General features: G+C 45.1%; 57 protein-coding genes (2 of these 57 only partly in view). 26 read left to right on the top strand and 31 right to left on the bottom strand.

Features of this window, described 5'->3' with window-relative positions; genetic code table 11:
• The 3 genes from djlA to SSED_RS04975 all read right to left on the bottom strand — a co-directional run.
• A protein-coding gene (gene djlA, locus SSED_RS04985) for a co-chaperone DjlA (protein ID WP_012141317.1) crosses the window boundary here: on the bottom strand, positions 1-32 show its 5' end (the start). 748 nt of this gene lie to the left of the window's left edge; only the first 32 of its 780 coding nucleotides appear in the window; its start codon is at positions 30-32; its stop codon lies beyond the left edge, outside the window.
• Positions 33-108: 76 nt separating this feature from the next.
• Positions 109-798: an N-acetylmuramate alpha-1-phosphate uridylyltransferase MurU gene (murU, locus tag SSED_RS04980; RefSeq protein WP_012141316.1), complete on the bottom strand. Its 690-nt coding sequence runs from the start codon at positions 796-798 to the stop codon at positions 109-111.
• Entirely contained in the window at positions 795-1,799 is a 1,005-nt protein-coding gene (locus SSED_RS04975) for an aminoglycoside phosphotransferase family protein (RefSeq protein ID WP_012141315.1), read from the bottom strand. The genes murU and SSED_RS04975 overlap by 4 nt, the downstream gene beginning before the upstream one ends.
• 154 nt (positions 1,800-1,953) lie before the next feature.
• Between SSED_RS04975 and lptD the strand changes: the two genes are divergently transcribed.
• From lptD to SSED_RS04940, 7 genes are all read left to right on the top strand, one after another.
• The gene (gene lptD, locus SSED_RS04970; RefSeq protein WP_012141314.1) at positions 1,954-4,278 is read left to right on the top strand and encodes an LPS assembly protein LptD; all 2,325 of its coding nucleotides are present in this window, start codon (positions 1,954-1,956) and stop codon (positions 4,276-4,278) included.
• 121 nt (positions 4,279-4,399) lie between these two features.
• Positions 4,400-5,704 (top strand): peptidylprolyl isomerase SurA, encoded by a 1,305-nt coding sequence (surA, locus tag SSED_RS04965; protein ID WP_012141313.1) that lies wholly within the window; start codon positions 4,400-4,402, stop codon positions 5,702-5,704.
• Positions 5,705-5,709: 5 nt separating this feature from the next.
• Positions 5,710-6,696, top strand: coding sequence for a 4-hydroxythreonine-4-phosphate dehydrogenase PdxA (gene pdxA / locus SSED_RS04960; protein WP_012141312.1), 987 nt, complete (start codon positions 5,710-5,712; stop codon positions 6,694-6,696).
• A gap of 13 nt (positions 6,697-6,709) precedes the next feature.
• Entirely contained in the window at positions 6,710-7,513 is an 804-nt protein-coding gene (gene rsmA / locus SSED_RS04955; protein ID WP_012141311.1) for a 16S rRNA (adenine(1518)-N(6)/adenine(1519)-N(6))-dimethyltransferase RsmA, read from the top strand.
• A gap of 94 nt (positions 7,514-7,607) precedes the next feature.
• A complete protein-coding gene (gene apaG, locus SSED_RS04950) occupies positions 7,608-7,988 on the top strand; it encodes a Co2+/Mg2+ efflux facilitator ApaG/CorD (RefSeq protein ID WP_012141310.1) in 381 nt (126 codons plus the stop codon).
• Between the two features lie 34 nt (positions 7,989-8,022).
• The gene (locus SSED_RS04945; RefSeq protein WP_012141309.1) at positions 8,023-8,847 is read left to right on the top strand and encodes a symmetrical bis(5'-nucleosyl)-tetraphosphatase; all 825 of its coding nucleotides are present in this window, start codon (positions 8,023-8,025) and stop codon (positions 8,845-8,847) included.
• A 136-nt stretch (positions 8,848-8,983) separates the two neighbouring features.
• Positions 8,984-11,011, top strand: a complete 2,028-nt coding sequence (locus SSED_RS04940; protein WP_012141308.1) for a methyl-accepting chemotaxis protein — start codon at positions 8,984-8,986, stop codon at positions 11,009-11,011.
• 76 nt (positions 11,012-11,087) lie between these two features.
• On the opposite strand, the gene SSED_RS04935 is transcribed toward SSED_RS04940, so the two are convergent.
• The 7 genes from SSED_RS04935 to rplU all read right to left on the bottom strand — a co-directional run bounded on the left by SSED_RS04935 (position 11,088) and on the right by rplU (position 15,302).
• Positions 11,088-11,474, bottom strand: a complete 387-nt coding sequence (locus tag SSED_RS04935) for a DUF3718 domain-containing protein (RefSeq protein WP_012141307.1) — start codon at positions 11,472-11,474, stop codon at positions 11,088-11,090.
• 100 nt (positions 11,475-11,574) lie between these two features.
• A complete protein-coding gene (folA, locus tag SSED_RS04930; RefSeq protein WP_012141306.1) occupies positions 11,575-12,057 on the bottom strand; it encodes a type 3 dihydrofolate reductase in 483 nt (160 codons plus the stop codon).
• A 62-nt stretch (positions 12,058-12,119) separates the two neighbouring features.
• Positions 12,120-12,590: a threonine/serine exporter family protein gene (locus tag SSED_RS04925; protein ID WP_041421543.1), complete on the bottom strand. Its 471-nt coding sequence runs from the start codon at positions 12,588-12,590 to the stop codon at positions 12,120-12,122.
• Entirely contained in the window at positions 12,587-13,348 is a 762-nt protein-coding gene (locus SSED_RS04920; RefSeq protein ID WP_012141304.1) for a threonine/serine exporter family protein, read from the bottom strand. The genes SSED_RS04925 and SSED_RS04920 overlap by 4 nt, the downstream gene beginning before the upstream one ends.
• A gap of 70 nt (positions 13,349-13,418) precedes the next feature.
• Complete coding sequence (gene cgtA / locus SSED_RS04915; protein ID WP_012141303.1) at positions 13,419-14,579, bottom strand: Obg family GTPase CgtA; 1,161 nt, start codon at positions 14,577-14,579, stop codon at positions 13,419-13,421.
• Between the two features lie 141 nt (positions 14,580-14,720).
• Entirely contained in the window at positions 14,721-14,975 is a 255-nt protein-coding gene (gene rpmA / locus SSED_RS04910; RefSeq protein WP_012141302.1) for a 50S ribosomal protein L27, read from the bottom strand.
• A gap of 15 nt (positions 14,976-14,990) precedes the next feature.
• The gene (gene rplU, locus SSED_RS04905) at positions 14,991-15,302 is read right to left on the bottom strand and encodes a 50S ribosomal protein L21 (protein ID WP_012141301.1); all 312 of its coding nucleotides are present in this window, start codon (positions 15,300-15,302) and stop codon (positions 14,991-14,993) included.
• A gap of 278 nt (positions 15,303-15,580) precedes the next feature.
• On the opposite strand from rplU, the gene ispB reads away from it, so the two are divergent.
• Positions 15,581-16,552: an octaprenyl diphosphate synthase gene (gene ispB / locus SSED_RS04900; RefSeq protein WP_012141300.1), complete on the top strand. Its 972-nt coding sequence runs from the start codon at positions 15,581-15,583 to the stop codon at positions 16,550-16,552.
• 93 nt (positions 16,553-16,645) lie between these two features.
• Here ispB and mdh read toward each other — a convergent pair whose 3' ends face one another.
• Positions 16,646-17,581, bottom strand: a complete 936-nt coding sequence (mdh, locus tag SSED_RS04895) for a malate dehydrogenase (protein ID WP_012141299.1) — start codon at positions 17,579-17,581, stop codon at positions 16,646-16,648.
• Positions 17,582-17,949: 368 nt separating this feature from the next.
• Here mdh and argR point away from each other — a divergent pair, with 368 nt between their 5' ends.
• Together argR and SSED_RS04885 are read left to right on the top strand one after the other, a co-directional pair.
• Positions 17,950-18,420 carry a transcriptional regulator ArgR gene (gene argR, locus SSED_RS04890; RefSeq protein WP_012141298.1) on the top strand — a complete coding sequence of 157 codons (471 nt, stop codon included), beginning with the start codon at positions 17,950-17,952 and terminating at the stop codon, positions 18,418-18,420.
• Positions 18,421-18,645: 225 nt separating this feature from the next.
• Complete coding sequence (locus tag SSED_RS04885) at positions 18,646-19,122, top strand: cupin domain-containing protein (protein WP_012141297.1); 477 nt, start codon at positions 18,646-18,648, stop codon at positions 19,120-19,122.
• An 88-nt stretch (positions 19,123-19,210) separates the two neighbouring features.
• On the opposite strand, the gene SSED_RS04880 is transcribed toward SSED_RS04885, so the two are convergent.
• The 8 genes from SSED_RS04880 to SSED_RS04845 all read right to left on the bottom strand — a co-directional run bounded on the left by SSED_RS04880 (position 19,211) and on the right by SSED_RS04845 (position 28,347).
• The gene (locus tag SSED_RS04880) at positions 19,211-20,149 is read right to left on the bottom strand and encodes a Dyp-type peroxidase (protein ID WP_012141296.1); all 939 of its coding nucleotides are present in this window, start codon (positions 20,147-20,149) and stop codon (positions 19,211-19,213) included.
• A 128-nt stretch (positions 20,150-20,277) separates the two neighbouring features.
• Positions 20,278-21,969 carry a gamma-glutamyltransferase gene (gene ggt / locus SSED_RS04875; protein ID WP_012141295.1) on the bottom strand — a complete coding sequence of 564 codons (1,692 nt, stop codon included), beginning with the start codon at positions 21,967-21,969 and terminating at the stop codon, positions 20,278-20,280.
• Positions 21,970-22,017: 48 nt separating this feature from the next.
• Positions 22,018-23,046: an ABC transporter ATP-binding protein gene (locus tag SSED_RS04870; protein ID WP_012141294.1), complete on the bottom strand. Its 1,029-nt coding sequence runs from the start codon at positions 23,044-23,046 to the stop codon at positions 22,018-22,020.
• 93 nt (positions 23,047-23,139) lie between these two features.
• A complete protein-coding gene (locus SSED_RS04865) occupies positions 23,140-24,771 on the bottom strand; it encodes an ABC transporter permease (RefSeq protein WP_012141293.1) in 1,632 nt (543 codons plus the stop codon).
• Positions 24,772-24,999: 228 nt separating this feature from the next.
• Entirely contained in the window at positions 25,000-26,007 is a 1,008-nt protein-coding gene (locus tag SSED_RS04860; RefSeq protein WP_012141292.1) for a Fe(3+) ABC transporter substrate-binding protein, read from the bottom strand.
• A 226-nt stretch (positions 26,008-26,233) separates the two neighbouring features.
• On the bottom strand, positions 26,234-26,827 hold the full coding sequence (locus SSED_RS04855; protein WP_012141291.1) for a glutathione S-transferase N-terminal domain-containing protein: 594 nt from the start codon (positions 26,825-26,827) through the stop codon (positions 26,234-26,236).
• Between the two features lie 68 nt (positions 26,828-26,895).
• Entirely contained in the window at positions 26,896-27,645 is a 750-nt protein-coding gene (locus tag SSED_RS04850) for a ferredoxin--NADP reductase (protein ID WP_012141290.1), read from the bottom strand.
• Positions 27,646-27,762: 117 nt separating this feature from the next.
• Positions 27,763-28,347 carry a DUF5610 domain-containing protein gene (locus SSED_RS04845; RefSeq protein WP_012141289.1) on the bottom strand — a complete coding sequence of 195 codons (585 nt, stop codon included), beginning with the start codon at positions 28,345-28,347 and terminating at the stop codon, positions 27,763-27,765.
• Between the two features lie 141 nt (positions 28,348-28,488).
• Between SSED_RS04845 and SSED_RS04840 the strand changes: the two genes are divergently transcribed.
• On the top strand, positions 28,489-29,034 hold the full coding sequence (locus SSED_RS04840) for a histidine phosphatase family protein (protein ID WP_012141288.1): 546 nt from the start codon (positions 28,489-28,491) through the stop codon (positions 29,032-29,034).
• Between the two features lie 537 nt (positions 29,035-29,571).
• Here the strand turns inward: SSED_RS04840 and SSED_RS04830 are convergent.
• Together SSED_RS04830 and SSED_RS04825 are read right to left on the bottom strand one after the other, a co-directional pair.
• Positions 29,572-29,835, bottom strand: coding sequence for a hypothetical protein (locus SSED_RS04830; RefSeq protein ID WP_012141287.1), 264 nt, complete (start codon positions 29,833-29,835; stop codon positions 29,572-29,574).
• Between the two features lie 159 nt (positions 29,836-29,994).
• On the bottom strand, positions 29,995-31,767 hold the full coding sequence (locus tag SSED_RS04825; RefSeq protein WP_012141286.1) for an ABCB family ABC transporter ATP-binding protein/permease: 1,773 nt from the start codon (positions 31,765-31,767) through the stop codon (positions 29,995-29,997).
• A gap of 376 nt (positions 31,768-32,143) precedes the next feature.
• Here SSED_RS04825 and SSED_RS24430 point away from each other — a divergent pair, with 376 nt between their 5' ends.
• Positions 32,144-32,320: a hypothetical protein gene (locus tag SSED_RS24430; RefSeq protein WP_012141285.1), complete on the top strand. Its 177-nt coding sequence runs from the start codon at positions 32,144-32,146 to the stop codon at positions 32,318-32,320.
• A gap of 137 nt (positions 32,321-32,457) precedes the next feature.
• Here the strand turns inward: SSED_RS24430 and aroG are convergent, their stop codons facing one another.
• From aroG to SSED_RS04800, 5 genes are all read right to left on the bottom strand, one after another.
• Positions 32,458-33,516, bottom strand: coding sequence for a 3-deoxy-7-phosphoheptulonate synthase AroG (gene aroG / locus SSED_RS04820; RefSeq protein WP_012141284.1), 1,059 nt, complete (start codon positions 33,514-33,516; stop codon positions 32,458-32,460).
• A 697-nt stretch (positions 33,517-34,213) separates the two neighbouring features.
• Positions 34,214-35,380 (bottom strand): tetratricopeptide repeat protein, encoded by a 1,167-nt coding sequence (locus tag SSED_RS04815; protein WP_012141283.1) that lies wholly within the window; start codon positions 35,378-35,380, stop codon positions 34,214-34,216.
• Between the two features lie 123 nt (positions 35,381-35,503).
• Positions 35,504-35,860 (bottom strand): hypothetical protein, encoded by a 357-nt coding sequence (locus tag SSED_RS04810; protein WP_012141282.1) that lies wholly within the window; start codon positions 35,858-35,860, stop codon positions 35,504-35,506.
• 117 nt (positions 35,861-35,977) lie between these two features.
• On the bottom strand, positions 35,978-37,228 hold the full coding sequence (locus SSED_RS04805) for an ammonium transporter AmtB (RefSeq protein ID WP_012141281.1): 1,251 nt from the start codon (positions 37,226-37,228) through the stop codon (positions 35,978-35,980).
• A gap of 12 nt (positions 37,229-37,240) precedes the next feature.
• The gene (locus SSED_RS04800) at positions 37,241-37,579 is read right to left on the bottom strand and encodes a P-II family nitrogen regulator (RefSeq protein WP_012141280.1); all 339 of its coding nucleotides are present in this window, start codon (positions 37,577-37,579) and stop codon (positions 37,241-37,243) included.
• 273 nt (positions 37,580-37,852) lie between these two features.
• Here SSED_RS04800 and SSED_RS04795 point away from each other — a divergent pair, with 273 nt between their 5' ends.
• Positions 37,853-38,395, top strand: a complete 543-nt coding sequence (locus SSED_RS04795) for a hydrolase (protein WP_012141279.1) — start codon at positions 37,853-37,855, stop codon at positions 38,393-38,395.
• Positions 38,396-38,578: 183 nt separating this feature from the next.
• Here the strand turns inward: SSED_RS04795 and nrfA are convergent, their stop codons facing one another.
• Complete coding sequence (nrfA, locus tag SSED_RS04790; RefSeq protein ID WP_012141278.1) at positions 38,579-39,979, bottom strand: ammonia-forming nitrite reductase cytochrome c552 subunit; 1,401 nt, start codon at positions 39,977-39,979, stop codon at positions 38,579-38,581.
• Between the two features lie 245 nt (positions 39,980-40,224).
• Between nrfA and narQ the strand changes: the two genes are divergently transcribed.
• Both narQ and SSED_RS04780 read left to right on the top strand, forming a co-directional pair.
• The gene (gene narQ, locus SSED_RS04785; RefSeq protein ID WP_012141277.1) at positions 40,225-41,928 is read left to right on the top strand and encodes a nitrate/nitrite two-component system sensor histidine kinase NarQ; all 1,704 of its coding nucleotides are present in this window, start codon (positions 40,225-40,227) and stop codon (positions 41,926-41,928) included.
• A gap of 88 nt (positions 41,929-42,016) precedes the next feature.
• A complete protein-coding gene (locus tag SSED_RS04780) occupies positions 42,017-42,646 on the top strand; it encodes a response regulator (RefSeq protein ID WP_012141276.1) in 630 nt (209 codons plus the stop codon).
• Positions 42,647-42,707: 61 nt separating this feature from the next.
• On the opposite strand, the gene SSED_RS04775 is transcribed toward SSED_RS04780, so the two are convergent.
• Both SSED_RS04775 and SSED_RS04770 read right to left on the bottom strand, forming a co-directional pair.
• Positions 42,708-43,082, bottom strand: coding sequence for a YacL family protein (locus SSED_RS04775; RefSeq protein WP_012141275.1), 375 nt, complete (start codon positions 43,080-43,082; stop codon positions 42,708-42,710).
• A gap of 128 nt (positions 43,083-43,210) precedes the next feature.
• Positions 43,211-43,681, bottom strand: coding sequence for a WbuC family cupin fold metalloprotein (locus tag SSED_RS04770; protein ID WP_012141274.1), 471 nt, complete (start codon positions 43,679-43,681; stop codon positions 43,211-43,213).
• An 815-nt stretch (positions 43,682-44,496) separates the two neighbouring features.
• On the opposite strand from SSED_RS04770, the gene arnB reads away from it, so the two are divergent.
• From arnB to arnF, 7 genes are read left to right on the top strand one after another with little or no spacing between them, the layout of a single operon-like run.
• Positions 44,497-45,663 carry a UDP-4-amino-4-deoxy-L-arabinose aminotransferase gene (gene arnB / locus SSED_RS04765; RefSeq protein ID WP_012141273.1) on the top strand — a complete coding sequence of 389 codons (1,167 nt, stop codon included), beginning with the start codon at positions 44,497-44,499 and terminating at the stop codon, positions 45,661-45,663.
• On the top strand, positions 45,663-46,658 hold the full coding sequence (gene arnC, locus SSED_RS04760; protein ID WP_012141272.1) for an undecaprenyl-phosphate 4-deoxy-4-formamido-L-arabinose transferase: 996 nt from the start codon (positions 45,663-45,665) through the stop codon (positions 46,656-46,658). The genes arnB and arnC overlap by 1 nt, the downstream gene beginning before the upstream one ends.
• Positions 46,659-46,699: 41 nt before the next feature.
• A complete protein-coding gene (arnA, locus tag SSED_RS04755) occupies positions 46,700-48,682 on the top strand; it encodes a bifunctional UDP-4-amino-4-deoxy-L-arabinose formyltransferase/UDP-glucuronic acid oxidase ArnA (RefSeq protein WP_012141271.1) in 1,983 nt (660 codons plus the stop codon).
• Positions 48,679-49,596: a 4-deoxy-4-formamido-L-arabinose-phosphoundecaprenol deformylase gene (gene arnD, locus SSED_RS04750; protein ID WP_012141270.1), complete on the top strand. Its 918-nt coding sequence runs from the start codon at positions 48,679-48,681 to the stop codon at positions 49,594-49,596. Before arnA ends, arnD begins: the two co-directional genes overlap by 4 nt.
• 11 nt (positions 49,597-49,607) lie before the next feature.
• Positions 49,608-51,248 (top strand): lipid IV(A) 4-amino-4-deoxy-L-arabinosyltransferase, encoded by a 1,641-nt coding sequence (gene arnT, locus SSED_RS04745; protein ID WP_012141269.1) that lies wholly within the window; start codon positions 49,608-49,610, stop codon positions 51,246-51,248.
• Positions 51,248-51,610: an EamA family transporter gene (locus SSED_RS04740; RefSeq protein ID WP_012141268.1), complete on the top strand. Its 363-nt coding sequence runs from the start codon at positions 51,248-51,250 to the stop codon at positions 51,608-51,610. Before arnT ends, SSED_RS04740 begins: the two co-directional genes overlap by 1 nt.
• Positions 51,598-52,035, top strand: coding sequence for a 4-amino-4-deoxy-L-arabinose-phosphoundecaprenol flippase subunit ArnF (gene arnF, locus SSED_RS04735; protein WP_012141267.1), 438 nt, complete (start codon positions 51,598-51,600; stop codon positions 52,033-52,035). Before SSED_RS04740 ends, arnF begins: the two co-directional genes overlap by 13 nt.
• Positions 52,036-52,427: 392 nt before the next feature.
• Here arnF and SSED_RS04730 read toward each other — a convergent pair whose 3' ends face one another.
• Together SSED_RS04730 and fkpA are read right to left on the bottom strand one after the other, a co-directional pair.
• Positions 52,428-53,594: a nucleotide sugar dehydrogenase gene (locus SSED_RS04730; RefSeq protein ID WP_012141266.1), complete on the bottom strand. Its 1,167-nt coding sequence runs from the start codon at positions 53,592-53,594 to the stop codon at positions 52,428-52,430.
• Positions 53,595-53,731: 137 nt separating this feature from the next.
• Positions 53,732-54,511: an FKBP-type peptidyl-prolyl cis-trans isomerase gene (gene fkpA / locus SSED_RS04725; RefSeq protein WP_012141265.1), complete on the bottom strand. Its 780-nt coding sequence runs from the start codon at positions 54,509-54,511 to the stop codon at positions 53,732-53,734.
• A gap of 222 nt (positions 54,512-54,733) precedes the next feature.
• Here fkpA and SSED_RS04720 point away from each other — a divergent pair, with 222 nt between their 5' ends.
• The 4 genes from SSED_RS04720 to lpoB form a co-directional block, all read left to right on the top strand.
• A complete protein-coding gene (locus SSED_RS04720) occupies positions 54,734-55,693 on the top strand; it encodes a WD40 repeat domain-containing protein (protein ID WP_012141264.1) in 960 nt (319 codons plus the stop codon).
• Positions 55,694-55,701: 8 nt separating this feature from the next.
• Positions 55,702-55,914 carry a SlyX family protein gene (locus SSED_RS04715; RefSeq protein ID WP_012141263.1) on the top strand — a complete coding sequence of 71 codons (213 nt, stop codon included), beginning with the start codon at positions 55,702-55,704 and terminating at the stop codon, positions 55,912-55,914.
• A gap of 276 nt (positions 55,915-56,190) precedes the next feature.
• On the top strand, positions 56,191-57,558 hold the full coding sequence (locus SSED_RS04710) for a COG3014 family protein (RefSeq protein ID WP_012141262.1): 1,368 nt from the start codon (positions 56,191-56,193) through the stop codon (positions 57,556-57,558).
• 22 nt (positions 57,559-57,580) lie between these two features.
• Positions 57,581-57,671, top strand: partial view of a penicillin-binding protein activator LpoB gene (gene lpoB, locus SSED_RS04705; RefSeq protein ID WP_190273192.1) — the start only. Its footprint extends 503 nt past the window's final position; the window shows 91 of its 594 coding nt (coding positions 1-91); its start codon is at positions 57,581-57,583; its stop codon lies off the right edge, out of view.

Here is a 57,671-nt window from a genome sequence, read left to right as displayed (position 1 = left end):
GCGAAGCCAAAAAATTTACCCCAAATACGCATCAATAAACCTTACTCATAACATTAGTTGAAACTAAAAAATTAAAAATTGAGATGACGATAACCAATATCGGTAACCTTACCTCATCTCTTGCTGTCGACGCTCTAATTTGTCTAAACGCTCCTTTGTCCCTACATCACACCAAAAGCCCGGAAAATATGAACCAGAAACCGCACTTAACGCCATTTTCTCTCTAAGTAACGGCGCCAATGGGAAACCATTATCCGGAGTATTTTCAAAAAGTGAAGGGTGGTAAATCCCCATACCTGAAAACGTCAATCTTGGCTCATTATCAAGGGTTTCGGCCGCAACCAACCCATCTCTTAAGGGAAAGTCCCCCCTGGGGTGCTGCTCCGGGTTATCGACCAACCATAGGTGAGCGAGTTTTCCATTAAGCAGCTCGGTCGGATCCGGCTCGGAAAAATCGGGCAGCTCATCGATAAAGATATCACCATTGATCACCAGAAAGGGACGATTGCCCAGCAAGGGTAAGGCCTGTTTTATCCCTCCGCCGGTTTCTAAAGCACTGGACTCTGCACTGTAGATAATGGTGATCCCCCATCGACTACCATCTCCCAACGCTTGAACCAACTTATCACCGAGCCAGGCGTGATTGATGACAATCTCGCTAATACCAGCCTTGGCCAGACGCTCAATGTGATAGACGATTAATGGCTTGCCATCGACTCTAACCAGCGGTTTCGGAACTGAGTCGGTGAGAGGACGCAATCTCTCTCCCCGACCCGCCGCTAAGATCATCGCCTTCATCTGTTTTCCTCAAAAGTTGGAATAATCAGAGTTTCAACCCAATGACTAAAACAAACCAGCTCTGGGTAGCGCGCTGAAATATCGCGAATATATTCCAGTGTTAACGGGATATCATTCATATAGGCAGGTTTGCCATCTCTGTATTTCAATCTGGCAAAAATGCCCGCGGCCTTGATATGGCGCTGTAACCCCATAAGGTCGAACCATCTGCGATAGGTCTCCAGCGGAAGGTTTTCATCCAGCGAACCGGCCTCAATTAGCCGATGAAAATGGCTTAACATCAATTTGTCCACGAGCTCATCCGGCCAGCGAACATAACAGTCCCTGAGCAAAGACACCGCATCATAGGTTATCGGTCCTAATACTGCATCCTGAAAATCGATAACATTCAGTTGGCCATTTTTCAGCATCAGATTGCGGCTATGATAATCCCTATGCATTCCAACCATAGGCTGTTCTGCGGCGTTATTAATCAACACAGAATAGGTATTATCCAACATAGATTGCGTCGCATCATCGAGCTCAATGCCGAGATGATGTTTTATCAACCAGTCAGTAAAAATTTCCAATTCTCGTTTTACAAATTCGCCGTCGTACAGAGGCAAGGGCACTTCACCGTTATCCCTGACCTTACTCACCCTATCCAGAAGGGCTAGAGCTTGCCCATAATATCGTTCAACATTATCAGGGGTTAACTCAGACAGCAGTTGCACATCTCCCAAGTCACTCAGCAGAAGAAAACCATCTTCAACATTTATTTCAATAACTTGAGGGGTGAGAACCCCTTGACTGCGATAGGCATTTGCCAGTTTAACAAAAGGCATCACTTGGATAAGTTCTGGCGGTGAGTCCATAACGATAAAACTCTTACCTGCGCTCTGAACACGAAAGTAACGCCTGAAACTGGCATCACCGGAGATCAACTCAGGTGTCACTTGCGTATCAAAAATTCGGTTTAGCCATGCATTTAAAACAAGAAATCTGGGATCTGACAAGGGCACCTCATGGCTCTTATGGGAAAATTGCTTTATTATAAAGCAAAATGGAAACAGCTAATAAGCCCAATCTCGATATTTAGCTGTGTTGTCTGATTGAAGCGGCAACTTTTCTCACCAATACTTGTCCAGACTAAGAAATCATATTAAACGACTTAAGATGCAGATCCGTTATTTATTGGCACTAAGCCTACTTCCCCAATTAGTCTTGGCTGAAGAAACTCCAGCTACATCCAATTCCGATACTCAGTGTATCGTCGAACCTCCGGTTCCCCGTTTGACGCCGCCAGAAAACAGCGATGGAAAGATAGATCTCCAGGAGATCCGCATCATATCTGATCGCTCAGAAGCCCAAATGGGTAAACAGGCCAAATTTAACGGTGATGTCTCATTCAGTCAGGGCGGGCGTAATATCGCTGCCGATGAGGCTATTTTAGATCAAGAAGCGGAGCGTTTAGACGCTAATGGAAATCTGGTCTTTCAGGATCAAATGTTTACCGTCACCGCCGATTCTCTCACCGCCGAGATGCGCAGTAATAGCGCCACCTTATCAGGGGCTCAATACTGGTTACATGGCCAACAGATCCATGGCGATGCAGAAAAGCTGGAGATCACACCAGATAACAATCTCCACCTGACCAAGACTAACTTTACCACTTGTCCTCCAGAGGATACCTCTTGGTTACTCGAAGCCGAAACGATAAAAATTGACAGTAAAGAGGAGTGGGGCGAGTTATGGGACGCCAAACTGAAAATAGGCAACGTACCAGTTCTCTATATTCCCTATATGACGATACCGGTATCGGATAAACGTAAATCAGGCTTCCTGTTTCCAACTTTTAGTACCAGTACCACCAATGGTGTTGAAGTTGCTACCCCCTATTATTGGAATATAGCACCAGACTATGATCTGACCTTCACGCCTCACTATATGTCTGCCCGTGGTCTGTTTTTAAAGAGTGATTTCAGGTATCTGGCCGGTGATGCTCAGCAGGGACAACTTAATATCGAGTATTTGGGTAACGATGATATGTTAGCTAACTCGCCTAACCGTTATCTTTATCACTGGGAACATCAGGGTGCAATCGATGAAAACTGGCGTGTGCTCGCTAACTACACAGATGTATCGGATAACAACTACTTCAATGATTTAAAATCAGATGTCCAGCGCGCAACGGATAATCAGTTGACTCGAATTGGTGAAGTCAGCTATTTCGAAAAAAACTGGGACTTCAACGCCAGAGTACAAGACATTAAAGTGCTGGGTGAAGATGAAAAACCTTATCAGGTGATGCCACAATTTGGTTTTAACTACCGTTCTCCTGATGTTTGGAAAGGCTTAGATTTTGATTTCTTGAGTGAAGTGACTAATTTTGAACATGAAGACAGTGACCAAGCGACGGCAACTCGGCTTCATTTTGAACCTAGTATCTCTTTACCGCTTCATGGGCCAGCCGGGTCGCTGACCAGCGAATTAAAGCTACTACAAACCTACTATTGGCAGGACGATGCCCGTACCAATGCCAATACAGAGCTCGATAGCAGTGTGACCCGTACTCTGCCACAGGTGCGGATCCATGGGCAGGTCAACTTCGAGAGATTTACCGATTACTTTAACGAAAACTACCGCCAGACTTTAGAGCCTCAATTCCAGTACCTCTACGTGGGTTATGAGGATCAATCGAATATTGGTATTTATGATACGGCGCAGCTTCAGGAAGATTACTTCGGGCTATTTCGTGAGCGACGTTTTTCAGGTCTGGATAGAGTCGCCGATGCTAATCAGATGACATTAGGTCTGACGACACGATTATTTGATTCACATAATGTTGAAAAATTTAAGTTCAGCCTGGGTCAGATATTTTACTTCCAGGATAGTCGGGTCGGTATAGCGGATTCAACTTTTCAAGGTGAAACGTTTACCCAGGAAAATACTTCAAACTCAGTGTTAGCTGCCGAATTGAATACTCAACTCTACCAGGACTGGTATATGAGTGGTGCAATTCAGTACGATACGACCGAGAGTGAGAACAAGAAGAGTGAGGTAACCCTCGACTTCCGTCCGGGTGCCAACAAGCTATTACAATTTAGTTATCGTTATGTCCCCGACCTGCTAAACAGCAACACAAACGAGTCGGTCAATATTTCGCAGGCCGGCATGCGGGGAGCATGGCCACTGAATGATAGTCTTTACTTGGTCGGTAACTGGTATTACGATCTTAACGAGAGCCGTAGTGTTGAAACCTACGCAGGCTTTCAGTATGAATCCTGCTGTTGGGCCATACGTTTAAGTTATCATTATCGAATCAAGACAAATTATGATGAGGATTATAATCCTGTATTGGATAATAGAGAGCTTTTTGAGAGCGGTTTATATCTCAACTTTGTAATAAAAGGGCTCGGTGGCTCGGGTCCATTAGGCGTATCGGATATGCTTAACGATGGTCTGTTTAATTACCGAAAGCCGCTTTACCTGAAAAACTAGTAAAACAATTACTTTTTCGATGAACCAAGAGTTAGACCTGTAGTCCAACTTTTGATAATAGAATTTTAGCCGGCATCATTTAATGCCGCACCAGACGTTAATATGCCAAGGATTTTTGTTGATGAAACCCTGTAAACATTTTATTTTTGCTTTTCTTACCCTGGCAATGAGCCACACAGTTCTAGCTAAAGTAGAGCCCCTGGACCGTGTTGCAGTTCAGATAAACGAAGGTATTGTACTGGAGAGTGAGATAGCCGGTATGCTACAGACGGTAAAAGCCAATGCCAGCTCAGCAGAACAGGCTTTACCATCAGATCAAGCGCTTAGAACCCAGGTTATTGAACGTTTGATCATGACCCGATTACAGATGCAAATGGCTGACAGAATTGGTTTGCATATCGGAGATCTCCAACTGGATCAAACCATCAGTAATATTGCCAAAGAGCAGAATCTTACTGTTGATCAGATGAGAGCGAAAATTGGTGAAGAGGGAATGAGCTGGAGTCAATACCGTGAACAGCTTCGTGAAGAGATCACCTTAGGTGAAATCCAACGTATTCAGGTTCAACGCCGTATTCAGGTCTCACCTCAAGAGATCAATAACTTAGTTAAGCTTATTGAAGAGCAAGGACTGCAGCAAGTTGAGTTCCAAATCGGACATATACTGATTGAAGTACCAAGCAGCCCGAGCAGTGAAGCACTGCAAAAAGCGAGTGAACGCGCTAATACTGTGCTGAAACGTATCCAAGATGGCGATGATTTCCGCCGTACTGCGATTGCCGCATCGGCAGGTCCAAAGGCCCTCGAGGGTGGTGTTTGGGACTACATGAACGTCAACGAAATGCCAACGCTTTTTGCCGAGGTATTGAGTGGTGCTAAGACAGGTGATGTTATTGGTCCGATCCGTAGCGGTGCAGGCTTTCATATCATCAAGGTGCTCGATGCCCGCGGCCTGCAAACTAAAGAGGTTGATGAAGTCAGCTCAAGACATATTCTAATTAAGCCCTCTCCAATCCTATCGGAAGAGAGAGCTAAGGCGATGCTTGATAAGTTCGTAGAGCAGGTACGTGCCGGCGATGCAGATTTTGCAGCCCTTGCCCGTCAATACTCTGAAGATCCAGGTTCAGGGGCTAAAGGTGGCGAACTGGGCTGGGCCGATCCTTCAGTTTATGTTCCTGCATTCGCCCAAACCTTGAATGCATTAGAAATTGGCGAGATCAGTGAGCCATTCCGTTCTAGTCACGGCTGGCATATAGTACAACTAGAAGAGCGCCGAAAAACGGATGCTACAGACAAATTTAATACTAATCGGGCGCACCAACTTATCTTCCGTCGAAAGTTTAATGAAGAGCTACAAAACTGGCTGGATGAGATGAGATCTGAGGCGTATATCGAAGTTTTCGATGCTGATTTCAATCGAGGTTAATCATATTGACGACTAAACGAATTGCCATTACACCGGGAGAGCCCGCTGGAATTGGCCCAGATTTAGTTATCCAACTAGCTCAGCAGGCTTGGCCTGCTGAGCTAGTTGTTTGCGCCGATCCTGAACTTTTGTCCGCCAGAGCTAAAAAGCTTGGACTTCCGCTTCAGCTAAAGCCCTACCAGCCTAATCTGGAGCCTAAGGCTCAAGAAGCGGGCACATTGACACTGGCTCCCTTTACGCTCATCACTGAATCGGTATGCGGTCAGCTTGATGAGAAAAATAGTGCCTATGTCGTTGAAACATTGCGCTATGCCGGTGAAAAAAACATGAACGGTGAATTTGATGCCGTCGTCACAGGCCCTGTGCATAAAGGTATCATTAACCAATCCGGTATTCCGTTTAGCGGACATACCGAGTTTTTTGCCAACCAGGCAAACTGCCAAGATGTTGTAATGATGCTGGCCGCACCGGGTTTACATGTGGCCTTAGTAACAACCCATATTCCATTAGCCTATGTATCTAAGGCAATAACCCGCGACAGACTTCATCAAATCGTGAAGATTCTTCATACCGATTTAATTGAGAAGTTTGCGCTTGAACGACCTAAAATTTACGTCTGTGGGCTTAACCCACATGCCGGTGAAGATGGACATTTAGGGCGAGAAGAGATTGACACTATCATACCGGCCCTCGAGGAATTGCGAGCCGAAGGTATGAATATTGTCGGTCCATTGCCCGCTGATACTATTTTCCAGAAAAAGTATCTGGAAGATGCCGATGTTATCTTAGCCATGTATCATGATCAGGGTTTGCCAGTCCTTAAATCGCAAGGTTTTGGTAGCTCTGTTAATATCACGTTAGGGCTTCCCTATATTCGTACCTCTGTCGATCACGGTACCGCACTAGAACTCGCCGGAACCGGACAAGCAGACATTGGAAGCTTTGTCTGTGCACTTAATAAAGCCATAGATTTGGCTGCCAATGCTGAGTAGTTGAAAATAAGTAATGAGTAATAAAGTACATTTAGGCCATACAGCCAGAAAACGTTTCGGACAAAACTTCCTGACCGACGGTAATGTTATCAACCGCATCGTGGGTGCGATTGCACCCGATAATGATCATGTTATGGTTGAAATTGGTCCGGGTCTCGGCGCCCTGACCGAACCGGTAGCCAATGGTATCGATAAGTTAACGGTAGTCGAGCTGGATAAAGATCTTGTTGAGCGACTCAAAGAGCACCCAACACTGAAGCACAAGTTGGACATCCATCAAGGTGATGCACTGAAATTTGATTTCAGTCAGCTCGTGGAAGAAGGCAGGCAGATGAAGGTATTTGGTAACTTACCTTATAACATCTCTACGCCACTCATGTTTCACCTGTTTGAGTTTGCAGAGCAGATTGAAAACATGCATTTCATGTTGCAAAAAGAGGTCGTTCTTAGACTATCAGCCAGCCCGGGAACTAAAGCTTATGGACGCTTGACTGTGATGGCGCAATATCACTGCCAAGTCATGCCAGTGCTTGAAGTGCCACCACATAGCTTCACGCCGGCGCCTAAAGTCGACTCAGCTGTGGTTCGCCTCGTACCTTACAAGACAAAGCCTTGGCCATGTAAAGATGTCGATCAGCTCAGACACCTGACCACCACGGCATTTAATATGCGCCGGAAAACGCTGCGCAATAACCTCAAGCATATGATCAGCGATGAAGAGTTTGCTGCTCTTGGGATCGACGCTACGCTCAGACCTGAGCAGATCACTGTCCAGCAATATGTCGCCATGGCTAACTTGGTTATCGACAAGAAGTAAGCCTGCTATAGCCGATAGCTATTGATCATTATTGAGTGACAATCTTAAATTTCAGGAGGGCTAAGCCCTCCTTTCTTTCGCCATAAGGAAAGTCATGACGTCACTAGAAGACTCCATCAAGGTCGAAGTAAAAACTGAATATATTGAAGGTCAATCTTCCCCTACCGAAGAAAGGTACTTGTTCAGATATACCATCACTATCGTTAATCTCGGTGAAAAAGCGGTGACACTGAAGAGCCGTTACTGGTCAATTACCGATGCGAATAACCATAATAGCGAAGTGCGGGGAGAAGGCGTGGTTGGTGAGACGCCAACAATAGAACCTGACAGTGCATATCAATATACCAGTGGCACAGTACTGGAGACTCCTTTGGGGGTCATGCAAGGCAGCTACACTATGATCACCGGCGAAGGAGAGAGCTTTAAGGCGCAAATCCCTCCTTTCAGACTCGCAGTCCCTGGCATGCTTCACTGACATGAACTTTTTAACCCTATTTGAGGCGATATAGATGGCGCATTATTTTGTTGGTGATATTCAAGGATGCTTCGAAGAGTTACAGCTCCTCCTGAATAATGTCGACTTTAACCCATCAAAAGATCAGCTTTGGGCTGTCGGGGATCTTGTGGCAAGAGGCCCGGGGTCGCTGGAAACCCTACGTTACTTTCGGCAACTTGAAGGCTCTGGACGAGTGGTGCTGGGAAATCATGACCTTCACCTTCTTGCGGTTAATGCCAAAATTAAGAGAGCCAATCCCAATGACAAGCTCGGCCCGTTACTCACTGCACCCGATATTGGCTCTCTGATTGACTGGTTACGAATGCAACCACTTTACCAAGAGCTGCCTGAGCATAATCTGGTGATGACTCATGCGGGAGTTCCTCCCCAGTGGAGTCTTGAAACCTTAAGAGAGGAGGCGGACCATGTTGCTGCAGCGCTGAGATCAGATGATTACCTCACCTCTCTTATCTGTCATATGTATACTAATGGTTCAAATTGCTGGCACGACTCCATGTCTGAATTAGAGCGTAAAATATACTGCATCAATGCCCTGACACGAATGAGGTTTCTGCACAGTGATGGGAGGCTCGACTTTGACTGCAAACTACCTCCATCGGCATGTGAAGACCCCGATCTATCACCTTGGTTTGAGCACTCAGGTTTGCTGAACTCCACGCATACATTAGTCTTCGGACATTGGGCCGCCGTGATGGGAAAAGTACCGTCAAGTACAATACATGCTCTCGATACGGGTTGTTGTTGGGGAGAGCATCTGACTCTCTGGCATTTAGAATCCAATCAAAAAATAACCCAAAACAAGTTAAAAAAGAGTTAAACTAAATGTGAAGTTGGCCGATAAAAATCAAACTAGAGTGCCAAGCCCTGAATTTTAAAAGTTTTTTACTAGGGAGTCGTGATCAACAGCTCTAGCTGATTGGTTACAGGAATTATAATAATAACTGGAGTACCCTATGAAAATGAATGTCGCCACTAGAGTCATTGGTGGGTTTAGTGTTGTCACCCTGTTACTCATCGCTTTGGGGGGAGCTTCATTATTTACCAATAGTAAACTCAAGACGAGTACTCAGGTACTGCAAGAGTTCAGCCTGCCGGCACTCGAATCCAGTGGTCATCTTGTGGAGAGCCTTTCCCTTCAAGAAACACAACTCCTAACCGCTTACCACAGTGACAATTCGAATAAAATTCCGGTAATCGAGAGCAAGTATTCAAAAAATAATCAAACATTTTTCAACGAATTAGATACGCTATCTAATATCGTCAGCACGCAGAAACAGACTGATTTAAATAGGATTATTTCAGATTTGCGTCAAAGCTACTCAAGTTTTGAAGCTGATGGTAAGAAGATGATCCAAACCAAGAAAAGTGCGCTTGCGACTCAAGAAAATTTAACCTCTAATTTAGAAGCTCTTGAGGAAGCGGCTGACGATACGGCCTCTCTTTTATTAGATCTTATCGATCTTGAAATAAGTAAAGATCCTGTCGAGCAGCAAATTGCGGCGACAGCCGGTGATATTGATAACAGCTTAAGTGGTATTGTCAGTACCAGTTTAGACTTAGTGAATAGCGGTGATAAGCAGCAACACGAAACCATCACACAGGAGCTAAACTACTTCATCAGGAATATCGACTATAAACTTGAATATTTAAAGAGTAATTGGGGAGAGTTTATTGACGAAGACCTACTTTCCGAGGTCAATGTCGAAGCAAAAAAAGTGCTTTCGATGCTTGAAGGCAATGGCTCTATTCAAGCCTTAAAAGGACGCCAATTGAACTTTGTATCTTCAACAGACCAGATGCTCAGTCAAGTCGAAAAAGATACTCAAAATCTCAATCAGAATATGAGAGCCTTAACCGATGCAGTAGAGTCTGTCTCGAAAGAGGTAAGTAACAAGGCAATCAGTGATATCGACGCTGCCAGTATCAATACTCTAATCTTGGTAATCGTTGCAATTGTGGTCTCTATTATTGTCAGTATTGCAGTGATCCGCCCCCTCACCCAATCTCTTGCCAAGGTCAATAATGCCCTTAATATCCTTGCATCGGGTAACTTGACACATAAATTAGATGATACCGGTCATGATGAATTTGCCGAACTATCCAAAAACTGTAATCGATTGGTCGACAGCTTACGAAATTTGATCCAGGGGATCTTAGATCGCTCTAATCAGCTTGCCGCAGCGGCAGAAGAAACGTCGGCCATCACAATGCAAACGACTGCCAGCATTCAGGAGCAGAAGAGTCAGGTCGATCAAGTCGCCACAGCCACGACGGAATTGAGCTCCAGCGCTCAGCAAGTGACGACAAGTGCCGATGATGCACTGCAGCAGATTAAGCAGGCTGATGATGAAGCGCTGCATATGCGAACCATTGCCGATGAGAATAAACAGACGATTCTTGCGCTGGCCGACGAAGTCGCTAAGGCTGGGGTTGTGATCAATAAAGTCCACTCCGATAGTGCCTCTATCGGCTCCATCCTCGATGTTATTCGAGGCATTGCCGAACAGACTAACCTATTGGCACTCAACGCGGCAATCGAAGCTGCCAGAGCCGGAGAACAGGGTCGTGGGTTTGCGGTCGTTGCAGATGAGGTGAGAAGCTTGGCCTCAAGGACTCAAGATTCTACACAAGAGATACAGCAGATGATCGAGGTACTGCAGCAAGGTGCTCAGGAAGCGGTCTCAGTGATGGAGATGGGGCGTGCTCAGGCAAGTTCTTGTGTCGATAAGACCGAACAGGCCAACATTGCACTCGAGAGCATCAGCGAATCCGTCCATCAAGCACATGACTCAGGCACTCATATCGCCCACGCTGCACAAGAGCAAAACATTGTCAGTCAGCAAGTTTCTGAGAAGCTTGAGCATATCGCAGCCATCTCGGAAGAGACCTCAACAGGCGCCGAACAAACGGCTCAATCGAGTCATCAAGTGGCCCAACTGGCCGAGGAGCTACAAGCTTCGGTGAGAGAATTTACTGTTTAACCCTCTTTGTTCCAGAAAAGTTTATTCCATAAAAAAGCCGGACTCAGTCCGGCTTTTTTTATTGAAACCCTGAAGCCTAACTGCCTGCTATACGCTCGTTAATGGCAGCCGTAATCGCACTGCCGCCATGTCCATTTACCTCGGACCACTGCACAATCGTCACTCCATCGGCTTCTGCCGCCTTTAAATCCGTTACAGAGAGGCGTTTAGCGACAAATTTGCCTACCTTATCTGAACCACTCTTCATCGCCGTACGAAGAAGGCTATCTCCATTACATGAGATACCACTATAGATATTGCGTAACTTTACTCGGTTCTCTTTTAATTTTTTACGCAGACGATTCTTATCATCAGCTTGCACATAGTTACATATATTAGCCGCCAGCTGATCGTTAGCTTGTGCAGGAATAGAGAAAGTAGACGCTGCGATAACCACAGCAAGGGTCGTTGGTAACAGACGCATCTGATACTCCTTTATTATTATTTATTTTTATACTGTAGAGCAGCAAACAATGATCTTTATATGCCCCACCCTGAAATTGAAACATAACAACCACGACAATTTAACATTTTTTCACCAAGTTGATAAAGCTATATTCCAGCCCTTTATCATTAATTGCAGTCTCTTTGCTAAGAAGCTCCCATCTAGCATCGTCCCATGGTGGAAAAAAGGTATCACCTTCGACATCCAGGTTTATTTCGGTGAGATACAGTTTATCGGCCTCTTTGAGTAAAGATGAGTACAATTGCCCTCCACCGATAACAACCAGCTCTTCACAGTCACCAGCAACCTCTTTTGCAGCTTCAAAAGAGGTAACACAAGTAACCCCTTCAATTTTGAGTGACTCTTGTCGGCTAATCACAATATTATGACGACCAGGCAATGGACGCCCGATTGACTCAAACGTCTTTCGTCCCATGACAATGGGTTTACCCAATGTCATCGCCTTGAAATGTTTAAGGTCCTCAGGAAGGTGCCAGGGCATTTGATTATCTTTACCGATAACACGATTGTTAGCCATCGCCGCTATCATGGCAATCTTCATAAAATCTCCAAGTTTTAGTTTTTAGAGCGCTCACTGGATCAGTGAGCGTGTAAATATCGAGGTTAAATAACCGGGCGTGTACGAAAGTAGAGCAGACTCGGCATAGCTAACCCTACAGACAGAGCCCCCAGAATAAACACCGTTTTCAGTCCATTGCTGATCACATCAGAGGTCAATTCCGGGCTAATCTCTGACTGAGCAGTAAGCTGGACGAGCGCTATCACCGTATTAAATGCATAGGTTCCGGGGATCATAGGAATAATGGCAGCAACGGCGTACATCAAGGGGGGCGCTAAATGACGCTTAGCAAAACCGATAGTGACTAAACCAACGAGAGCCGCTGCTGCGAATGTCGCCCATTCTATCGGTAGGCCTATATGCAACAAAAGCGTTCTAAAGCTATGGCCGAGCGCACCGGCTACTGCGCAGTATGGCAAGAAGCGTTTAGGCACGTTAAACACCATGGCAAAACCTACCGCCGGAATTGCTGAGAAAAACGCATCGTTGAGTAAGGCTAAGAGAAGTTCCATCATAAGAACAAGCCCCCCAGCTGCATCGCTATGGTAATTCCTATCACCGAAGAGACAGTCAACAGAGTTGCATGACCCCATCTCGATATCCCGACATTAAGGTGTCCTTTCACCATATCAGATATTGAATTAATCATAGGAAACCCCGGCACCAACATCAGCACACTCGCGGCCATAGGCAGTTTGGGCGTATCGGTAAGGGAGAACTGGTAACCGAGCTGAGCAATCAAGGTGGTAACGAAAGCCGTGACGGCAAAGTTAAGCAACAAGTTGAAGTGATGCTTAGCAATGGAGACCCTGACAAACATCCCTATCGAAGAAGCAAAAAAGGTGATCACAGATGCCGCTATATCGCCACCAAAGAGGTGACAAAAACTCGCACATGATAACCCTATCATAGGCACTAAATAACGCTTGGGATAAGTTCTGGGCTCTATGCGTGAGACACGCTTTCTGACTTCGTTGAGCCCATATAGGCCCTTTTCGGTCAGTAAACAGATCCTTTGAAGCTCACAGACGATGGTCATGTTGATACCATGCTCTCGAGTACGACGAGTCGTCGTAATACAACGACCATGGACCAGACTGGTTAAAACGAGGGAGTTTGAAGAGATGGATATTTCGACACCGGCGAGCCCCAGTGCATAGCCTAAGCGCTGACTTATCTCTTCGACAAGTTCCGATTCAGCGCCATAGGCCAACAAGAGTTGAGCAACCCGGACAATCTGCCGGGTTATATCATTTTGAGTATCTGCGTACATACTAATCTCGAACAGTATGGTCTCAAAAAAATAGCCTCAATTAAACATTATCGATAGAGGGAGACAACGACTATCTTTGATAGATAACTTCAACATCATAGTCATCGTCATCGAAGTCATCATCGTCTGAATCATCAAAATCTTCATTTAACGAATCACTGTCTTTATGATAATTATCCCACTTGAATTCGACTTCGGCTTCTACATCCACCTCTTCCTCTTCAGGAAGTGAATCGATGAAGTCGACAAGCTTCAAACTAAGCTCTTCGGTCCCTTCACGATTATAAGCTGAGATGGTAAAGACTTCGCCTTTCCACTCTAACTCTTTCACGATATGGTCGATACGTTCCTGAAGTTCCTCTTCGAGCAGCAGATCTTTTTTATTGATCACTAACCAGCGTGGCTTGCTCGCAAGCTTTGGTGAGTGCTTTTCAAGCTCACCAACGATAGCTCTTGCCGACTCGATAGGGTCGCTGCCATCGATCGGATCGATATCCACAAGATGCAACAACACACGACAACGCTCAAGGTGCTTCAAGAATCGAACACCAAGACCCGCACCATCGGCAGCACCTTCGATTAGACCAGGAATATCGGCAATAACGAAACTTTGACCGTGTCTTGGGTTAACAACACCAAGGTTAGGAACTAAAGTTGTGAAAGGATAATCTGCGACTTTAGGCTTGGCTCTGGATACCGAACGGATAAACGTTGATTTACCAGCATTAGGCATACCCAGAAGACCAACATCGGCAAGCAACATCAGCTCAAGCTTAAGGCTTCGAACCTCACCGGGAGTTCCCAGTGTTTTCTGTCTTGGAGCGCGGTTAGTACTACTCTTAAAGCGAGTATTACCTAATCCATGAAAACCACCTTTAGCCACAAGCATTCTTTGACCATGAGCAGTTAAATCTCCGAGAGACTCTTCAGTTTCTTCGTCGATAGCGCGTGTGCCAACAGGAACCTTGAGAACTAAGTCCTCACCACCATGACCGGTACAGTCGCGACCACGGCCGTTTTTACCACGCTCGGCACGATGAAAACGTTCAAACTGGAAATCGATTAGTGTGTTAAAACTTTCATCTGCTTGCAGATATACACTACCGCCATCACCACCATCGCCGCCATCAGGGCCGCCATCGGGTACATATTTTTCGCGTCTGAAACTCACGCAACCACTACCACCATCACCAGCTTCAACTCTGATCACAGCTTCATCGACAAACTTCATACTTACTCCTGGCACCACAGACTAAAAGGATTATACGTCTTTCTATCCAAGGTCGCCAAAAAACAATTTGTAAACCCATTAAAACAATAAAGCCCCACCAAAGGCGGGGCTTTAATAAGCAATCTTAGCAGAAGCTAAAGATTAGCCTTCGATGCTAATGAACTTGCGGTTCTTAGGACCTTTAACTTCGAACTTAACTTTACCGTCAGTCAAAGCGAATAGAGTATGGTCACGACCAATACCTACGTTTACACCAGCGTGGAACTTAGTACCACGTTGACGAACAATGATGTTACCAGCAAGAACTGATTCGCCACCAAAGCGCTTTACACCAAGACGTTTACTTTCTGAATCGCGGCCGTTACGAGTAGAACCGCCAGCTTTTTTATGTGCCATGAGTTAGACTCCTAATTAAGCGTTGATAGCCGTAATTTTAACTTCGGTGAACCATTGACGATGGCCCATTTTCTTGTCGTGGTGCTTACGACGACGGAACTTAACAATAGTTACTTTCTCAGCACGGCCGTGGCTAACTACTTCAGCAACAACCTTACCACCTGCAACTAGAGGTGCACCAACATGAACAGTCTCACCGTCAGCAACCAAAAGAACTTGGTCAAACTCAACAGTATCGCCTGTAGCGACTTCTAATTTTTCTAGACGAACAGTATGGCCTTCGGCAACACGATGTTGCTTACCACCACTTTGAAAAACAGCGTACATAGCTATTTTACTCCGATATTTCAAACACGCCGGCTCATTATGTGAGGCAGGGGTGTTATAAAAGCTTTAATGACAATGGTCGCGGAGTTTACGCTAAGAACTCCCACCTGACAAGCCCTAATTAAGTAAGAATAAAAAAAGATCGGAATTAATCCCACTATCTCCTTCTAACGCTGTCTTGAATGGCGTTTCTTAGGTAGAATCCATATCATTATAACATTCATGCCTTCATTTGGGCCGCCTTTTTTATTGCGGCCCCACAAAACCAGAGCCTATATATGGATTTAAACGCCATTCGTCAGTTAGCCGATAACGATATGCAAAACGTTAACAAGCTAATATACAAACAACTAGAATCTGATGTCGCCCTAATCAATCAGTTAGGTTTCTACATTATCAATGGTGGTGGTAAGCGCATGCGTCCACTACTATCTATCCTGGCAGCTCGTGCCATCGACTATAAAGGTGAAGCACACCTTAAGCTGGCGGCAATTATCGAGTTTATCCATACCGCTTCGCTGTTGCATGATGATGTTGTCGATGAGTCCATGTTGCGCCGCGGCAGAGAGACGGCCAATGCACTCTTTGGTAACAGCGCAAGCGTATTGGTAGGCGACTTCCTCTATACACGTTCGTTTCAGATGATGACTGAACTTGGCAACATGGAAGTCCTTGAAGTGCTTGCCGATGCCACGAATGTGCTTGCCGAAGGTGAAGTATTGCAGCTAATGAACTGTAATGACCCTGACACGACTGAAGAGAGTTACATGCGTGTCATCTATTGTAAAACAGCTAAACTCTTCGAGGCTGCCACACGTTTAGCCGGTGTACTTGCACAAAGCCCTATCGAAGCGCAAAACGCACTGGCCGATTACGGGAAGTTCTTAGGGACGGCATTCCAGTTAACCGATGATCTATTGGACTATACTGCCGATACCGAAGAGTTAGGCAAGAATATTGGTGATGATCTTGCTGAAGGTAAGCCAACTCTGCCACTTATTTATGCCATGGCACACGGTACTGAAAAAGAGCAAGAGTTAATCCGCACGGCAATAGAAAAAGGGGATGGTACTCAGAATATTGAAGAGATCCTCAATGCATTGCACAGCTGCGGTGCCTTAGACTATACATTCAGGCGCGCACTAGAGGAGTCTGATAAGGCAATAGAAGCCTTGTCAATCATCCCTGAGAGTGATTACAAACAAGCACTGATATCATTAGCTAAGATTGCCGTAGAGCGTAGCAACTAGTCTTACGCCTAACATTCGAACAATAAAAAAGGAGCCCTGAGGCTCCTTTTTTTGCTTGGACCTATTACCAACCGGTAGTAAGCCCTGAAATGACTATTTAACGAATTCTACACCTAGCTTGATATCGGCCTTGAGTGTATCGAGCATAGCATCACGAGCATTGGCTTCGAATTCACTGACTTCACCGTAGGCCAGTACCGATTCAACGCCATTCTTACCTAAGAGGATAGGCTGTGCGAAGAAATCTGCGTGTTCACTGCCGCCGTCGACATAGGCACACTCAATCACATTCTCTTCACCTTGAAGACCACGTACCAGAGACAAACCGAAGCGACATGCCGCCTGGCCCATGGAAAGAGTCGCGCTTCCGCCACCGGCTTTAGCTTCAACCACTTCTGTACCCGCATTTTGGATACGTGTAGTCAATGCTGCAACTTCTTCATCGCTAAAGCTTACGCCTTGAACTTGAGAAAGAAGCGGAAGGATAGTCACACCACTGTGGCCACCGATAACATTGATCTTAACATCATCAACATTCAGACCTTTTGCTTCGGCAATAAAGGTTTCAGAACGGATCACATCGAGTGTCGTTACACCGAAAAGACGATTCTTATCGTATACACCAGCAGCTTTTAGTACTTCTGCGGCGATGGCGACTGTAGTGTTAACCGGGTTAGTGATAATACCGATAAGTGCTTTAGGACAAGCAGCGGCACACTTCTCGACCAGATTTCTAACAATGCCGGCATTGATATTGAATAGATCCGAGCGATCCATGCCAGGCTTACGAGCCACACCGGCAGAGATCAATACAACGTCCGCACCTTCAAGCGCAGGTGTTGGATCTTCACCGGCAAAACCTTTAACTTCTACGGCTGTCGGGATATGACTAAGATCAACCGCAACACCAGGTGTTACAGGAGCAATATCATAAAGTGACAATTTTGAACCTGCAGGTAATTGAGTTTTTAATAGTAGGGCAAGAGCCTGGCCAATACCGCCAGCGGCACCAAGTACAGCAACTTTCATAGTTATCTCCGTCATTTCTTGGATATTTGTGATATAGATCTATATCTCTCAATGCCGCCACATTACTGTAATCACGCTTAAAATTCAATTATCCCTTAGTCTTGGTTAGAATAAATTTTTGTTCTACATCAATAAACAACCGAAATAAGCGCAATAAAGCAACATAAGAGCAAACACACACTCTACCTCGAGTACTAAAAAAACCTTGCCATGCCCCCTCCTCCTTGTTCCGGTTACTATTTATTTACTTATACACCTCGCCACACACCTTAAGTTGCATTTTTATTCATAAAACTCGGATATTTGTTGACAAAAACACCAGTTATATTCAACATGGCAATGATTTTTGAATAAAGAACAATAAAATTATGCAAGCAAATAGAAGTCAAGACGACCTAGTTAAGACCTTTAAGGCAATTTTGAAAGAGGAGCGATTTGGCTCTCAGAGTGAAATTGTCCTCGCCCTTCAGGCTGAAGGGTACGGAAATATTAATCAATCCAAAGTCTCAAGGATGCTAAGCAAGTTTGGGGCTGTGCGCACTCGTAATGCGAAACAAGAGATGGTTTATTGCCTTCCGGCGGAGCTGGGAGTACCGACAGCAGGTAGCCCACTAAAGAATTTAGTATTGGATGTCGATCACAACCAATCCATGATAGTGGTAAGAACCAGTCCTGGGGCGGCGCAGCTTATCGCACGCCTTCTCGACTCGATAGGAAAGCCTGAAGGTATTCTTGGTACAATTGCCGGCGATGATACGATTTTCATCACGCCATCAAATATTCATGAGATAGATAAAACCTTAGATACGGTGAAGTCACTGTTTAATTTTAATGACTAACTCTTACAGGCTTGTGGTTAGTGGCGCCTGTTCACAAGCTGCTATCGGAATGTTCTGAACACTCAGCAAGATTCAAATCTATTCACATTCAAAGAGGCGCTTCGCGTCTCTTTTTGTTTTCCCCTTCCCTGCCAGAAAATTTGATTGTATCCAATATATTGAATTGCCATAACATTCATGAGAAATTAGAGATTCGAAAGCTATATCTAGGGCTAAGGATACTTTATGACAACAACCAAAATAATTAAAGTCGATGATATTTGCTGGGAATCCTGGCAACATTCAGCTAAATATACCAGCCAACAAAAACACATAGGCGATGCCGTAGGTTGCGAAAAAATCGGCGTCACCATGGAGCGCCTCGCCCCGGGAAAGATATCGACAGTTGCACATTACCATACCAAAGAGGAGGAACACTTATATGCCCTACAGGGCGAAGCCACCTTGCTTATTAACGGTGAGCCCCACCCTTTTAAACAGGGAGATTATGTCTGTTTTAATGCCGATACCGCCATTGCACATACCCTAAGAAACGACTCGAATGAAGAGTTTACCTTCCTCGTCATCGGCAATAGAGATAAGCACGATGTCGTTGTCTATCCGGAGAATAATAAGGTGTTAGTCAGGGCCGTCGATGAAATATACGCCAAACGGCCGACGAATTACTGGGATCCCGATACCGATACCGATACCGATAAATAATGATAACTCAGCTAGATACCTTCTTTTAGGAATAAAAAAACGCACTAAAAATAGTGCGTTTTTTGTGTCTGTTTCAATCAGTCAAATCTTATTCGCCAGCCTGATTTTCCAGAAAGTCGAGCGAAGGAGCGAAGAAAGAGGAGCCGGTCAGAGCCTGAGTAAAGTGCAGCAGATGATCATGATTTCCGTGGCCGTCGCCGTGAACCATACTCTTAAGCATATGTTCAAAGTTTACTGAGTTACGGCAAGTAGAGATAAACATCAGACCTTGCTCTTTTACCGTTCCGTAAGGCATGCTCTGCCTTAATATCTCCATTGACTTACCATCGGCGTCTTTTAAATTAACACGCTTAATATGACTGGTTAATGGCTTGTCCTCTGAGGCATACTCAATATTATCTAATTTGGTTCTGCCGACAATATCTTCCTGCTTTTTCTGCGGCAATCGGTTCCACTTACTCAAGTTATGAGCGAACTTCTGCACATGGACATAACTGCCGCCCTTAAACGCCTCATCTTCAATTCCGACGAGTGCCACCTCTTGACGGTTACGACCTTTGGGATTCTCCGTTCCATCGACAAAACCTGTCAGGTCTCGGTTATCCATAAACCGGAAGCCACGCTCTTCTTCGATAAGTTCAACCAGGCCTTCAAACATTTGGCAAACTTCATTAGCAACCAGGTGAAGTATATCGAATCGGTCACAACGAATTTGAACGAAAAGGTCATACTCCAAAGCTGGGGCATCACGAGTATCTGCGTTCATGGCAGGAAAAGGCTTTAATGCTGTAGGGCGAGCCGATGGATATAGGCTATCCCAATAATTCGCGCCAATGGCCACAAAACCATTAAAGGCACTATCGGCATATTGATCGGTAAGCTCGTAGATATATTGAGCCACATTAGCGATACAAGGCCGTAATTGAGATTCTCCCCCTTCATTGGCATTGAACATCAAATACACACTGTGCAAGTTACCTTCTGCACACACTCCCAACTGTTCACGTGGCATAGCCTGATTATCCATCTCTTTGATTACCTTTTCACTAATTCATATTCGGCATCATTATCCATAACTTTAGATAATAATGGTATTAACTGACGCACAATTAACATTTTATTTGAACCAGTTAAATCAATATGAAACATTAAAAACTAATATCCTGCCGCTTGGCCATCTTTCCGACTCTCTGATGCCCCTCTATAAACACCTGTTTCAGTATTTATCGAAATGGCTTGATATCCACCAAAGGCACCAAGACTATCGCGAATAACATGCCCTTTCTTCTGCAGTTCTCTGCGTACCTTCATATCAAAGCCTGACTCTAAGCTGATATATCCACCATCTAACATCTGCTCTCCCGTCGGCTGAGACGAGCCAGTATGAAGAATTCTAGGTGCGTCTCCCGCTTCCTGCAAATTCATATCAAAGTCGATCAGATTGATTAAAACTTGTGCATGCATCTGCGGCTGAGTAGCCCCTCCCATGACTCCAAAACTCAACCAAGGTTTATTGTCTTTGGTGACAAATGCCGGAATGATGGTATGAAAAGGCCTCTTACCCGGGGCGTAGCTATTAAAGCGTCCCGGCTTAAGGTCGAACAGTTGACCACGGTCCTGCAGAACAAATCCTAAACTAGGTGGCGTCATCCCTGAGCCCATACCGCGATAATTACTCTGAATAAGAGAGACCATGTTGCCCTCCCTATCGGCGGTAGTCAGGTACACAGTATCACCATGCTGCAACGCCGGATGGCCGGCATCGACACGCTTAGCGGCCCTGTTAGCATTAATTAATGTTGAGCGTTGATAATTGTATGTTTCACTTAGAAGCTCAGAAACCGGAATGCTATTGAACGCCGTATCGGCATAAAATTTTGCTCGGTCGGCAAAGGCCAGCTTTTTGGCCTCAACAAAATGGTGTGTATATTCGGCGCTATCTTGCCCCATCCCTTTTAGATCAAAGGGCTCCAGGGTTTTGAGGATCTGCAGCGCGGCAATTCCCTGACCATTGGGTGGTAACTCCCAAACATCATAGCCACGATAATTAACCGAAACAGGATCAACCCATTCACTGGAGTGTCCACTTAAATCATCGTATGAGAGGTAACCTCCCTGCGCTTCCATATAGCTGGCAATAGTCCTGGCAATATCTCCTTTATAAAAAGCATCCCGCCCTTTCTCCGCTATTTTCTCATAGGTCGATGCCAGTGCAGGATTCTTAAAAATATCTCCAACTTCAGGCATGGCGCCGCTAGGCATATAAGTCTCTTTGAACCCGGGGAATATGGCTAACTTTGTGGCACTACGCGCTAAATAGTAAGCAATTAATTCAGAGACTGGAAAGCCTTTACGGGCGTAGTCGATTGCAGGCGCTAAATTTACTGACATAGCTAACTTGCCAAATCTCTCGTGCAGCTCAAACCAGCCGTCAACAGCACCGGGAACAGAGACAGGAATAGGTCCATAAGGTGGAAGGTAGTCTAACCCTAAGGCTTGTATTTTGTCTAAGGTAAGGCTCTTGGGGCTTCTGCCTGAGGCGTTGAGTCCATAGAGGCGTTTATCTTTAGCGCTCCAGACAATGGCAAATAGATCGCCACCGATCCCAGCACCTGTAGGTTCGACGAGCCCGAGCATAGCGTTGGCGGCAATGGCAGCATCGACGGCGCTGCCACCCAGCTTAAGAATATCGAGCGCAACCTGTGTGGCTAATGGCTGACTCGTCGCCGCCATGCCATTAGTGGCGTAGACCTCTGAACGTGTGGCGAATGACTCGCCAGTAACTCTATCCATGGCACACGCACCCATGGAGAAAAAGGTTGCAGTTATTATTAATTTTTTAAGCATAACCCCTCCGATAACTTTCTAAGCTAACATATGAGGAGGTAAATTAACTCAGAATACGACTAAAGAATGTGCCTGTGTGTGAAGGTTTACTTTCTGACCTGGTGCCAATTGACTGAATTGACTTTTAACCTCATAAAACTGCTGAGCTATCTGAACCTGGTAGTGGCAAATATTGCCCAAGAAACGGCGCTCGACTATGACTCCCTCCCCCTCCTCGTCGGGGGTTATCTCAAGCTGATGAGGTCTTAGCAATATCTCTCCGTGATAACTCACAGGTTGGGATAAAGCACGGGTACTGACTAATTTTCCCAGGGGAGTCTCGACGCTGAATGCATCGGTAACCGATGCGGGTATGTAGTTACCACTGCCTAAGAAGTCGGCCACATATCTATCCTTAGGGGACGTATATAGCTCTTCGGCGGTACCGTATTGAACAATATAGCCATCTTTGAAAAGCGCGAGTTTGTCGGCAAAAACGAAAGCCTCATCTTTACTGTGCGTCACAAAGACCGCACTGACATTGCGCTGTTTTAATATTGCACGTATCTCCAGCATCATCTCGCCTCGAACCTTAGCATCGATATTTGAAAATGGTTCATCGAGGAGTAATAGTTCCGGCTCATAGGCTAAGGCTCTGGCGATAGAGACACGCTGCTGTTGGCCACCGGAAAGCTCATGGGGATATCGCTCTGACAGGCCATCGAGCTTAACCAGAGAAAGCATCTCATCGAGTCTGGCTTTCCTCTGCTCTTTGGTTGCATCTTTAACACCGAATAAGATGTTGTCAGCGACATTCAGGTGTGGAAATAGCGCATAGTCCTGAAAGATCATGCCGATCCCACGCTGCTCGCTTGGCTCAAACCGGTCGGGGCCGGATAATATCTGACCATTAATACAGATCTCCCCCTCAGTGATAGGTTGCAGGCCCGCAATCGCCCTGAGCAAGGTTGTTTTACCACAGCCGCTGGGCCCGAGAAGAGCAGCAATCTCCCCCTTTGCCAGAGTTAAATCCAAGCCTCTTAAGACCTGTTGCTCCTGATAATGGCTATGAACACCTTTAATACTTAATGTCGACATATTCGTTTACTTACTCAAAGAGCCGTTAAGATGAATTTATTGGGGTCACAAAACAAAATCACAACGCCCCCCTAAACCGACTGGTTAGGTCGATTAGCTTTCTTGTTCCAAAGAGCGATTGAGATAGATAAGCGGGACTAAACCCACCAATACAATAACAATTGCGGCCAGCGCACCATGTTCCAACTGCTCATCTGAAACAAATTGAAAAACATAGGTCGCCAGATTTTCAAATCCGACAGGTCTGAGAAGCAAGGCTGCGGGTAACTCTTTCATACACTCAATAAACACCAGCAATAACCCGGCAAATATGCCCCGCCTCAACAGGGGGATATGAACTCGACATAATAGCGACCTCGGTTTTAAGCCCATGGTGATAGCAGCCATATCCAGAGACGGCGAGATGCGCTTATAACTACTTTCGACACTGCCGATAGCTATAGCGGAGAACCGGATACAAAAAGCGAAGATGAGAACAAATACACTACCGGTAAATATTAACCCCGGGCCTCGATGACCCAAGTACTCATAAAGATCGTTCACCGCGAAATCGAGATAGGTTAGCGGCACTAAAATACCGATAGCCAAAACAGTTCCCGGTAGTGCATATCCCGTAGAGGCAAAACGCGAGGGAAGGAGATCCGCTCTCCTTGGACTTATTCGGCGAATAAACATCAAGAGCACACCGATGAAAACCGCAATGACACTGACTATCCCTGAGATATATAGACTGTTCAGACTATATTCCCAGAAAGCACTACTCCAGCTCTGATCGAAATACTCCCACGCATATTGAAGTAAGATAATAAATGGCAGCAGAAATGAGAAAAAAAGTAATGCGCTACAATAACCGCTGGCTAACTTAGCCCTCATCCCCTTAAGCAGATATAGCTCTACTTGATTAACGCCCGTTTGCTTTTGAAAGAGTTGTTGCTTTCTGCGTGCAAATCGCTCGAAGCCTATCATGGAAAAAACCACAAGTAACATGATGGCAGAGAGCTTGGCGGCGGCAGATAAGCTGCCATATTCGAGCCAAGTATCATACACAGCTGTGGTCAAGGTGGGCACGGCAAAATAGCTCACGGTCGCAAAGTCTGCAGCAGTTTCCATCGCCACGAGTGCGACACCGACGGCTAAGGCAGGCCTTGCCATGGGGAGACTCAGATGCCAAAAACTCCGCCATGGACCACACCCCATGACGCGAGCGGCGTGCTGCAGGCTTGAGGATTGCTCCATAAATGTGGTTCGTGCGAGCAGATAGATGTAGGGAAACAGGACCAGAGAAAGCATCAAAGATGCCCCACCTAAACTCCTCACCTCGGGAAAATAATAATCTTGTGGCGACTGCCAGGCAAACAGTTCACGCAAGAGTTTTTGCAGCGGCCCCGCATAATCGAGCAGATCGGTATAAACATAAGCTACCACATAAGCCGGCATCGCCAATGGAAGTAACAGCGCCCATTGAAATATTCTTCTTCCTGGGAAATGACACTTAGCCACTAACCAGGCAGCGGGAATTGCGATGATGAGCGATCCCAAGCCAACCCAAAACATCAATAACAGAGTATTGGCGACATAGGTAGGCAGCACAGTCTCGAGAAGGTGAGCAAAAACCGCTTCATCAGGCACCAGTGCCTGAGTGATTATAGCAACGAGTGGTAATGTGATGATTGCTGCGATCAGATAACCGAGAAAAGACCAGCTTCTGGATAAACCTAAGATCATGATTATACCAATTTCATTAAATATGTTATCAATTCAGAATCACTCAGACATTTCAATTCAAGGCGCATTGCTGAAAGATTTATCCACTGTAATTTATAGCTCAATTATCCACTATAAACCTAAACTCAAACTTAAATAAGAATGATTATAATTCTAAAAGAATGAAAAAGACTCACAAAATAAAAAGCCTCCCAACGGAAGGCTAAATTGAATTAAAAATTCGGATGACTAAAGATCGAATTTAACCTGATCTAACAGCTTTACCGCCGTTTTGTGATACTCGGCAAGCTTGAAGATAGGAAGGCTGTCGGCCTTAAAGTCTCCCCAAGATGCGACTAACTCTGATGGAGCAACATCCTCATTAATCGGGTACTCATAATTCACTTCAGCGTAGGCTTTTTGAGCCTCATCACCGGAAAGATACTCCATCAATTTAATGGCGTTCTCTTTGTTCGGTGCATATTTAGCTAATGCCATTCCCGATACATTGATGTGCGAACCACGGTTGGCCTGATTCGGGAAGTTTATCTCAACAGATTCAGCCCATGGAACCTGTTTTGGATCCTGAAGCATTTTCCCCAGGTAGTAACTATTTCCGATGGCGATATCACACAAGCCCTCTTTTACCGCTTTAACCTGAGCACGATCATTACCCTGAGGTTTACGGGCTAAGTTAGCTTTCAACCCCTCTAGCCAGCTTCTCGTTTCAGCTTCACCATGGTGAGCAATCATAGAGGCGACTAAAGAGATGTTATATGGATGCTTTCCGCTTCGGGTACAGATCTTACCCATGTATTTAGGGTCGGAAAGGTCCTCATAATCTATGGCGAGTTTCCCCAATCTCTCCTTCGATGAATATACATTTCGAACTCTCATCGTCAGTGAATACCAATTATCATCAGGGGAGCGGAATTTCGTAGGAATATTATTATTTAATACTTCACTCGATGCCTGTACCACTAACTCTTTATCGACCAACTCCATCAAACGTGAGAAGTCTGATGTCAGCACGATATCGGCAGGCGACAGTCTCCCTTCACGTACCATGCGCTCTGCAATGCCCTTCTTAGAAAAAACAACCTCGACATCAATACCCGTTTCTTTGGTAAAGTTTTCCAGGATAGGGTCAATCAAAAATGCTTGTCGATATGAATATACAGTTAGCTTTTCAGCCGCATTAGCTGCTGACGCTAAGCAAACCAAGCCTAATATGGACAAACTTCTTGCGATCTTCATTTACACATCTCCCTCACAACACTGGCCAGCAATCAAGTAATGATAATTATTATCAATCGCAATAAGAGTAATGAATCCATCACAAATGAGCAAGCAGTATCAGTATAAATGTTAACTTAACAACAATTTCACCCTAACATAGCTCAAAAAACATGGCCTGACTTCAAACGTTAAACCAAGTTTCATAGGAGGTACAATGGACAGTCAGCGATATTGTAGGCTCGTCTCAACTGGGTCTGGTACTCTGCATCGCCGGTTCGGTTTCAAAGTCCGAAAGCCAACTGGAGATCGCGGGCGCAAGTTTTCGCCAACTAATATCGGGATGCCTGAAATCCAAATACTCTAATAAACAGGCTAAACTGATCTGCTGAATAACCAGACGGGGTCTTGATATCACACCTGAACGCTCGAGTTGCTTTAGCCCCCTAAACAGGGCTTGCTCATGTCTTGCTGTCCAAAATAAGGACCGCTTCCCCTCCTCTCTCAACTGCTCCTGTCTTAATGCAACGGCGCTATCTAACATTCCTTTGATTAATGAAAAGTGGCTTTCGTTTCTCCAATCATGAACACCCGCTCCAAACAATTGGCTCCTGCCAAATTCAAAATCAAAGAAGCGTAATATCACCTCACTGTCATAAATGGCTGAGCCATCATTGAGCTGAAGACAGGGGATCTTCCCCAGTGGATTGGCTTGAAGCAATGCCTCACTATTATCGAAGGGATCTGTTTTTAACTCATCGATACCGTCAATTTCGAGATAGCGAATAACAACCCGAACACAACGAGCATAGGGAGAAGCATCTGAATAGAAGAGTTTCATTTAATCAATCCTTTGAGCCAAGAGTTGCAAGTAAAAATGATCATGCTGAAAAGCACTCAAGCTGTCGCTTACCAGTATTTCTCCTGAGTGATTTGACCAGGTGCACGACGAAGATTCTTAGTTAGTCCCCTCTCTAAAAGGATATTATTCGCATCGCGGACCATCTCAGGGTTACCGCACAGCATGACTTGAGATTTTTCCGGGCTAATACTAATGCCGACATATCTTTCAATTTCTCCGGATTGTAAACCTGCCGGAATTCGGCAGCTCATCGAACCAGAAAAGTTCTCGCGCGTGACGGAGAGCACCAACTTGAATTGCTCAGGGTATTGCAGCTTCATCTGCTCTAACTTCTCGAGATAAGCTAAATCTTTTGCCTCTCTGACACCGTACACTAAAATGACCCTTTCGAATCTCGACCAAGGCTCAAGGGTGTCTAACATTGAAATAAAGGGGCCGACTGCGGTGCCGGTAGCCATTAACCAGAGCTGCTTTCCCTCTGAAGAGGAGGCGGGGATCTCATCTAAGGTCATAAACCCTGTGGCTTTTGTCGACACATCTATAACTTCGCCGACGTTAAGTTGTTGCAGATTTGGAGATAGTTGCCCATCGGCAACCGAAACTGCAAGCACCTCAATAAAATCACTGCCAGGCGCATTAACGATAGAATAGGCCCTACCAATTCTTTTATCATCGATGACCTGACTTAGCTTAATAAATTGACCCGCGATAAAAGGCTCAATATCGGCTTTAATTTTTAATGAAAACAGCTTGTCATTCCAATCGATTCGTTCAATGACTTCACCCTCAATCCACATTCAAAGCTCCCATTAACAAATCTTATATGATTTATCTTTAACATAAACGGCAAATTGTGGCTAATAAAAGAGATAAAAAAAGCCTCTAATGAGGCTTAAAATAAGATGTTCACAAGGTTATATTTGGGTTTCGTCACCACTGGTAAAACTGTCTCTAAATGTTGCCAACCCCTCTTGAACCAAGGAGTAAGTTTGTTCAACACCGGACTCGATATCTCCCTCCAGAACTTGCAGACTCGTCAGAATATCTTTGGCTTCACTGAACCCCTGATCGATTGCCCCGCCGATAATATCCATAAACGAATTGAGCTGTTCATCGAAATCCATATTGGAGTTTTGTTCCTGATGAAGAGTAAAGAATTGAGTCGCGAAACCGACAATTCTATCTGCCGTCGCTTCCGGAGATGTATCAACACCACTGTCATAAGCATTCTGAAGCGCATTCTCTCCCATAGTGGGCGCTAACTCTTCATTAATGGCTTCGATGGCCGCACGATATAACAACATCATAGGTTCGTCACTGGAACTTAGATTGACTTCCTGTTGAGCCGAAATTATTGCCGTGTTCATCAGTTGTTTACTTGTCGAGTAAGCTGTTTTGTTTTTGGCAACTTCAGACACGGTTTTACCATGATTCTCAGCTGACTCAGTTTTATTGCGAGCTACTTGTGACACCTCTGCGCCATGATTACGAATTTCCATTACAGCCTCTCAAAAAGATATTTCCACTTAACTATTATCGGCTACTTTTTAATCTGCTTTAGTGTTTAATCATAATAATTTCTGTTTTATTAAGCTGCGATTAGCTACTGTTACAAGCAACCCTCTCCCAAAAAGAGCAACATGATGAGACTGTTAATTCTGTGCCTCGGCCTTATTACACTGATCCCTAAAGGCTTATACGCTGAAGAAATTCAAGACTCTATATCGCCAACGGCTATTAAAATTATCGTTTTAGTCAGACATGCAGAGAAATCAGCATCGACCTCCAAAGATCCGAGTCTTAGCCCAAAAGGCGAGTTAAGGGCAAAATCTTTACTTTCCACTCTGAAGAAGACACAGCTCAGTGGCTTAATCGCCACGCCATATAAACGCACGCAGGAAACGCTTCACCCAATGAGTGAACAGAGGAATTTACCTGTGATGATTATTGATATAAATGCCGGGATAACGGCACATATAGACGCAACCGTAAAAAAAATTCAGGCCCGAAAGGGTAACGTATTGGTTGCGGCTCATTCAAATACGCTCCCATTAATTATCTCTGCTCTGGGCGGACCGGAAATCGATTCTATCGATGAGGATGAATATTCCAATATGTACATTCTTTCGGTGTCAGAAACGAATAAAGTGGAGTTATCACATACTTCTTATGGCCAACAAAGATGAATGCCTGCGAAAGCGAATTTGAACCAAACATGGCTTGAGGCACCTATCTTAAGCGTAAGAGTACAAATAAGATTCAATTAATAGCACCAACAAATAAAAGCAACCAAACAGGAGTTAGATCAATAAATAAAATGTAAATCCATGCTAGACGTTTTGAGCTTTATGCTTCAGAATCCACTGATGCGGGTAACTGACGAATTCAGTTAGGAGAAAGCACATGGAGGAGTTTGAATTGGGTTTAGGATTTGTGAGCCAGATACCATCAACAAAGAAGCGCTCTCTAAGTTGTCAAAACTGCGAGCGTCTAACTGTTATCGAAGGAGAAACGGTTTGCTTCAGACATGGAAAGATAATCAGGCTTCATCGGTTAGACGAAGAGCCGGCTAAATTACACTTTTCTTGCGATGGTTGGCGATCTAAATAGCCAACTAAAATACAGGTACTTTACAAAAAATCTGAGTGCTAACGTCTATACCGACATCAGCACAACAATAACGTCTGGACTAAAACCTCATCAGGCTTAGCAATGAATAGGGTTTACGCCCTCATCATACTGGCATAATCGTTTGCCGAAAACTTTGTTTCACGAATGATACCGTGCAATTCCAGATTAGGATTGATTTTAGCTAAGCTGAGACCGCGTGTCGTGACTCTCATTCCGGATGTTAATTCGAGGTATACCCCCATCAGTTCATCCTGCTGTAAACCACGTTTCTTCAGGGTTGCCATAATGGCTAACCAATCCGTGTCTACGCTGCTCGCCTGACCTTCAATGTTGACTTGTAAAGGAATATTCTTCATCGCTATTATCTCGCCATAGTCGTTATTGGTTAATACTTATGAGTATACAAACGTAAGCTGAACCTATGCTGAACTATTAGGCGACTTATACCAATCCGCATTGAAGAGTGCTCAATTCAGAGCCTCTCAGATGTTTCAATTTAAGGCGCATTGTTGAACTCATTGATTTTGAATATTCCACAGTCTCGCATACAAACCATTATTGGCTAACAGAGATAGGTGATCACCTGTTTCAACAACCTTGCCTTTACTCAACACCACAATTTGATCTGCATCGACAATGGTAGACAGACGGTGCGCGATAACCAAACTGGTATGGCCTTTTGCCACCTCTTTCAAGGCATTCAATATCGCCTGTTCAGAATGGCTATCCAGAGAAGACGTTGCCTCATCAAATACCAGCAGAGGGGAGCCCTTGAGTATGGCTCTGGCAATAGCGACTCGCTGTTTCTCTCCACCGGATAACTTTAAGCCTCTTTCCCCCACCTTTGTATGCCACCCATCGGGCAGAGCCTCAATAAAATGAGAAAGGTGAGCCATCTTAACCGCTGCCGCGATCTCCTCATCACTCGCATCGGGTCTACCATAGCGAACATTTTCTAACAGGGAGTCATTAAATAAAACCGTGTCTTGAGGCACAATAGCAATAGCTTGTCGTAACGCGTCCTGGGTTAATTCATCAATTTTTACGCCGTCCAGAGAAATACTCCCCGATGACACCTCATAAAAACGAAAGAGTAGTTTAACTATGGTCGACTTACCTGCGCCACTATCACCCACGATTGCAATCTTCTGCCCTGGCAAGACTGTAAAGCTAACACTATTCAAAATAGGCCTGGTATCGTAACTAAAACTCACCTTGTCAAACTTCAGTTCTCCACGCGAAAGCTTAATATCTTTAGCATCGGCTTTATCCTCGATAAGAGGTACGCGATCCAACAGGCCAAACATTCTCTCAATATTAGCCAGTGCCCCCCGGATTTCGCGATAGACAAAACCTAAGAAATTAAGTGGTATAAAAAGTTGCATCATAAACGCATTAACCAATACAAAATCACCTATAGTCATCGTATTTTCAACAACATGGTAAGCTGCGAGAGCTAACATTAACGTCATAGCAACAGAGATGATTAACGCTTGTCCGGCATTTAGTGCAAAAAGAGACAGGCGGTTTTTTCGCTTTGCATCTTCCCAGTCGGCTAATGCACAGTCGTAGCGATTAGCTTCATAGGTTTCATTATTAAAATATTTTACTGTTTCATAATTAAGAAGGCTATCGATCGCACGAGAGTTGGATCGAGAATCAGCCCTGGCGGCTTCACGAACAAACTCCGTTCTCCACTCGGTCGCAAAAATGGAAAATAGTCCATATGCCGCCACCGAAGCTAACGTTATCGCAGCGAATGCTATACCATAATTATAAAACAGGATCCCAACAACCAAGGCTATCTCCAGAATTGTTGGCACGATATTGAACACCATAAATCGCATCAAAAAATTAATGCCACTGGTGCCTCTCTCTATATCTCTGGATAAGCCACCGGTCCTTCGCTCTAGGTGAAACTCTAGATCTAATCGATGCAGATGTTCAAAAACGGACAGCCCTAACCGCCTAATTGCACGCTCGGTTACTCTGCCAAACAGCGTATCCCTCACCTCAGAGATCAAGGTATTCAGTAATCGTAATGAACCATAAGCGATAACAAGGGCTATCGGCACGCTTATCATCTGCTCAGTCGATGCCGAACTTAAAGTGTCGACCAATGACTTCAATACAAATGGCAGAGTAACGCTGGCGATTTTGGCAATAATCAAGCACAGCATGGCTAAGCCCACTCGCGATTTGAACTCGAAAAGATACGGCCAGAGCAACTTAAGGACTTTCCAATTCAGTTTATCGATAGGGCCATCAAAATAGAGAGAAGGGCGCATGAAAGTTCCATTTATTAAAGAGTGGCATTGCCAGGTGATAACTCTTGTTATGCCGATTGGTATTAAACCAAAGAACACCCGGTAAAAATAACGACGAAGATAAACCTCGCAATAGAAAAAGTAGCACTTTAGACTGACAAAAAATCATTTTCAAACATACAAAAGAACTAGTAAACGCTTTTTTATTTGTAAATATGCCAGATGAAAGCAAATCTTGTTATACATAAGAAAAGAATTTGATACTCTTTTGATCTATACCTGAGTCGCATATTGATACCGACTCCTTCATCAAACCGTTTAGGTATAGAAATCATTCGGGCGAATAAGGTAAGGGAAGCCAATCTCACCCTTAATTAGCTATTTAAAGGAAACATACATGCTGGATTCATCAAAATCTCAATATCCACCACTGCCTCTCATCCAAACTTGGATATGGATGATGACCCAATCAGGTGATAGTGATATTCAACAAAAAGGTCAAAATAACCTTATTGCTTCGTTTGGCAGCCTTGCAAAAGCCAATGAATATCTGGTTAATCACAATCAGGATTAATAGACTCATCCGACTAAAACTATAGACAATTCAGGTCCATAACCAACTAATAATACATTTTTTTATGTGAAATGAGAATTTTTTGACTAAAAAGGAGGCATCAGCCTCCTTTTTTTACTCGTTAATCATGCTTCCACTTACTTCGACGACCTGCGAACCTTCACGTTCTGTGAGAGGGTTGCCATGATACTTTCAGTATCATCCCAACCAATACATGCATCGGTAATACTCTGACCATAACACAGTGGCTGACCTTCGATATAATCCTGTCGACCTTCAATTAAGTTACTTTCAATCATGACACCAAAAACACTATGGTTACCACTTCCTAGCTGAGACGCAACATCTTCGCCAACCAACACCTGACGCTTAAATTGCTTCGAGCTATTTGCATGACTAAAGTCGATCATCACATTGAGCTCTAAGCCAGCCTTATCTAACTGACTACTGATCTCAGCAACATGTTCGGCACTATAATTAGGCTCTTTACCACCACGGAGTATGATATGGCAATCAGGATTCCCCTTTGTCTCAACAATCGCAGAGTGCCCATACTTAGTCACCGAGAGGAAATGATGCGGCGCACTCGCAGCACCGATGGCATCTATGGCGACTTTAATTGTGCCGTCAGTGCCATTCTTAAATCCGACCGGACAAGATAATCCTGAAGCCAGCTCACGGTGAACCTGAGACTCGGTAGTTCTTGCACCAATCGCTCCCCAACACATCAGGTCTGCGACATATTGAGGCGTGATCATATCGAGAAACTCACCGGCAGTAGGAATACCGATATCATTGAGATCCAGAAGTAATTTACGAGCAGTTCTTAGGCCGTCGTTTAACTTGAAGCTACTATCCATGTAAGGGTCATTGATCAGCCCCTTCCAGCCAACTGTAGTACGCGGTTTTTCAAAATAAACTCGCATAACGATCTCTAGTTGGTCTTTATATTGTTCACGCAATTTAACGAGTTTCTGACCATACTCCAGAGCGGCTTTAGGATCATGAATAGAACATGGGCCAACTACAACTAAAAGGCGATCATCCTTTTTTCTCAAGATCTGATGTATGCTCTCTCGCGCATTAAAAACCGTAGCCGATGCGTTCTCTGTCACCGGAAATCGCTCAAGGATCGCGACGGGTGGCAACAACTCTTTAATCTTATTAATTCGAACATCATCATTTTGGTAATACATAGTAATTCATCTACTCCGGCTAACGTTTAAACAAGGGTCTCTCAACAGCGCTACTAAGTTCAATTTATCCAGTATTAGTTCACAATGCAATCAAGATATCTATAACCAACAAAATTACTTGGTAACAGCCTAATAATTAAGGTTATATTTTTTTGGTTTTCTAATTATATATTCAAAGTTACATTCCTGGCAGTCGTTATTTTGTTGCATAAGATAACCATCGAGCAACTAAGTTTCAAAAACCTGCAAACCACCTAGTTACCTGAAGATGCACTAAGGTGGATTTCCGAAATCTCATGTAATACCAATAAGTATAAAGATGTGATCGCTCAGCGAGAGTTTAGCGCTTCTGAGGCAAGGCTGCGAGTGAAGAGCATAGTTGTTCTACGTTTAAGCTCGTTAACACAGCATCAGAAGCGCTAAAACTCGCCTTTCAGGAGTGTTTTTGGCTGCCTACTTCCTCGTTGAATAACTTCACAAGGGATCACCATTGCATCATTTATTCGCCTTGAATTAGTTTGCCAAAAATAACTCTGAGTAGATCACTTTCTTATACTGATTGGTATAAACCACAGCATGTAAACTAAAGATGAGTTTTAGCGGCTAAGTAAAAAGGTCGTATATTGGGGTATGTAATACTGTGGTCATTTCTGGCCACAGACAGTTAAAAATAGAGGCAGTATTTATCAAAATTAAACTAATGGCTCTTCATCGCGTGTAACTTTGACTGATAACGTAGTTTATTATTCTCATCATGAGTGAGACTCAAGGCCTTCTCCATATTCTTCTGCGCTCGTCGTTCGTCACCGGTTTTCCAGTAAGCCCGAGATAATCCGAAATAGAATTCATGTCGGTAATCAGCCTTAGCCACCGCACGTTTATACCAGAGCAACGCGTCTTGATACTCTTTATCAAAATAGGCCTGCTGAGCCATGTCATAGTAATAATAGGGGTTTCCAATTCGTTCCAGCTCCAGCCTTTTGTGAACTAATGCCCACTCCTCCAACCTACCTTGGTCCCCAAGCATCACCGCATAATTATACAAGGCGTTCATATCGTTAGCATTCACATCTAATGCGAGTTTATAGAGAGTTTCAGCCTCCTGCTCTAAACCTTTATACCGATAAAGCACAGCCAAAGTGTTCAGTGCCGGTACGAAATCAGGTTTCTGCTGCAAGCCCATTTTTAACAAGCCATAGGCCTTATCATAGTCTCCCATAACCAGAGACTCTGCGGCCACGTTGTTATAAAACATAGCAATCACAGTCTGCTTACTGATTTTTTTCTTACCATAGCCCCGTACGGCCCGCTCGGGTAAGAAATCAACCTGAATAGCCCGCTTCATCACATGCACGGTATCGCTATTTCGAGGAGGAAGTAATCTCAGATTAATGTGACCGTTAACAAGATAAAAATCCCCCTGCTTATCCCATACGGGTGGTACCTCAACCTCTTGAAATTCAACTTCGACTTTAAGCACATCGGCCAAGGCTGAAGTCAATAACACCAAAGATAAGCAGTTACCCGCTCGTTCATTAAAAGTTTCACTGGGAACTCTTGTCATATTGTCACGATATTGAAAGGCCCCCTCTTCGGCATTAATATACTTAGCCAGCCACTCATTAGCCATCACACTCTTCGAACGTTGTACTTTATCCCGTGACATCTCACGCCTTAGCTCATTTGTCGCTTCAGATGGCAACGAGAACAGATCATCTGGATGAGGCAGAGATGCGGCATCTTCAAAATGGTCATCATAAAAATACGCTTCAATATTATTGACTGAAGTACGTTCGGAAGTGGCACTACATCCCTGGAGGACGAGCAAGAAAAGCAGGCTGATGACTGAAAGGAATTTTTCCATTGGAATCCAACTTAGAAACTTCAATACCCTAGCTCCAGCTTATGACATTGAGCAAAGAACAAGCAACTGTGAAAGGTTACAAAACGTTAACAGGCTCATCTTTTTCACTATAAATAAGACTTATCACTTGTTCAATGACGGTGATTCAGAGTCAAGCGGATCGATCTGAATATAGAGTTCTTTATTCTGATACTGATAGGGCCTGAAGAAATTGCCACCACAGGAGTAGTAGGCATAGGGACGCACCATAGGTATGCAGCCTATAGGCAGTGACTGCAGGATGTTAATTTGCTGCTGCATCCTCAGTGCTTGGCGCCATTCATCCTCACGCAATACCTGATCTCTTACCGCGAAAGCATCGAAAGGCTCACTCGATTTTCGTACCACGACCTGCCCCGCCTCAATGGGCACAGAAACGCCAGCCACCACTGCCACGGCTAAGATAAGCATCACTTGCTTCTGCCTTAAAAGATCAAACATACCCTTTGCTCCTGATTCCGAACCAGTACGAAAAGCACCCACTTTGTTCATCATACAAAAAAACAGGGTTTATACCAATCGGTATAAGCCCTGTTTTCAGCCACCAAGAGTCTGTATTTAGCGTGCGCTTTTCACCGAAACAAATTCAGGATAAGCGTCGATACCACAATCTGAGGCATCCATTCCCTTATACTCCTCCTCTTCGCTAACGCGGATCCCCATAGTCAGCTTTAACAGATACCAGGCTGCAAATGAGGCCGCAAATACCCAGGCAAAAATAACACCTGCGCCATAAAGTTGCCCCAGAATCGTGGCATCAGCATTTGAGAAAGGAACCAAGATCAAACCGAAGAAACCTGCAACGCCGTGAACTGAAATAGCGCCCACCGGATCATCAATTTTAACCCTATCTAACGCCACAATAGAGAAGATAACCAGACCACCAGCAGCAAGGCCTATGACGCCGGCAAAGGCGATAGAAGGTGACAATGGGTCCGCCGTAATAGCAACCAGTCCGGCTAACGCGCCGTTTAGTATCATGGTCAGATCAGCCTTTCCCCAAACCACCTTACATACGACTAACGCAGATACCGCCCCGAATGCCGCTGCAGAATTAGTATTCAGGAATATCTTAGCGACAGCCGTTGCGTTCTCAGCGTCTGATAACAGCAATTGCGAGCCACCATTGAAACCGAACCAGCCCATCCATAGAATAAACATGCCTAATGTCGCCATGGGTAAGTTTGAACCCGGAATAGGATTCACCTGACCGTTAGCACTGTATTTACCTTTACGTGCACCCAGTAGGAGTACACCGGCAATGGCTGCAGCCGCACCAGCCATATGCACGATACCACTACCGGCAAAATCGACAAATCCAGCTTCAGAGAGAAAGCCTCCTCCCCAGGTCCAATAACCTTCTACCGGATAGATAAAACCCGTCATTACGACGGAAAAAGCCAAGAATGCCCAGAGCTTCATACGCTCGGCAACTGCACCAGACACGATTGACATCGCCGTGGCGACGAAGACAACTTGAAAGAAGAAATCCGACTCCAGAGCATGGTCGGCATCACTCGCCTGAATTCCAATTAAGGTACTGATAGATGGTAACCAGCCGCCTTCGCCATTATCTACATACATGATGTTATACCCGACTATCAGATACATCACGCAGGCGATGGAGTAGAGGCAGACGTTCTTAGTTAAGATCTCGGTCGTGTTTTTAGACCTGACAAGGCCAGCCTCAAGCATGGCAAACCCAGCCGCCATCCACATCACTAAAGCACCAGAAATTAAAAAGTAAAAAGTATCTAACGCAAATCGTAATTCTGAAACCGTCACACCTAGTTTGACTAAATCTTCCATCACGTTTCTCCTCTAAAGTGCTTCGCTATCAGACTCACCCGTACGAATACGGATAACCTGCTCAAGATCGGTGACAAAAATTTTGCCATCTCCAATTTTTCCGGTACGTGCGGCATTGATAATGGACTCAATTAACAACTCGAGATTTTCAGCTTTAGTCGCTATATCAAGTTTAACTTTTGGCAGAAAGTCCACCTGATATTCGGCACCTCTATACAGCTCAGTATGTCCCTTCTGGCGACCGAAACCTTTAACCTCTGTTACCGTCATTCCTTCAATCCCTACCCCCGCGATGGCTTCGCGGACATCATCCAACTTGAATGGTTTAATGATTGCACTGACCAGTTTCATACGACCTCCAAAATAAAATTATTCTTAGTTTCTACGCACTTCTACAGATGACTAATTCAATCATCAGGCCAAGTTAACAAAACTATAACTTTTAATGTGTTACCTAAACCCCATGACCTTTCTATGGTTTTTTATGCACCAAACAAGTGCGTTTATTCAGCAGGCGCACAAAGTTAGCGCAGTAAAAATTACATGCTTGTTAGACCAAAAGACAATTGGACTGTGCGCCGTAGAAGCTATGATGAATTCATCGTTAATTTGGAGGGACCCCCTATGTTAAAACCTGAAGAGTGTGTATTCGTTGTCGTCGATATTCAGGGAACGCTGGCAAACGTCATGGAGAGAAGTGAGCCGTTACACCAAACGGTACTCAAGCTCATTCAGGGGTTAAGGCTCTTCGATATTCCGACCTTATGGCTGGAGCAGCTTCCGGATAAATTAGGCAAGACCAGTCCAATACTGTATGAACAGCTGATCGAAACTTCCCATCCCATCAGCAAGCAGCATTTCAGCGGCTGGAACAGCCAGGAGTTCAGAGCAAAGTTGATGAACTTGAATCGCAAGCAGATCATATTAGTCGGCATTGAAACCCATGTTTGTGTCTATCAAACCTGCAGAGATTTGCTTGATAACGATTTTGGTGTTCACTTAGTGATAGACGCATTGTCATCCAGAACCGCCGAGAACAAACAGATAGGCATTGAGATGATGCAAACGAGAGGAGCTCATATCACCAATATGGAGTCACTGCTATTTGAGCTACAACATGAAGCTGTTGGGGAGAGGTTTAAACAGCTACTGAGATTAATCAAATAGCGTCTTAGCATACTGCTTAGGAGTCAAAGAATCAGGCGTAGCTAATCCGGGTATTATTTTTGACCGTCAGTAAAAGAGTTCGAACGACATATCTCAGGATAATACCAATAAAAAAGCCCTCGTCGTATGACGAGGGCTTTTGCTATGCAGGTCTTTCAATTGCTCTATACAGAGCAAACTCGCTTAGTAAGTCGCTTCACGCTTCTTAGCTTCGGCTTCCCACTTAGGAAGAGTATTCTTCTTGAAGTCAGCCTTGTCAGCGTTCATCTTCTTCATATCCATACCTAGGGCAGCTTGTGCTTTAGCCTTGGTAGAAGTATCAGGGTAAGCAATTGGTTGCTTAACACCTTTAACAGCAAGTAGTTGAGCTAGCTTGATGCGAGCATCGGCCGCTTTATCTACTGAAGTACCTAATACACGTAGCGCTTCATCAGGAGCGTGAGCAGCAACACCATGAGAGGCTGTCGCATAATCCCAGCGCCACTGTGAATGACGGATATCAGTCAGAATAGGCTTCATTTCAGCTTCAGTTGCACCGGCATCCCAAGCAGCTTTCGCTTCGAAGTGAGCTTTAACTAACTGAGTTTCAGCACGTGCTTTCAGGTCAGCAACTTTAACTTTACGCTCTTTAGTTAGGTTAACCATGAACTCTTTGCTCTGCTCATGACAAGTACCACAGGTCTCTTCGAAACGATCGAATGGGTTACCCACTTTATGATCGGTATACTTACGACCTTTATCATTCTTAACTTTAGGCATGTGACAATCAGTACAGCTTACGTTGTTCTGACCGTGTACACCCAGCTTCCAAGTTTCATAACCAGGATGCTGTGCTTTTAGCATAGGCGTCTTAGATACCTTATGAGTCCAGTCTTTAAACTCAAGGTTATCGTAGTAAGTTTCCATCGCTTCAACAGTAACGCCCTGATCCCAAGGGAACTTAACGAAACCTTTCTTATCTTTAGTCTTCTCGAAGTAGTACTCTACGTGACACTGAGCACAAACCATTGACTGCTTGTCTTTCTTAGACGCCTTAGCAAATGGAGTGTCTAGTGTTTCAAATGCGCGCTCGGCGAATGGACGAGAGACACGTAACTTAGACTTACCTTTTTCATGACAATCGCCACAACCGATAGTGTTAACGATTTCAGCGCCGCCTTTATACCACTTACCAGTGAAGTAACCATCTTCACCTTGCTCTTCGATAACACGCGGTACATCAGGGCTCTTACAAGACCAACATGCCATTGGCATTGGACCATCTGTAGCAGCCTTAGGTGCGCCGGTACGTAATGTGTTACGTACGTCAGTCACTGCATACATGTGACCACGTGGAGCATTATAATCTTTGGCGAAGCCATAACCTGCCCACAACACGACTAGGCTAGGCACTTCTTCAAGCATATCAACAACTTCTTTACTTTCTGCAGTATCATGCCAGCTGTTATATTGCTTAGAAAACTTATCTTTATATTCTTCATTACGTGGCTCAGTCTTATCGCTTGCCATCACACCAGAAGCCATTAAGCTCGCAGCGACCAATGCACTTAATGCAAAGGATTTTTTAGTTAAATTTCTCACCATCTCATCTCCGTGTTATTTTATAGTAGTCTTAAAAACCACATCATCTCCAAGGCCAAAGTTAGTCCCTTAATGACAATTTAAATATACCCCTAAGGGGGTATCCGTTGCAAAGTATGCGGTAGATCAAAATGTAAATGTGGTGTTGCTCACACTTTTACGTATTTGTTAACAAGCTCAAGAGTTAACTAATTTAGATCTCTCATAAAAAGTAGCATAACAACACTAATTTAGTGAGTTTTTATATAATGAAAAAAGGCAGCTTAACATCGACTATTTTAGGTTTAATGTTAACTTTAATTCTCTTATCGAGCGGGTTAGCAACATTTTCCATAATCAATTTGTCGTATAGTCTCGGAGATGCGAAAGCCATCAACGCCTCAGGCTCTTTGCGTATGCAAAGCTATCGCCTGATGTTCTACGCCAATTCAGGCAGTGATGAGGCGGATGAGAAAATTGAGGAGTTTGAAAACACCCTCTACTCAGATGCGCTCAAGCGTTCACAAGCCTGGTACAGCTCGAAAGAATCCACCGATCAATACCTGCTGGTTATCGAAAAGTGGAAAGTGATGAAATATTATATCCAACAGGAAAACTCGCGTCTCTATGCGGCGGCGCTGAAGGATTTCGTCGATACCATAGATCTCTTGGTTCTGGAGATGGAGCACCACGCCGCATTCAAAATAAAACTCCTGGCAGCCAGTCAGATTTTTGGGCTCGGTTTAATGCTGTTTATCGCTTTTCTGGCTGTTCGTTTTACCAAGAAAAAAGTCGTGACTCCTCTCCATAAACTGATGGAGTCGGCAAACACTATCTCTAAAGGTAACTTCGACATAAAGATGCCACCAACCGACTATGTTGAACTTAGCGCACTGAGTAATGCCTTAGAGAGCACCGCCAAAGAGCTTTCGACCCTGTATAAAGATCTTGAATCACAGGTAAAAGAGAAAACACATGCGCTAACACGTGCCAATGACGAGCTCACCCTGCTTTACGATAACCTGGTCATGCTGCACTCGGGCACACTCGATATTGACACCTTAAAACAAGCGTTGAATCAATTAAGGGCCCATGAACCCCACTCTTTTTTGCGCTTAGTCATCTGTCAGGACGAAGAAGAGAAGCAGGTCATTGAAGCCGATGGCGGTTGGCCACTCGCGGCGTCAAACCAACTCAATTTCCCCCTGAAATTCGAAGACAATGAACTTGGCTATCTGGAGGTCATCTCCACTCAACAGCCAAACCATCCTCTGTTTGAGAACTTTGCCATCATGCTCGCGCGATCCATAGTGATCTACAGCGCGGGGGAGCAGAAACAACAGCTTGCCTTAATGGAGGAGCGTGGGGTGATTGCAAGGGAGCTGCATGATTCGTTAGGCCAACTACTTTCATTTCTTAAGATTCAGGTAAACCTGTTATCTAAGGGGTTAGACAGTGCCTGCAGAAGCCCTCAAGTTGAGCAGCAGTTATCTGAGATAAACGAAGGAGTGAATACCGCCTATGTGCAGCTCAGAGAGCTACTGTCTACATTCAGATTGACCATCAAAGATCCAAATTTAAGTCATGCTATCGAAGCTATGCTGGAGCAATTGCGTAGCCAATCTGATGTAAATATTTCACTCGACTACAAATTGCCCCTTCAGCTGTTGGGCGCACATCAACATATTCATGTACTGCAACTAACACGCGAGGCCACTCTTAACGCTATCAAGCATGCCGATGCAAAACATATTCATATCCGTTGCTTTCTGAGCTCACCGACCGATGTCACAATCAGTATCAGCGATGACGGGGTGGGTATCGAACAGTTAAGAGAGAGGGACCAACATTTTGGAATAGGCATTATGCATGAGCGCGCCAGCCGCTTATCGGGTATAGTAGAGTTCAGCAGTAACCCTGAGGGGGGAACAACGGTCACGCTCACCTTCCCACCTCAGCAGGAACCATCTTAGATGAAAAATACAATCAAAGCTTTGCTTTGGATTTATAAGACTAATAACGACTCTGATGTTCACACCTCAGCAGGAGGAAGTATATAAAATGGGTAAGCCATATTCCGTTCTCGTTGTCGATGATCACCCACTGTTACGCCGTGGGATATGCCAACTAATCACCTCTGATTCAGATTTTACCCTCTTTGGTGAGGCTGGTAGTGGTTTAGACGCGCTTTCTGCCACCGAAGAAAATGAACCCGATATTGTCCTCTTAGATCTTAATATGAAAGGCATGACGGGTCTCGATACACTCAATGGTTTACGCCAAGAGGGCGTGACATCACGCATTGTCATTCTAACTGTATCCGATGCAAAACAAGATGTTATCCGTTTGGTAAGGGCTGGAGCCGATGGCTATCTGTTAAAGGATACTGAGCCGGATCTGTTACTGGAAAAGCTTAAGAATGCGATGCAGGGCCACAGGGTGATCAGCGAATCGGTCGAAGATTTTCTTTATGAGTTAAAAGATGCTGCCGAAGAGGAGGAGTGGCTGAATAACCTGACTCCAAGAGAGCTGCAGATTTTACAGCAGGTAGCCGAAGGGAAGAGTAATCGAGTGATCTCAGAGCTACTGCACATTAGCGAAGGAACGGTAAAGGTTCATGTAAAGAACCTGCTGAGAAAAGCCAATGCGAAATCTAGAACTGAGATGGCGGTAAGATACTTAAATCAATAACATGCTATTGATTTATATAAAAAAGGCAGCCAGTGGCTGCCTTTTTTATTACATCCGATTATTAACGAGTCTCGTCTAAAAACTCTCGCCATTTCACCAAGACGTCATAAAAATCCTCTAAGCCACAAAATGCTTCCGATTCGCCATCATAGAGTGACAGTGATTCCTCGAACTCAAGCTCTTCACCATTTTCGAGTTCATTGGCAAATACTCTGGCTTGCTCACCGTCGAGTTCTATCGATAACGCTTTGCCAACCCATCTCCATTGAGGAAGGCGACTAGACTGCAGCTGTGCTATTACCTGACAAATTTCGACGTATTTATCAGTATCTTCACCGAGTTCCTCTGCAAACCAAAAGCCCAACGCCTCATGATCCATACTAAAAGTGGCAAGCACGGTTCCCGTTAAGGTATTGCGCCGAAATTCATATTCCATAATCTTAAACCTGAAAACTTATCTAATCTAATTCTAACCCAATGCGCAGTGAGATGTGCCATAACTGCACAAATTAAGCTGATTGACCATCATAATTGAAAACCATCGCCTATGATCCTGAGTCACAGCTAAGCTGGCTTAAGGTGTCGTAACTTTTCCAGGAAGGCGGGGGCTTGAGCTGTGTTCTCGGCAGGAGACCAGGAAGCAAAGTCTTTTTCAGGTGTGGGTTCATATCCACCCTCTTTGACTTCAATGGCTAAGGTTCCGGGCTTTTGAACAACGTAGGTGTGCCAGGTATTTGAAGGGATCTCCGCCACACGAGTGTCGGTCGGGCTCATCTTTGTGCGCAAGGTCAACTCGCCATTGTCATTAAATATTAACAGATCGATCTCCCCTTCAAGAACAAGAAACATCTCCCATTTATGGCTCTCGCTATGACGATGAGGACGGATATAGGTCTCCGGTTCTGTGGCGATAAACAGGCGCTGAACGTTCGCATCCAGGCTGTCATGAAGATTTAAATTCGCTCTTTTTCGTGGAGCATTTGCGGCATTCACTTTGATCTGTTCAAGATCGGCTTGTGTGATTATTTTCGTCATCTTGATGACCTTTTCTGATTTGCTCTGTTGAACATAAACTTGCATACAGCTCTCGGGTTAATGTTCAGGGTAATAGGGAGTCAGAGATAAGATTCTAGAGTGTTGATGACAACATACAAGAGTAAGCCTGAAAAATTATCGGAATCGACTTACAAGATGCAATTTATTCGAAAACTGTATCCAACCACAATAACAAAACAGGAATCAAAACACTTTTACCGCCTGTTTAATAAGTAAAAAATAATTTATCACAACAAAAACGGCCGTTACTTAAGTTACAAAAGCTCACAAAAGAAGACCTAAGCAAACAAAATAAAAACATAGGCGCAACTCAAAAAACACGGCGTGAGCTTAAACCTGTCAACACACAAGCCTGAAAGGGTGATCTGGAACATGCTGAATTATTTAAGGCTTGTGTTTATAACAGATGGAACTTAACTTTGGTTTCGTTCAAACAATGATTAAACAAGGCAGGTAAAAAGACACTTTCACCGATGTTATAAGCAAAGATGAATAACAATTGAGTTCATGAAAATGAAACTAATTACACCTTTTTCAATCTATACATTGAAAGTTTAAATTTGAGTACCTCTATCAGAGATGAATGACTTGCCCTGGCTGTAATAAATGAGTTCACCTTATATTAGCTTCTCTCTTGATTAGCTCAATATTTAGGCTTAGGCTGTTGTTTCAATTGAACAGTGCAAGTCCTTAAAGTCGTTATTAAAGAAATGTTTTAGCTGCAAATAGCAACTAAGTGAATTAGCTATTGACGACTTCTTATCGGAGCGTCTCTTCAGTGTTATAGGTTGTTTATGAGTAATGAATTTTTACCCCTGTGCCGTCCAGCTATCGACGAACAGGATATCAGTGCTGTGGCCGATGTTTTACGCTCGGGTTGGATCACTACCGGCCCGAAGAGCGCTGAGCTCGAAGAGTCGATCTTAAGACACACCGGCGCCCAGCATGCCGTATCCTTAAGTAGCGCGACCGCTGGCATGCATTTAGTTCTACTGGTACTAGGTATCGGCCCGGGTGATGAAGTCATCACCCCCTCGATGACTTGGGTATCCACAGTCAATATGATCACGCTTTTGGGGGCTAAGCCGGTGTTTGTCGACGTCGATGCCGATAACCTGATGACAGATGTGGCCCTGATTGAACCTCTGATCACCGAACGCACCAAGCTAATTATTCCGGTACATTATGCCGGTGCATCTCTTGATCTCGATGCCATCTATGACTTAGGTGAGCGCTATAAGATCCCCGTTATCGAAGATGCTGCCCATGCCTTAGGTTGTGAGTACAAGGGGCACCCGATTGGCAAGACAGGAACCTGCCTCTTTTCCTTGCACGCCATCAAAAATGTGACCACAGCAGAGGGCGGTATCTTTACCACCCAAGACGCCGAACTCGCGGCGCGTATTCGTCGTCTTAAGTTTCATGGTCTGGGTGTCGATGCCTTTGACCGAGAGACTCAGGGGCGAGCCCCGCAGGCTGAGGTCATCGAACCCGGCTATAAGTACAACATGCCTGATATCTGCGCCGTACTTGCATTAGGACAGATGAAGCGCATCGGTGAGATCACCCAAAAACGCACCGAACTCGCTCTGCACTACCGCGATTTGTTAACAGCAGTCGGTGGCATAACGCCTTTAAGCATCCCCTCCTATGAGCACCGTCACTGCTGGCACTTGATGATAATTCGAGTCGATCCTCTTATCTGCGGACTCAATCGAGACCAGCTCATTGCACGCTTGAAAGAGTGCAACATCGGTGCGGGGATCCACTTTAAAGCCTGCCACACTCAGAAATATTATCGAGAAAATTACACTGCAAAGTTTGGTGAAATAACTAAATCATTAACGAACACCGAACATAATAGTGAGCAGATCTGCTCTTTACCTCTGTTCCCAGACATGAACTTTAGCGATGTTGAACGCGTCGTCGCTGCGATCTCTGAAATTGTTGGAAATAAATAATGAAGCACAATCAAAATATCGACTTCGTCTCAATCGTAATACCTGTTTATAACGAAGAAGCGAGTTTACCCGAACTCCTCAGCCGTACCCTTGCCGCGGCAGATAGTATGGGAAAGCATTATGAATTAGTGCTCATAGATGATGGTAGCCGTGACAATAGCGCCAATATCATTGAAGCCGCAGCTGCAGAGCCTGACAGCCATGTAGTAGGGATCATCTTAAACCGTAACTATGGTCAACATAACGCCATCATGGCAGGGTTCGAACATGTTCGCGGCGACCTCATCATCACCTTAGATGCCGATCTTCAAAATCCACCTGAAGAGATCCCTAACTTAGTCGCTAAAGCCGAAGAGGGTTACGATTCTGTCGGTACGGTCAGACGTCATCGCCAAGATAGTGCACTACGACGTTACCCTTCAAAGCTTATCAATAAGCTGGTTAAACGTTCGACCGGCGTTGAGATGAATGACTATGGTTGTATGTTACGAGCCTATCGACGTCATGTCGTCAAGGCAATGCTCGAATGCCATGAGAGAAGTACCTTTATCCCTATTCTAGCTAACGGCTTCGCGCGCCACACAGCAGAGATCGATGTGCATCACAGTGAAAGATCCCAGGGTGAGTCAAAGTATGGCTTTATGAATTTGATTAATCTCATGTTTGATCTGCTGACCAGCATGACAACAGCCCCACTGCGTATGTTGAGCATCGTGGGTGGCGGCATTGCATCTTTCGGTATTCTATTTGGCCTGTTTTTGATCTTATTACGATTGATTTACGGCGCAGAATGGGGGGTAGATGGTGTGTTCCCACTCTTTTCAATATTGTTCATCTTTATCGGTGCACAGTTTGTCGGCCTGGGATTACTGGGTGAATACATAGGCCGAATCTATTCCGATGTTCGTGCAAGGCCCAGATACTACGTACAAGACATATTGGTAGGCGAAGCCACAAAAGGCGCTCGTATATCTGACGAGAACAAAAACAATTAATTTTCGATTGTTACTTATTTAGATTTTTAGAGGATTATTTCATGAAAGCAGTAGTTTTTGCTTACCATAACATCGGCTGTGCGGCCGTTCGAAGCCTACTCGAGGCGGGTGTGGAGATCGCAGCGGTATTTACCCATGTCGATGACAGCAATGAGAATGTGTTCTTCGAGTCAGTGGCCAAGTTAGCAGCCCGTAACGGTATTCCGGTATTTGCACCAGAGGATGTTAATCACCCTCTATGGGTTGAAAAAATCCGTCAGATGCAACCCGACTCAATTTTCTCTTTCTACTACCGTCATATGTTGAGCCAGGAGATCCTGGATATCGCCCCTAAAGGCGGCTTCAACCTACATGGTTCTCTTCTACCTAACTACCGTGGTCGTGCACCGATCAACTGGGTACTTGTTAATGGTGAAACAGAGACAGGTATGACTCTGCACACCATGACGGTCAAGCCGGATGCGGGCGCAATAGTCGCTCAGGAAGCGCTGGCTATCACCGACGCCGATACGGCAGCCACCTTGCACAGTCGTATGACCCATTTGGCAGGTGAGCTACTGAATAAGGTTATCCCACAGATCGTCGCCGGCACTCACTCTCTGACAGAGCAAGATACAACAAAAGCCAGTTACTTCGGTCGCCGTACACCGGCAGATGGTGAAATAAAATGGGCCAATGACTCTCGTACCATCTTCAACCTGATCAGAGCCGTAACCGAGCCTTTCCCGGGTGCATTCTCTTATCTCGGTGAACGTAGGGTCACCATCTGGGGCGCCACTGCGAGTGAGAAAACCTATGATGTGACACCGGGTACAATAGTCGAGACTAAGCCGCTCACCGTAGCCTGTGCACAAGGTTCGATAGTGCTTCATTCTGGTCAAGCTGAAAACGGCTTATATCTGAGTGGTGACCAACTCGCCGCCGAAATGTATCTGGTTGAAGGGATGCGTTTTGGCCCACAAGCCAGTGCCGTTATCGCCGCCACCCGACGCCAGAAAGTGCTTATCATGGGCGCTAACGGCTTTATCGGTAATCACTTAACCAAGCGTCTGCTCGACGATGGTAAGTATGAAATTTACGCGATGGACATGAGCTCCAGCCAGATTGAGCAGCATCTGTCTCATCCCGACTTCCATTTCGTCGAGGGTGATATCACCATACACAACGAGTGGATCGAATACCACATCAAGAAGTGCGACATAGTACTGCCGCTCGTGGCTATCGCAACGCCAATCGAATATACACGTAATCCGCTTCGTGTCTTCGAGCTCGACTTCGAGGAAAACCTCAAGATTGTGCGTGCCTGTGTTAAATACGATAAACGTATCATCTTCCCATCGACCTCTGAAGTTTATGGCATGTGTACCGATGAGGAGTTTGACGAAGATACATCACCGCTCATCACCGGTCCTATCAACCGCCAACGTTGGATCTACTCGACCTCTAAGCAGTTGCTGGATCGTGTAATTTGGGCCTACGGTAAGAAAGATAACCTTAAGTTCACCCTGTTCCGTCCATTTAACTGGATGGGTCCACGCCTGGACAGCTTGAACTCTGCTCGCGTCGGCTCTAGCCGTGCGATCACTCAGCTCATTCTGAACCTCGTCGAAGGTACCCCAATCAAATTGATTGACGGTGGTGAGCAGAAGCGTTGTTTCACCGATATCTCAGAGGCGATCGAAGCCTTGTTTAGAGTGATCGAAAACAAAGATGGACTCTGCGATGGTCAGATCATCAACATAGGTTCACCTGACAATGAAGCCAGCATTAAAGTGATGGCCGAAACCTTAGTCGAGAAGTTCGAAGAGCATCCACTACGCGATCAGTTCCCACCGTTTGCCGGCTACAACTTAGTTGAAAGCCAGTCTTTCTACGGTGATGGCTATCAGGATGTTCAACATCGTCGCCCTAGTATCAAAAATGCTAAGAAACTGCTGAATTGGGAACCGACTATCATGATGGATCAAACCATCGAAGATACGTTAGACTTCTTCCTGAAAACGGCTGTTGAAGAGACTAAATGAGCCAACAAAACGTAACTAAGGTCGGTCTTAGGATCGACGTTGATACCTATCGAGGCACTCGTTTAGGAGTGCCTAAGCTGCTGGAAATTTTCCAGCGGCACGATATCTCGGCGTCTTTCTTCTTCACCGTCGGCCCCGACAACATGGGGCGTCATATCTGGCGTCTTCTGCGCCCGGCATTCCTAAAAAAGATGCTGCGTTCTAAAGCGGCAAGCTTATATGGATGGGATATATTAATTCGTGGCACTCTGTGGCCCGGTCCCATCATAGGTAAGAAGCTAGCCCATATCATCAAACAAGCCGATGATGCAGGCCATGAAATCGGACTTCATGCCTGGGATCACCACAAGTGGCAGATGAAAACAGATGTGATGACCCCTGCAGAGCTTCACAGCGAAATCGACAAAGGTTATCAGCTGTTATCTACGCTCACCGGCAAGCCTATTCCCTGCAGTGCAGTCGCTGGCTGGCGCTGTACCGATGCCACCTTAGAGCAGAAGCAACGCTTTGGATTTCGTTATAACAGCGATTGCAGAGGGGAGTCGATATTTATCCCACAGCTGGGAATGGCACCTCAAATCCCGGTGACTTTGCCTACCTATGATGAGCTGGTTGGTAAAGACAACATAGATCACTCTAATTACAATGCAGAGATAATCAAACTGGTCAATCCCGATGGTTTAAATGTCTATACCATACATGCAGAGGTTGAAGGCATTGTTTGCGCTCAGCTATTTGAAGAGCTTATTATCCAGGCTAAAGAAAATAATATCGAGTTCGTCCCCATGATAGAGCTCTTGGATCATGAAGATATTGACTGGCCTCTGGATGAGATCCTCAATATTGAGATCGATGGACGTGAAGGCTGGTTAAGCCATCAAGCTTCGATGATAAATAAACAAAAAAGTGCTTAATTGGATGAAGAATGGATAAGTCAAAAATTAATCTAGCGGTCATTGTACCGCTTTTTTTTATAATGCTTTATCTGCTACCACTCGGATTGCGTGATCTCTGGTCACCGGATGAATTAAGGTATGCAGAAATAGCCCGTGAGATGGTGGATAGTGGTAACTGGATAGTACCGACATTCAATGACATAAGGTACTTTGAGAAACCTGTGATGGGCCACTGGATGAATGCCATCTCTCAGGTGCTCTTCGGTGAGAATAACTTTTCGGTACGCGCCGCCTCGGCTTTCAGCACTCTTGGGGCTGCGTTTTGTTTGTTCCTGCTCGTCGGCCGCTTCGCTAACCGAAAGCAGGCCTGGGTCACCGTATCTGTATTTCTCAGCCTCTTCTTAGTCTCCAATTTAGGCACATACAGTGTTCTGGATGGCATGCTAAACCTCTGGCTCACCGCCGCATTTACCGCATTTTTCTATGCCGCGGATTCACCGACAACCTCACAGCGATGCCGCTTCTACGGCCTGGCCGGACTCTTTTGTGCCTGCGCACTGCTCACCAAAGGTTTTCTGGCATTAGCCCTGCCCGTGATTGTCGTTGTACCGTTTATGATCTGGCAGCGACAGCTGGTCGATATATTACGTTGGGGTTGGTGGGTGATGTTGGTCGCCCTTATCGTCACTCTCCCCTGGGCCTTGGCAATACACGCCGCTGAGCCCGATTACTGGCATTACTTCTTCTGGGTTGAACATATTCAACGCTTCGCCGCCGAGGATGCCCAACATACCTCTCCCGCCTGGTATTATCTGCCTTACCTGCTGCTCGGGACTCTGCCATGGTTATTTCTGGCTCCGAGTGCGATTAAACATCTCAAAGGCCACTGGCAATCCCCTCTGCTGAGATATGCACTGCTTTGGGCGCTGATCCCCTTTATTTTCTTCTCGGCTGCAAAGGGCAAGCTGGTCACCTATATCTTGCCATGTATGGCACCTTTGGCGATTATCTTGGCTCAGGGCATCATCAGCGCCTTTGAGAACAGAGCGAAAGGACTGAAAATAGGTTCTGTCATCAACTGTGCCTTCTTTAGCTTGATATCTGTTGCCGTCATTGTCCTCTTCTATATGGGACGTTTGCCTCTGGAAGCCGAAGAGTTCTACCGCCCCTGGTTATTGGTGGTGGTCTGTGGCAGCTGGGCGGTGCTGGCTTACATATCAATTAAGGCCAAGAGCTTAGAGGGAAAAATAGCCAGCTATATGTTGATGCCACTCAGCCTCTTCTTGCTGGCTTGGGCCATAATTCCCAACATCAGTATCGACTCTAAGATGCCCGGTCGTTTTTTGGAGCAGGTCAGCCCTTTAGTCAGTGATGATGCCATACTGATTGCTGACTACCCGAGTACCATGTCTGCATTTAACTGGTACTTTAAACGTCGCGATGTCTACCTGACAGGCAACACCGGTGAGGTCAGCTATGGTATCGGCTACGATGACGCCAAGCACAAGTATGTCGCCCCATCGCTACTCGGCGAATTTATCCGGAAACAGAGTGTCCCCGTGGTTATCCTGTTCAGAGAGATGGATGTGCCACAAAGCCTACCTGAGCCTGATAAACGTATAGAGAGAGGCAAGTTCACCCTGGTCTATTACGATCGAGTAAAGCGCTAATGACGACCTTCCTGCTATTTGTTCTGTCGGTATTTTCCAGCTCCATGAGTCAATACTGGCAGAAACGAGCTGCCATGTTATTTGCAATGCAACCTGATCTTCGCCCCTTGCAGAAGCTGTTTTCCCGCCCCTTAATCCTGAGTGTCTTCTTTCTGGGTGTGGGGGCCATGACCTGGCTCGGTGTCTTGAGTGTATGGGATGTGTCTATGGCCTATCCACTGCTGAGTATTAACTTCGTCATTATGTTGCTGCTGTCTCACTATGTATTTAATGAGCCCATATCCGTCAGGCAATGGATAGGTATCACGCTCATCATGTTAGGAGTTATTTTTTTAGCCGGGGGTGAACAATGGCTCATCTAACCTTATCAATCCGCGGCCTGCTGCTGGCACTGATGAGCGTACTACTGATATCGGTAGCACAACTGTCCATGAAGTGGGGAATGGGGACGCTCAATCAGTTATGGTCAGACCTAGTCATGCTTTGGCAAGGGGAAGATTACTCGAGCCTGTTTTCTCAGGCGCTTGCCCCTGTAATGGCCGTTGGAGCGGGTCTTTTCTGTTACGCTTTGTCTATGGCCTGTTGGGTGATGGCACTCAAGCGGCTCCCGCTTTCAATCGCCTACCCCCTGCTTAGCCTCAGTTATGTGCTGGTTTATCTGGGAGCGGTTTATCTTCCCTGGCTCAACGAGCCATTGAGCTGGGTAAAAGGGACTGGCATATTTTTGATACTATTGGGCTTAATCTTTGTCCTGCCCAAAAAGAATCAGACGAGTGATAAAAGCTAGTTATACCAATCAGTATAAAAATGTGATCACTCAGCGAGAATTTAGCGCTTCAGAGGCAAGGCCCTTTATTACTCCTGCATAAAGGGCATTCACAACATCCATGTTGTTCGCAACGAGTGAAGAGCATAGTTGTTCTACGTTCAAGCTCGTTAACACAGCATCGGATGCGCTAAAACTCGCCTGTTAGGCGTGTTTTTGACTGCCAACTTCTGCGTTGAATGGCCTCGCAAGGGAACAACCATTTCATCATCCATTCGCCTTGAATTAGTTGCCAAAAAACACGCTGAGTAGATCACTTTCTTATACCGATTGGTATTAGATCACAGAAAAACTTTAAAAAAATGCAGGATTAATCATCCTGCATTTTTTTAAACATAGATTAAACCTAAAACTCAGTCGGAGCCGAAGAGATCCCGGGTATAAACTCTATCTTCAACGTCTGAGAGCTCATCCATCATACGATTAGAGACGATAACATCTGACATCTGTTTAAACGCATTGAGGTCTTCAATCACTTCAGAATGAAAGAACTCTTTCTCCTTCATTACCGGCTCATAAACCACGACCTTAATTCCTTTCGCCTTGATGCGTTTCATGATCCCGAGGATCGAAGAGGCACGGAAGTTATCCGAGCCAGACTTCATAATCAGGCGGTAGAGACCAACAGTTTCAGGCTTCTGCTTAATGATGGCATCGGCGATAAAGTCTTTACGGGTCACGTTCGCATCGACAATCGCACTAATCAAGTTATTAGGCACATCCTGGTAGTTCGCCAACAGCTGTTTAGTATCTTTAGGCAGGCAATAACCACCATAGCCAAATGACGGATTGTTATAGTGGGAGCCGATACGAGGATCCAGCCCTACCCCTTCGATAATCTGCCTCGATGACAAACCATGTGTCTCGGCATAGGTATCTAACTCGTTGAAGTAAGCCACTCGCATCGCAAGATAGGTATTTGAAAACAACTTAATTGCTTCTGCTTCGGTAGCGTCGGTAAAGAGCAATGGAATATCTTTCTTAATGGCTCCCTCCACCAGCATGTTAGCAAAGATTTCAGCCCTTTCTGAATGTTCACCAATGACAATTCGTGATGGATATAAATTGTCATGAACGGCCCTGCCTTCACGTAAAAACTCAGGAGAGAAGATGATATTGTTACAACCCAACTTTTCACTTAAACGCTTGGTATACCCAACCGGCACTGTCGATTTAATCACGATCGTGGCATCAGGGTTCAGACCGATCACCTCTTTTATTACTGACTCGACAGACGAGGTATTAAAGTAGTTTGTTTCAGGATCATAATCTGTAGGCGTAGCAACAATAACGTATTGTGCATCTTTAAAAGCTGACTCTTTGTCCAGCGTCGCCGTTAAATTCAACTCTCTGTTGGCCAGGTACTCGTCGGCTTCCTTATCGACAATCGGTGAGCGTCGATTGTTTAATGCATTGACCCTCTCTTCGTCAATATCACAGGCAACCACTTCATTATTCTGAGCCAGAATAATCGCGTTAGAGAGACCGACATAACCGGTTCCAACGATAACAACTTTCATAAATGACCTTTCAAAAATTGATAAAAAAAACGGCAGCTGCAGAAGCAGCTACCGAATTATTCAGGGTTCACAGATATAAACATCTTAAAGCCCCACCAAGATAGCGAGGCATAACGCTCAATCTTTGTCAGCCTAATTTAGTGAGCGTGACCGTCTGTTGCTGCTTCTGCAGTCGGGGCAGTCGCTTTTTCGATAGACAATAGCTCGACTTCAAATACTAATGTTGAATTTGCTGGAATCGTACCGGTATCACGGTCACCATAAGCAAGCTCTGCAGGGATAACGAATTTGTACTTAGCGCCAACAGGCATCAATTGAACGCCTTCGGTCCAACCAGGGATCACACGGTTAAGCGGGAACTTAGCAGGCTCGCCTCGTGCAACTGAGCTATCAAACTCGGTGCCGTCAGTAAGTGTACCAACATAATGAACTTCAACGGTATCTTCAGCCGAAGGCTTGTCGCCAGTACCCGGTGTCATAACTTCATACTGAAGGCCTGATTCAGTAGTAACCACTCCCTCTTTAACCTTATTCGCATCTAAAAATGCCTTGCTTTCAGATGAGGCTTTCTCTGCAAGTGCAGCAGCTTGTGCCTGACGCTTTTCATTAAGCTTCTCATCAAGGCCTTGAAGAACGGTCTGCATCTCCTCTTCGTTGAGCTTTAACTCATCGTTTAGGCCATTAGTAAAACCAGTAATGATAAGGCTACGATCGACAGCCATACCTAACTCTTCCTGCTCTTTGATATGACCTGACATATACTTACCGATAGAGGCGCCGACGCTGTAGGCTTCTTTCTGTGCTTCTGTTTTCAATTCGACATTGGCAGCAGTTTCAGCTGTTTTTTGTTCTTGGTTACAAGCAGACAGACCAATAACGGCCAACGCAACCAGCGAGATTTTATAAATTGATTTCATTAAAGCTTCCTCAGCATCTTCTTGTAGTTACAATAACCTTACTCTTATAAGGCGAACCACTTTATACTAGTTAAATACGTTATTCCAATTACATTGTCGATGTTTCATGAGCATATACCCAAACGACCTCGAAATGCAGGATTCAGCATGTCGAGAAGTAGCTAAGGTATCGATAAATGTAATTACACTGGTGCTAAAGACAACAGATTTTGGAGCAAGTTCATGAAAAAAATCTTTACGCTTGTTTTTTGTACTCTGCTCATCACCGCCTGTCAGCCAAAAGCCTTACAGACTCATCAGTTAATTACTGAGCCCAGCTACGATGCGAGCTTGTCAGAGCAAGGTGATCTGGCCCTGGTAAGTACCGCCAACAGCGGCTTGCAATTATGGGATCTGAAAACCAATCAACAAAGGTTTACCTGGATCCACGGAGAAGCCAACAATAGCGCCGTAGACACCTCAATATCGCCAAATCAGGCGTTCGCCGCCTCTCTGAGTAGAAGCTCAGTCGCACTTTGGAGAATTTCCGATGGCAGTTCTCAAGGTTGGTGGTCATTGCCCTCCTCGGGCCAGAGTGTGGCCGTAGCTAATAACGGTGCACTACTCATTGGCCTCAACGATGGCAGCGTCATGTCACTTCGCCCTAATGGCGGCTCACTGATAAAATTCCTTGGCCATACTGAAAAAGTTAACAGCGTGTCACTTTCGGCCGATGGCAGACTCGCCTTAACAGGCTCAAACGATCAGCACGCTATCTTATGGAATGCCACCACAGGCCAACCGATACATGACTGGCATCTCGATAACCGCATCATCAGCGTTGCGTTGAATAAAGCCGGAACCCTCTCTTTTATCGGCGACAGTACTAAGATAGCTAAGATTATTGACAATAAAAGCGGAGAGTCGATAAGTAAGTTAAAGATCCTTCGCCGAAAAATGAACTTTTCAACGGCTCGATTCTCAAATCAAGACACCTTGCTAATCACGGGAACGCCTGCGAGAGAGGTCATTGTATGGAATGTGCAAACCGGACGAAAAATCGCCAACTGGCAAGTTCAACGAACCAAACGTGCCCAAATTAAGGGAGCCGTTGTATACTCTGTCGCAAACAGCGATCCGAATCAGATCATCAGCATTAGCAGTAATGGCCTTGTCGAGACCTGGCCAGTACCTGTCCATTAGAGGTAAAAATGGATCAATTAGAAAGAAGAATCGAAGATCTTGAGATGAAACTAGCATTTCAAGAAGGCACCATAGAAGAGCTGGACCAACAGGTAATCAAGCTCAATGACCTGATGGCAGCTCAGCAGCAGCAACTGCGTATACTCATCACTAAGTTGCAGTCGGTGGAACCCAGCAACATGGCAAACCAGTCAGAAGAGTCGCCACCACCGCACTATTAATATATATATATTAATAGCCAAACCACTTCACGAGTGGCTGAATCGGGCATTGTGAAGTGGTTTGGTGATAATTCTTGATTTTAGTTGGTAAGCGAGTCAGGCTGGATTCAGCTACATCATGGTTGAATGCCATGCGGTTGAATGTCATGTGGTTTAATGCAATATACCCAAGCTACTTCTCGACATGCTGAATCCTGCATCTTGAGGTGGTTTGGGGATACATGAATATTGAAGGATCAAAATGTTAGCCATTGCTCAAGTCGGCGAGGCCTCACAATGAAAAAGTGGCTACTGCTCCCTCTGCTCAGCCTTTTAGTCAGTGGCTGTGCACTGAACAGCATTTTTATTAACTATCCCTCACAAATTGCTCCAGTTAAAGCACAGCTCAATACCAGTACCCCTATCAAAGGTGTACTCGAGGTCGAATCCAATATCTCCGGCGCCGATGGACTCCTGTACGCGCAGGAAGCCGGGCGGGTGGCACAGATCAGCGGCGACTTTGAAGCGAGTAAAAAATACTACCAGCAAGCCGTTACCGGTTACCTTAAGTTTGACGACAAGGCCACCTTGAGTGTCACCGATATGGGAGCAACTGCCAGCAGCCTATTTATTAACGACAATGTGATCCCCTACCGTGGACCAGGCTTCGAGCGTGTGATGCTTCACCAATATCAGGCGTTAAACTATATTTTTAGTGGCGATCAACAGGGCGCATTAGTCGAGGTGAGACGCAGTAATGATCTGCAAAGCTCCGAGCAAGCCAGATACCAAAAATCGAATGAGTCGGTTCAAGCTATGGCTAACGGCACTATAGACGCCGAAGTCAACAAACTCGGAAAGGCGGCTGGCACTGTCACGAGTTCATTTCTTAACGCCTATAGCTATTACACGACTGGCGTATTGCATGAGATCTTAGGCGAGCCTAACGATGCATTTATCGATTACCGTAAAGCCGCACAGATATCGCCGGATAATCCCTACCTGCAAAAAGATCTGGTGAGACTGGCGAAACAGCTATCTATGCCGCAGGCGGGTGAGTTCGAACGTCGCTGGGGTAAAGCGATAACAGCAAAGAAAGATCAGGGTGAGGTCATATTCTTAATTGAACGTGGGTTTGTACCTGAAAAACAAAGCTTAACCGTACCATTTACCATTCACGGTAACTGGCAAACAGCCTCACTTGCCACCTATACTTCTAACTCTCGCCCCGTATCTCCGGGCAAGATAAAGGGATTAGGCAAGAACCTGACTGCGGCACCCATTGCGAACTTAGATGCCTTAGCTATTACGGCACTCAAAGAGGAGCTACCCGCCGCACTCATTCGTCAGGCTGCACGAGTTTATGCAAAGTCAGAGATGGCCAGAAGTGTAGAGAGTGACTCGAAGAAGCGTCATAACGAAACCGATATCGCAGTCATTGCGATGCAGATCTTTAATGTCGTCACAGAGCAAGCCGATAGACGTAGCTGGCTCACGCTTCCCAAGCAGGCTCAAATAGCAAGAACCTATCTCAATAATGGCAGTTATTCGGTTCAACTGGACAATGGCACTCCCGCTCAGGTAGAGGTAAAAAGTGGAAGAACGACACTGGTTTGGGCAGTAGACACTGGAAATTACACACGTTTTTATTCAATAATCATCTAATAAACATTTAATGGAATTCACTATGAAACATTTCAAACTAATTTTTATGCTAGCTGTAGCCATTGGTCTGGCAGGTTGCCAATCTAAAGTCGAATACGGCGATGCCACAGAAG

The organism is Shewanella sediminis HAW-EB3, assembly GCF_000018025.1.
In the GTDB taxonomy this organism is placed as follows: domain Bacteria; phylum Pseudomonadota; class Gammaproteobacteria; order Enterobacterales; family Shewanellaceae; genus Shewanella; species Shewanella sediminis.
This window is presented reverse-complemented; position numbering and strand designations above follow the sequence as displayed.

Coding starts and splice junctions, on each gene's coding strand:
- murU (WP_012141316.1), bottom strand. CDS start 798: ATGAAGGCGATGATCTTAGCGGCGGGTCGGGGAGAGAGATTGCGTCCT.
- lptD (WP_012141314.1), top strand. CDS start 1,954: ATGCAGATCCGTTATTTATTGGCACTAAGCCTACTTCCCCAATTAGTC.
- surA (WP_012141313.1), top strand. CDS start 4,400: ATGAAACCCTGTAAACATTTTATTTTTGCTTTTCTTACCCTGGCAATG.
- rsmA (WP_012141311.1), top strand. CDS start 6,710: ATGAGTAATAAAGTACATTTAGGCCATACAGCCAGAAAACGTTTCGGA.
- apaG (WP_012141310.1), top strand. CDS start 7,608: ATGACGTCACTAGAAGACTCCATCAAGGTCGAAGTAAAAACTGAATAT.
- SSED_RS04945 (WP_012141309.1), top strand. CDS start 8,023: ATGGCGCATTATTTTGTTGGTGATATTCAAGGATGCTTCGAAGAGTTA.
- SSED_RS04940 (WP_012141308.1), top strand. CDS start 8,984: ATGAAAATGAATGTCGCCACTAGAGTCATTGGTGGGTTTAGTGTTGTC.
- SSED_RS04935 (WP_012141307.1), bottom strand. CDS start 11,474: ATGCGTCTGTTACCAACGACCCTTGCTGTGGTTATCGCAGCGTCTACT.
- folA (WP_012141306.1), bottom strand. CDS start 12,057: ATGAAGATTGCCATGATAGCGGCGATGGCTAACAATCGTGTTATCGGT.
- SSED_RS04925 (WP_041421543.1), bottom strand. CDS start 12,590: ATGATGGAACTTCTCTTAGCCTTACTCAACGATGCGTTTTTCTCAGCA.
- SSED_RS04920 (WP_012141304.1), bottom strand. CDS start 13,348: ATGTACGCAGATACTCAAAATGATATAACCCGGCAGATTGTCCGGGTT.
- cgtA (WP_012141303.1), bottom strand. CDS start 14,579: ATGAAGTTTGTCGATGAAGCTGTGATCAGAGTTGAAGCTGGTGATGGT.
- rpmA (WP_012141302.1), bottom strand. CDS start 14,975: ATGGCACATAAAAAAGCTGGCGGTTCTACTCGTAACGGCCGCGATTCA.
- rplU (WP_012141301.1), bottom strand. CDS start 15,302: ATGTACGCTGTTTTTCAAAGTGGTGGTAAGCAACATCGTGTTGCCGAA.
- ispB (WP_012141300.1), top strand. CDS start 15,581: ATGGATTTAAACGCCATTCGTCAGTTAGCCGATAACGATATGCAAAAC.
- mdh (WP_012141299.1), bottom strand. CDS start 17,581: ATGAAAGTTGCTGTACTTGGTGCCGCTGGCGGTATTGGCCAGGCTCTT.
- argR (WP_012141298.1), top strand. CDS start 17,950: ATGCAAGCAAATAGAAGTCAAGACGACCTAGTTAAGACCTTTAAGGCA.
- SSED_RS04885 (WP_012141297.1), top strand. CDS start 18,646: ATGACAACAACCAAAATAATTAAAGTCGATGATATTTGCTGGGAATCC.
- SSED_RS04880 (WP_012141296.1), bottom strand. CDS start 20,149: ATGGATAATCAGGCTATGCCACGTGAACAGTTGGGAGTGTGTGCAGAA.
- ggt (WP_012141295.1), bottom strand. CDS start 21,969: ATGCTTAAAAAATTAATAATAACTGCAACCTTTTTCTCCATGGGTGCG.
- SSED_RS04870 (WP_012141294.1), bottom strand. CDS start 23,046: ATGTCGACATTAAGTATTAAAGGTGTTCATAGCCATTATCAGGAGCAA.
- SSED_RS04865 (WP_012141293.1), bottom strand. CDS start 24,771: ATGATCTTAGGTTTATCCAGAAGCTGGTCTTTTCTCGGTTATCTGATC.
- SSED_RS04860 (WP_012141292.1), bottom strand. CDS start 26,007: ATGAAGATCGCAAGAAGTTTGTCCATATTAGGCTTGGTTTGCTTAGCG.
- SSED_RS04855 (WP_012141291.1), bottom strand. CDS start 26,827: ATGAAACTCTTCTATTCAGATGCTTCTCCCTATGCTCGTTGTGTTCGG.
- SSED_RS04850 (WP_012141290.1), bottom strand. CDS start 27,645: ATGTGGATTGAGGGTGAAGTCATTGAACGAATCGATTGGAATGACAAG.
- SSED_RS04845 (WP_012141289.1), bottom strand. CDS start 28,347: ATGGAAATTCGTAATCATGGCGCAGAGGTGTCACAAGTAGCTCGCAAT.
- SSED_RS04840 (WP_012141288.1), top strand. CDS start 28,489: ATGATGAGACTGTTAATTCTGTGCCTCGGCCTTATTACACTGATCCCT.
- SSED_RS04830 (WP_012141287.1), bottom strand. CDS start 29,835: ATGAAGAATATTCCTTTACAAGTCAACATTGAAGGTCAGGCGAGCAGC.
- SSED_RS04825 (WP_012141286.1), bottom strand. CDS start 31,767: ATGCGCCCTTCTCTCTATTTTGATGGCCCTATCGATAAACTGAATTGG.
- SSED_RS24430 (WP_012141285.1), top strand. CDS start 32,144: ATGCTGGATTCATCAAAATCTCAATATCCACCACTGCCTCTCATCCAA.
- aroG (WP_012141284.1), bottom strand. CDS start 33,516: ATGTATTACCAAAATGATGATGTTCGAATTAATAAGATTAAAGAGTTG.
- SSED_RS04815 (WP_012141283.1), bottom strand. CDS start 35,380: ATGGAAAAATTCCTTTCAGTCATCAGCCTGCTTTTCTTGCTCGTCCTC.
- SSED_RS04810 (WP_012141282.1), bottom strand. CDS start 35,860: ATGTTTGATCTTTTAAGGCAGAAGCAAGTGATGCTTATCTTAGCCGTG.
- SSED_RS04805 (WP_012141281.1), bottom strand. CDS start 37,228: ATGGAAGATTTAGTCAAACTAGGTGTGACGGTTTCAGAATTACGATTT.
- SSED_RS04800 (WP_012141280.1), bottom strand. CDS start 37,579: ATGAAACTGGTCAGTGCAATCATTAAACCATTCAAGTTGGATGATGTC.
- SSED_RS04795 (WP_012141279.1), top strand. CDS start 37,853: ATGTTAAAACCTGAAGAGTGTGTATTCGTTGTCGTCGATATTCAGGGA.
- nrfA (WP_012141278.1), bottom strand. CDS start 39,979: ATGGTGAGAAATTTAACTAAAAAATCCTTTGCATTAAGTGCATTGGTC.
- narQ (WP_012141277.1), top strand. CDS start 40,225: ATGAAAAAAGGCAGCTTAACATCGACTATTTTAGGTTTAATGTTAACT.
- SSED_RS04780 (WP_012141276.1), top strand. CDS start 42,017: ATGGGTAAGCCATATTCCGTTCTCGTTGTCGATGATCACCCACTGTTA.
- SSED_RS04775 (WP_012141275.1), bottom strand. CDS start 43,082: ATGGAATATGAATTTCGGCGCAATACCTTAACGGGAACCGTGCTTGCC.
- SSED_RS04770 (WP_012141274.1), bottom strand. CDS start 43,681: ATGACGAAAATAATCACACAAGCCGATCTTGAACAGATCAAAGTGAAT.
- arnB (WP_012141273.1), top strand. CDS start 44,497: ATGAGTAATGAATTTTTACCCCTGTGCCGTCCAGCTATCGACGAACAG.
- arnC (WP_012141272.1), top strand. CDS start 45,663: ATGAAGCACAATCAAAATATCGACTTCGTCTCAATCGTAATACCTGTT.
- arnA (WP_012141271.1), top strand. CDS start 46,700: ATGAAAGCAGTAGTTTTTGCTTACCATAACATCGGCTGTGCGGCCGTT.
- arnD (WP_012141270.1), top strand. CDS start 48,679: ATGAGCCAACAAAACGTAACTAAGGTCGGTCTTAGGATCGACGTTGAT.
- arnT (WP_012141269.1), top strand. CDS start 49,608: ATGGATAAGTCAAAAATTAATCTAGCGGTCATTGTACCGCTTTTTTTT.
- SSED_RS04740 (WP_012141268.1), top strand. CDS start 51,248: ATGACGACCTTCCTGCTATTTGTTCTGTCGGTATTTTCCAGCTCCATG.
- arnF (WP_012141267.1), top strand. CDS start 51,598: ATGGCTCATCTAACCTTATCAATCCGCGGCCTGCTGCTGGCACTGATG.
- SSED_RS04730 (WP_012141266.1), bottom strand. CDS start 53,594: ATGAAAGTTGTTATCGTTGGAACCGGTTATGTCGGTCTCTCTAACGCG.
- fkpA (WP_012141265.1), bottom strand. CDS start 54,511: ATGAAATCAATTTATAAAATCTCGCTGGTTGCGTTGGCCGTTATTGGT.
- SSED_RS04720 (WP_012141264.1), top strand. CDS start 54,734: ATGAAAAAAATCTTTACGCTTGTTTTTTGTACTCTGCTCATCACCGCC.
- SSED_RS04715 (WP_012141263.1), top strand. CDS start 55,702: ATGGATCAATTAGAAAGAAGAATCGAAGATCTTGAGATGAAACTAGCA.
- SSED_RS04710 (WP_012141262.1), top strand. CDS start 56,191: ATGAAAAAGTGGCTACTGCTCCCTCTGCTCAGCCTTTTAGTCAGTGGC.